Raw genomic sequence first — 55,936 nt, 5'->3', positions numbered from 1 at the left:
AGCCGTCGCGGGCGCGCGGCTCGGCCCGCGCATCGGTTCCGCTGGGCCAGAAAGACCTCGGAATGCGACACGGCTGCAATGGGAGAGCATGGCTCAGTAGCGCGTTTCGCCACCCGGCTCAAGACCCCGCCCGCCGATTTCATCTTAGGGTTTGGCGAGCCGGCCTATCGCCGCCGCAGCCTCACGTAGAGGGCGCCGCCTCCGCCGTGATGGCGCGCCGCCTCCTCGAAACCGATCACGAGGCCGCGCAATTCCGGGCCCCGCAGCCAGTGCGGGACGCTGCGGCGGAGCACGCCGCGCTCGGAGAAACCGCCGCGGTCCCGGCCGCCGAAATCCTCGCCGCCCTTGCCGGTCACAACGAGCACGCGGGCATGCCCCGCCGCGCGGGAGCGGAGCAGGAAGCCGACCAGGGCCGCATGCGCCTCCGCCTGATACAGGCCGTGCAGATCGATGCGCGCCTCGATCGTCAGTGTGCCCCGCTCCAGCCCACGCCGCTCCCGCCGCTCCAGGCCCGGCGCCCCTGGGAACGGAGGCGGCGGTGGCGAAGCGGGTGCGGCGCTGGCCCGGGCGATCTCGGGAGCGAGGTCGCCAAGCTTGAGCGGCTTCGACGCGGCCCGCGACAGAGAGAGGGCGGTGGCAGGCTTGAGTGGGACAGGCTTGAGTGGGGTAGGCTTGGCGGGGGGCGCCGGGGGAGGGGAGGCGGATTTCCAGATGGGCTTGGAGGCCGGCTTCGGAGCCGGCTTGGCGACTTTGGCCGCAGACCCGGTGATCGGCGGTGCGGGCTGTTCGGCGCCGGCCGCGGGCCCCTTCTGAGCGGGTTTTTTCGGCTTGGCGCGGCTCCGCAGGGGCGTGATCAGCTTGGCGATCTCGCCCCAGAGATGCGCCTCCTCACGCGAGAGCAGGCGCGAGCGCCGCGGCGGCCGCACGCTCACGGCCGCGCCGCTCCGGCGGCGGCCTCCGGTGCGGCCGCGTCCTTCCCAGCGCTATCCGGGGCGGGTTTCGGGATCAGCACCACGAAGCCCATCCGGTCGTGCAGGTCGCCCGCCGCCCGTCCGGCGGCGGCGCCGGTGCCGACATAGAGGTCGCCGCGCGCCGGGCCGACGATGGCCGAGCCGGTATCGGCGGCGACGACCAGATGCCCGCGGCCGGGCTGGCCCGGCAGCTTGCCTTCCAGCCAGAACGGCAGGCCGTAGCGCCACAGGTTCCCGTCGACGGCCATGCTGCGCCCCGGACTCAGCGGCACGCCCGCGGCGCCGGGCGGCCCGAGGGCGGGGTCGGTCACCGGCTCGGTCCGGAAGAAGATGTAGGACGCGTTCATCCGCATCAGCCGGCGGGCATGGTCGGGGTTGGCCCGCAGCCACGCCGTCCAGCGCTCCAGGCTCAGCCCGTTGATCGGCAGATGGCCCTCGTTGACGAGCAGCTTGCCGATCGAGGTGTAGGGCTGGCCGTTCTTGCCGTCGTAGAGCACCCGCATCCCGCGTCCGTCGGGCAGGCGCACTCGCCCGGACCCCTGCACCTGCAGCACGAAGAGGTCCACGGCGTCGCGCAGCCACAGCAGCGGCCGGGTGCGCTCGCCGAGTGCCCCGTCCTCGATCGCCGCGCGGTCGGGATAGGGGACGAGCCCGGTCTCGGTGCGCCGGCCCGCGCGGTAGATCGGATCGAGCCCCGGCGCCGTCTCGCCGGGGGCGAGGCTGACGAGGTCGTCCGGCCGGGCCAGCACGGGGGCGGTGTAGCCGGGGCCGGGCTCGAGCGACCCGGTGAGTTCCGGCTCGAAATAACCGGTGAGGAAGCCGACCCGGCGCTCAGGCTCCGTTCCAGAGGCCGGGCGGACGATGCGGTAGGCGGAGAACCGCGCCTCGAAGAATGTTTTGGCTTCGTTCGGCTTCACCTCGGCTGCGGCGGCGCAGGCCGCCGCGAGGTCGGCGGGCGAGCCCGTCACGCCCCCGATCTGGGGCGGGTTGGGGCCGGGCCCGGCGCAGGTGCGGCGGAAGGCGTCGAGAGAGGCCGCCCCGTCATCCTCGCGCCAGCCGGGCAGGGCTGCGAGGGGGACCGGCTCCAGCACGGCGCCCGGCACGCGCGGAGGCCCATCCGCGCGTGAGGGTACGGCGGGAATGGAAACGGCCGCAGCGGCGAGGACCGCTGCGGCCGGAAGGGAAACGCGCAAACACGGCATGAGGCGAAACGATCAGCCGCCCGCGTCGGTGGCGACGAGTTGCCAGTTCGGGTCGCGCGAGCCGAGTGTGCGGGCGAAGGTCCACACGTCTGGCACTTCGACGCCGGTCTCGGCATTGCCATCGATCACCTTGCCGTCCGCATCGCGGGTGGCGGTGATGAGGTTTGAGAGGAAGCGCACGGTGATCTGGGCCGCACGGTTCTTCACCTCGACGGCGGCGATCTCCGCCTTGTCGATGGAGATGAAGGTGGTTTCCGCGGTCTCGTTGCGCTTCTCGCGCTCGGAGATCGCCCGCTCGAAGCCCTCGCAGACCTCCCGCGAGAGGAGCGTGCGCAAGGTCTTGCGGTCTCCCTTGGCGAAGGCGGTCACGATGGTTTCGTAGGCGCCCTTGGCCCCTTCGAGGAAGGCGCGGGGCTCGAAGGTCGGCTCGAGCTGCACCACCTGCTCGAGGCCGCGGGCGACCGCCGAGCCCGGCTCGGCGATGCCCCGCCAATCGCGGGTCGCGGTCTGCACGGCCGCCGCTCCTGCCGGGCTGCGGTCGGCGCCGGGCAGGCGGACCACGTTGTCGCCCTCGCTGCGGCCGGCCGGCGGCTCGGTGCGATTGCGCTCCACCGGCCGGAAGGGCGAGCGCTCGGTGCCGGTCTTCTGGCCCAGGACCGAGCGCAGCCGCCAGATCACGAAGACGGCCAGCGCCAGGAAAATCAGAGTGGTTGCGTCGAAGGAATCCTGCATCACCGATCCGAATCGTGACCGTCGCACACGTGAGTCCGGCGCCCGTAAGGCCGCCCGGACGGGAAAGGTCCGCCCCCTGATCCCGCCCGCCGCGCTCCGGGAGATGGTTCCGCGAGGTTCCCGACCGGAGCCGGAGAAGGGTTCGCGAGACCGGCTCTTAGCCGAGGGCGGCGCGGGGATCGACCCGGGAACGGAGACCTTGGTAGGCGCTTGGGTCTGAATGTCTCCGACTGTTCGAAGTCCGTGACCTTACCGTGATATGGGCGGACCTGCGAGGTATTCCAGGGAAACGAATCAGACGAGCCGCCGCGTCCCATTCACGCGCGCCGCTGAACCGGGGTTCGAAGCCCGGTCCGGGCCGAGGCGGTCGCATCGGTTCGGCTTGTTCGCCGCATACGGGCATGGTAGCCGCAGCCCGCGCCGAAGGGGCGCTCTTTGGCCGGGACACGTGCGCGCCGAAGACGACGCAAGAAGGAGAGACGCCATGGCCGATACCGCGGCACCGAACGGCAACGGCGCGCAGGGCCAGGATCTCGCGCCCGCGATCAACGCGCTGGCGCAATACGCCAAGGATCTCTCCTTCGAGAACCCGAACGCGCCGCGCTCCCTGCAGCCGCAGGAGGGCGGACCCCAGATCAACATCCAGGTCAACGTCAACGCCCAGCAGATCGCCGACGCCGACTTCGAAGTCGAGCTGACGCTCGAGGGCGATGCCAAGATCCAGAACGAGGTGCTGTTCGCCTTCGAGCTGAAGTACGCCGGCATCTTCCGCATGCGCAACATCCCGCAGGAGCAGATCCACCCGGCGGTGATGATCGAGTGCCCGCGCCTGCTGTTCCCGTTCGCGCGCCAGATCGTCGCCGAGGCCGTGCGCAACGGCGGCTTCCCGCCGCTCTACATCGACCCGATCGATTTCGTCGGCCTCTATCAGCAGAAGATGATGGAAGCGCAGGCCCAGGGCGGCCAGCCGGGCGCGCCGCTCGCCTCCTGAGGCGAGGCTTCGCGTAGACCTTCCTCTCGAATTCTCTGAGCAAAACCCCAGGGCTGACGGCCCTGGGGTTTTGTTTTGCATCATTTGTTTGATTTGCGGTGTCTTGTGGCTCTCTGGCCGCAGAGCTCGCGCAACAGCTGTGTTAGCGCGCCGGTCGCAGCCGATTTTGGCTGCCGACCCGAGCCTTCCCGATGTTCCGCCGTCCGACCTTTGCCGCGCTTCTCCTGGCGCTCGGCCTGTCCGCTTGCACCACCGTTGCGCCCAATACGCTCTCGCCGCAGGAGACGGCCAACCTGCGCTTTACCAGTCTTGAGGTTCGCGTCCCGCCCGAGGCCGCGATCCGTTGGAGCGCTGCCGAAGACGATTACCTGCGCGCCCGCGGCCTCTCGCAGACCGATCCGGCTCTCACCGCGACGCCGGCCGCCCGTGCCCATCTGCGCGATCTCGCCGCGAGCCGCCTCAAGCGCGCCCTGGAGCGCGTGACCGCGGCCCGGCCTGAGGGCTCCCGGCCGGTGCGGCTCGTCGCCACGATCAACCGGGTCGATATCCCCTCCGCCGCGCAGCGGGTGCTCATCGGCGGCCATCCGAGCGTGCAGGCCGACATCGCCGTGGTCGACGCGCGCTCGGGCGCGCTGCTGACGACGTACCGGGGCGCGATCGGCACCCGACCCGCCGGCCAGGGCGCGGTCGCTTTGGTGGATGCCGTCATGGTCTCGGCCGGGGCCGATGACCAGTTCGACCGGGCCGCCAACGATTACGCCGACGGCTTCCAGCGCTGGCTCGCGCCACGGTAGCCGGGCCTCATAGTCCGGGCCTGCGCATCCGGGTCGCGCCGCCGGGGCCGAGCCCGGCGGCGATGGCGAGCGTTGCCCTGAGGGCGGCGGTACGCTACGGCCGCCGCCCCCGGCCCGCCCCCAAGGACAGCATGGCGCCCACCACCCACCTTGCCCTGATCAACGTCTTCATCGGCGACATCCAGGGCGGGCTCGGGCCGTTCCTCGGCACGTGGCTTGCGCAGATGCGGCAGTGGAGCCCGTCGCAGGTCGGGCTCGTCACCACGCTGGTGGGGGTGGGCACGCTGTTGCTCAGCGGCCCCTTCGGCGCGCTGGTCGACCGGCTTGGGCGCCCGCGCCTGCTCATCGTGGTCTCCTGCGTCGCGATCCTCGCCGGCACGCTGCTGCTGATGCCGGCCCATTCCTTCGTGCCGGTGCTGGCAGCACAGTTTCTGGCTGCGGCCGGCGGCACGTTGCTGCTGCTCGCGGTCACGGCGCTGACGCTGGGCGTCGTCGGCAAGGAGGCGTTCCCGCGCCAGCAGGGGCGCAACCAGGCCTTCAACCATGTCGGCATCCTGATCGCGGCCGGGCTCATCACCCTCGGCACCGCCCATTTCGGGCCCGAGATCGCCTTCTGGGTCTTGGGGGCCATGGCCGCCGCCGCCATCGCCGCCGCGTGGGCGATGCCGGCCGGCACCTTCAGCCGGCGCCGGGCGGCCGGCTGGACGGAGGAGGACGAGACGGAGCCCGCCCGCTCCTCCTACCTCGACGTCTTCACCAACAAGCGGCTGCTCGTGCTCGCGGTGGCGCTCGCCCTGTTCCAACTCGGCAATGGCGGCATGCTGACCCTGCTGGGGCAGAAGCTCGTCCACACGGCGGACAACCCCACCGCCTGGACCGCCCGATACGTCATGGTGGCCCAGCTCGTGATGGTGCCGGTGGCGCTCGCCGCCGGCTCGCTTGCCGACCGGCGCGGCCGGCGCCAGCTCCTCATCGCCGCCTGCTTCGTCCTGCCAATCCGGGCGGCGCTCTCGGCCTTCATCGACGACCCTTACTGGCTCATCACCGCCGAGATCCTCGACGGCGTGGCCTCGGGCATCATCGGCGTGGCGGTGCCGGTGGTGGTGGCCGACCTCACCTGGGGTTCGGGCCGAACCCAGACGGCGCTCGGCACGGTCAACGCCGTGCAGGGCGCGGGCGGCGCGCTCTCGGCATGGTACGGCGGTCTCGCCCAGGGCTGGTTCGGCTGGAGCGGATCCTTCCTGGCGCTCGGCGCAGCGGGCCTCGGGGCGCTTGCCCTGGTCTGGTGGCTTGCCGCCACCACCGAGGACAGCCGCTCCCAGCGCCGCCGCACCCGGCGCGAGGAGCGCCGGTACGCCGCGCGCTCCGCGGAGAAGCCGGCCTGATCGGCCGGAACAGGCCGACTCCCCAGCGGTTCATGGTGCGTTTCGGCCTCTCCACGGAGCGCCCACCGCACGGCCGCGTCCGGAGAGCGAGCGGACGGCAACCGGGCGCTCGGCGAAGCCTTTTCCTTCGGCCGCGAGGCGTGCATGGCTCAAATTCCGACGGCCCGATCCCAGGGCGACGAGACCGGCCGGATGATCCATGCGCACGAGCCCCGCGCGGTGCCCTGGCTCAGCGTCGTATTCGGCTACGGGCCGATGCTGCCCTTCGTCGCCGGGGCGGTGCTGGTCTGAATCCTGCGCGGGCCGGTGGCCGAGGCGGTTTTCACCCTGACACTCCTGTGGGGGTGCGCGATCCTGCTGTTCCTCTCCGGCGTGCGTCACGGCGTCAGTTTCCGCACCGAGGGCGGGGCGACGCTGGCGCAGATCGCCACGATGCTGAGCCTGTTCCTGCTGGGCTACGGCGCCCTCATCGCCTTTGCGCTCGGCAAGCCCGCCATCGCGCTCGGGCTGCTGATCGCCGGCTTCACCGAGATCACGATCCTCGATCCCATCGCCGCGCGCCGGGGCGAGGCGCCCCTGTTCTTCGAGCGCCTGCGGCCGGCACAGATCCCGCTGGCCGTCCTCAGCCTCGCCGCGCTGCTAGCCTATCGCCTGACGCTCTAACGTTCGTTTTGGTGGAGGATCCGATCCACTCCCCCTCATCCTGAGGTGCCCGCGCGAGAGCATCGTCCTCGATGTCGGATCCAGAACGATGCTCTGGATCCTCCCGATCCCGCGCGATCTCTGGAAGATCCTTCGAGGTTTCCGCTTCGCTCCGGCACCTCAGGGGGAGAATGCGGATTGGAGGACGCGGTCGGCTTTCGTAGAAGGCTCTGCTCTCATCCCGCCAAGTCAAGCCTCGGCCATGCACGTTAGCCACGATCCCACCGCCCCGGAATCCGAAAAGATCGGGTTCGACGCCTTCCTCGCCGTCGATATCCGCGTGGGCACGATCATCTCGGCCGAGCCTTTCCCCGAAGCGCGCAAACCCGCGATCAAGCTCGTCATCGATTTTGGGCCGGTGATCGGGGCCAAACGCTCCAGCGCGCAGATCACCGAGCATTACACGCCCGACGCCCTGGTCGGCCGGCAGGTCGCGGCGGTGGTGAATTTCCCGCCGCGCCAGATCGGAAAATTCCTATCGGAGGTTCTGACGCTCGGCTTTGCCGACGCGGCCGGCGCCGTCGTGCTGTTCGCCCCCGACAAGCCGGTGCCGGATGGCAGCCGCCTGTTCTGAGATGCCCTCGGGTTGCCGCCTCACGGCCGCCTGCGATAGAGCCGGGCTTCCCTTCAAAGAACCGCTCTGATCGGCGACGACATGGCCAAGGCCGACACCCTGAAACCCCGCCTGCCGCGTGGCTTCCCCGACCGCACCGAGGCCGACATCCTGGCCCAGGGGCGGATGCTCGACACGATCCGGCAGACCTTCGAGCTGTACGGCTTCGAGGCGCTGGAGACCCCCTTCGTCGAGTACACCGAGTCGCTCGGCAAGTTCCTGCCGGATCTCGACCGGCCGAACGAGGGCGTGTTCTCGTTCCAGGACGACGACGAGCAGTGGCTCTCGCTGCGCTACGATCTCACGGCGCCGCTCGCTCGCCACGTCGCCGAGAACTTCGACGCGATCCCCAAGCCCTATCGCAGCTACCGGGCGGGCTACGTCTTCCGCAACGAGAAGCCGGGGCCGGGCCGCTTCCGCCAGTTCATGCAATTCGATGCCGACATCGTCGGGGCGGGCTCCGTCGCGGCGGATGCCGAGACCTGCATGCTGATGGCCGACACGCTGGAGCGGCTCGGGCTCGCGGGCCAGTACGTGGTCAAGGTCAACAACCGCAAGGTGCTCGACGGCGTGATGGAGGCCATCGGCCTCGCCGGCCCGGACAAGGCCGGCCAGCGCCTCACCGTGCTGCGCGCCATCGACAAGCTCGACCGCCTCGGCGCCGACGGCGTGCGCCTGCTGCTCGGCCCCGGCCGCAAGGACGAGAGCGGCGACTTCACCAAGGGCGCCGGGCTGGGCGACGACGCGATCGAGCGCATCCTGGCCTATGTCGGCTTCGAGGCGAGCCCGCACGAGGGCGCCGACCGGATGGCGTTCTGGGAAAAGTTCTTCGGTTCCTGGCAGGAGGTCGTCGGCACCTCCGAGACCGGCCGCGAGGGCATCGCCGAACTCCACGCGATCATGCGGCTGTGCGAGGCGGCGGGCTACGGCCACGACCGGGTGCGGGCCGACCCCTCCGTGGTGCGCGGCCTCGAATACTATACCGGCCCCGTCTACGAGGCGGAGCTGACCTTCCCCGTCACCAACGAGGACGGCCAGACCGTCCGCTTCGGTTCGGTGGCGGGCGGCGGGCGCTATGACGGTCTCGTCGGCCGCTTCCGCAGCGAGCCGGTGCCGGCGACAGGCTTCTCCATCGGCGTCTCGCGGCTGTTCTCGGCCCTACGGCTGACCAAGAGCCCGCTGGTCGAGGGCGCGATGAAACCTGGGCCGGTCGTGGTGTTGGTGCTCGATCGCGAGAACATCGCCGAGTATCAAGCCTTGGTCGCGCGGCTGCGTGCGGAAAACATCCGGGCCGAACTCTACCTGGGTGCGGCCGGGATGAAGGCGCAGATGAAATACGCCGATCGCCGCCGCGCCCCGGCGGTGGTGATCCAGGGCTCGAACGAGCGCGAGGCCGGCGAGGTCCAGATCAAGGATCTGATCGCAGGCGCCCGCGCGGCGGAAGCCATCGCCAGCAACGCCGAGTGGAAGGCCGCCCGCCCGGCCCAGGTCTCGGTGCCGGTGGAGCAGATGGTCGAGGCGGTCCGCGAGACCTTGGCCCGGCATTTCGGGTGAGCCAGTTCCACCTCAACCGTCGGTCCGTATGAGCGCATGCCCTCTCCCCGCATGCGGGGAGAGGGGAAGACCCGCGCTTGTCCCTTACAGACTGTGCGCCGGCCGTGCGGTCTCGTTGAAGCCGGGCCGAGAGCCGGTCGCTTGGCCCGTTGCCGGCCCGCCCTGCTGACCGCCTTCCGCGCTCGCGCGCTTGACCGCCGCGTCGATGTTCTCGGGGTCGAGCGCCGTCTCGACGAAGGCGCGGCCGCGATGGGTGAGGTCGCGGGCGTAGCGGATGCCCTGGTCGCGCAGGTCGTCGGCATAGGGGCCGAGCGCCCGGTCTTCCTGGCGGGTGCGCGGCAGGAGCGCGCCGAGCAGCAGGCCGGCGGCGAGGCCGACCACGCCGACGAGGAGCGGGTTCTCGGAAACGAAATGCTCGGTCGCGGTGCGCCCCTCGTTCAAGCGGCGATAGCCGCGATCCGCAAGGTCGGCCGCGCGCTGGCGCTGCGTCTCGTAGCGGTCTTCGGCCCAGGAACGGGCACCCTCGTAGGTCTCGCTCGCCCGCTCGCGGGCGGCGCGAACCGTTTCGCCGGCCTGGGCACGGGTGGAGTCGGCGGCCTCGCTGACGCGGTTCTTCAGATCAGAAGCCCGGTCCGTGGCTTGGTCGCGCAGGTTGCGCGCGCCTTCCCGTGCCTGTTCGGTCGTATCCTCAAGGCCGGCCTGGAGGCGGGCATTGGCGTCGCGGCCCTGCGTGGTCGCCCGGTCGGCGATGTCGTGGAGGCTATGATCGACGCCGGACTCACGCGGCATGCCGGAGCGGGCGGCGATGTTTTCGGGCAGGGTCTCCACCGGCGCGCCGGAGGGCGGCGTGGTGACCGGGCCTTGGTGAGTGGGGCCTTGGCTCATGATGGACTCCGTTTCCTGGTCGGCCATCGGCGCGGAATGTCCGGCGCGGCCTGAGATGAGTGGTCAGACCTGACGCTCGGGCGGCAGATCATGGAGGGGGCGCCCGCCGGGGGCGTCGGGGTCGTAGGTGCGGTCGGCCCCCGTCACGGTGACGTGCTTGGCGTCCACCGGCACCACGGCGCGCGAGGGAGAGGGGCGGCGGACGGTCCGCATGCCGTTGAGCAGGAGACCGACGCCGGCCGCGATCAGCAGAACCGGCAGGGGGTTGCGCCGCACCGCCAGCAAGGCATCGTCGTAGAAGCCGCTGTAGGGCGTCTGCCGGGCCGAGCCGAGCATCTCGTCGACGAGGCTCGACGCGTTCAGGCGCCCCTGGATCCGGTCGATGGTCTCGTCGAGCCGCGCGCGGCTCTGCTCGATGTCCTTCTCGAGGTCCGAGATCGATTCGCTCATCCCGAAACCCTTTCCGTCAGCGCGCGGGCATCCTGCCGGACCTGCCGCGAGGTCCGGGTCGGCGCCAAGTTGGACAGCGACATCGCCCGGGCGCCGATGACGCCGAGCACCACCGCCACGAGCAGCATGCCGCCGCCCACCAGCAGGGCCGCGAGCCACTCGGACCCTACGAGGGTGGCGACGAACTTCACCAGCGCGCCGATGAGCACCAGCATCGCCGTGACCGCGAACACCGCGGCCAGCACCATCATCGCGAGGCCGATGAACAGGGAGCGGACGTTGTTCGTCATCTCCGTGCGGAAGAGTGCGATCTCCTTGCTGGCAAGCTCGCTTGCCTCGCGCAGGGCGTCGGCGACGAGGGCTTGGATCGAGGAGGGAGGAGGGGATGGATTGGGGCCTGCCATGGCGCGTCCCTTCAGGCCCGGTAGTCGTCGTAGACGGGATCCGTCTCGGCGCTGCCCGACGCCTTGACGAAGCGCGACAGCAGGAAGCCCGCCGCGAACGCGCCTACCGCCACCGTCACCGGGGAGCGACGGGCGTAGGTTTCCGCCTGACGGTAGAAGTCGTCGAGGCTGCGCCGCTCGATCGAGCCGGCGAAGTCGTCGAGCCCCTCCGCCGCACTGTCGAAGAAGGCGCGGATGTTGGGACGGTCGTCGAAGGTCTTGCCTGAATCGCGCAGGGACTTGGCGAGGTCCGAGACCGAGCGGGCCGCCTCGCCCTTGCGGTCGTCGACGTAGGAGAGCGCCTGCTGGCGTGCGGCCGCGGCGAGCCCTTTGCCGCGCTCGGCCGCGAGATTCGCGGTGTCTTCCACGTCGTGGCGCAGATCCTCCAGGTCGGCCTTGGTATCGGCTGGCTTGGGACCGCCGATGGGATCTGGTGACGCGGACGATGTCATGGGGTTGTCTCCGGGCAAGATGGCGGGTCAAGATCGCTGGATCGGCGCGGATGCGCTTCGATCTGCGACGAACGTGGCCGGAGAACCGTTGGCTGCCTCGCGGAGTTCCGTTTCACGAGACCCTTCCGCGCCGTGGTCGCCGAACGAAGGGCCGCTGTGAACGGACGTCAGAACAAGCGAGGAAGCGCCGCCGCTCCGATGCCGATGCCCGCGACGATCATGCTCCCCGGCCCGATGCTGGTCCGGACCCGGATGTCATCACCCGTTCAGCTTGGCCCTTGCATGGTGGCGGCGGCTCTGCTGCACTGCGGGGAACGCGGGAAGGCGTGGGGGCCGGTCGGGCGGATGCGGGGTCGAACAGCGGTGACATCGTCGGTCCGCCCGCTTGACCTGCCGGCGGGGATGCGTTTGGCTGCATCTCGACGGATCGCGCCAGGCTTCCGCGCGTTTTCTCCCAGACGCAAGACCCTTAGGCTGGCGCGCCCCGCGTGCCGGCCCCAGCGAGGACCGGAGCCGGGTTCGTGGCACGTCTGATCATCGTCTCCAACCGTGTCGCCGTGCCCGCCGAGGGCAAGGATGCGGTCTCCGCAGGGGGACTCGCCGTCGCGGTCAAGGAAGCTTTCTCCTCCTACGAGGGGCTGTGGTTCGGCTGGAGCGGCAACATCCGCGACAACCCGAGCGCCGAGCCCGAACTGATCGACCGCGGGCCGATCCAGTACGCCGTCCTCGACCTCTCGCCGCAAGACCATCGCGAGTACTACGCCGGCTTTGCCAACCGGGCGCTCTGGCCGATCATGCACTACCGGATCGGGCTCGGGACGTTCTCCCGCTCGGATTATGCAGGCTACCAGCGGGTCAACCAGACCTTCGCCCAGGCGCTCGCCAAGCTCGTCGAGCCCGACGATCTGATCTGGGTCCACGATTATCACCTGCTGCCGCTGGCGAGCGAGTTGCGCGGCCAGGGCATCGCCAACCCGATCGGCTACTTCCACCACATCCCGTGGCCCGCCGCCGACGTGTTCAACACCCTGCCCGCCAGCAACGAGCTGCTGCGCGCCATGGCCGATTACGATCTGATCGGCCTGCAGACCGATGCGGACGTGCAGAATCTCTCGCGCAACTTCATCGACACGATGCGGGCGATCCCGCTCGGCGGCGGCTCGATGATGGTGGACGGGCGGCGCACGCGGATCCGCTCCTTCCCCATCGGCATCGATGTCGCCAGCTTCAAGGAGGCCGCCGACAAGGCCGGCTCCAACAAGGTGGTGCGCGAGACCATGGCGGGCCTGCGCACCCGCAAGCTGCTCATCGGCGTCGACCGGCTCGATTACTCGAAGGGCGTGCCCGAGCGCATGGAGGCGGTGGACCGCTTCTTCGCCTCCAATCCGGACCAGCGCGGCAACGTCGTCTACATCCAGATCACGCCGAAATCCCGCAGTGAGGTGCCGGAATACGAGCAGCTCTCGCGCGAGGTGAACGAGAAGGTCGGCGACATCAACGGTATGCTCGGCGAGCCGGCCTGGACGCCGATCCAGTACGTCACCAAGGCCTATCCGCGGCCCGTGCTCGCCGGTCTCTATCGCGCAGCCCGTGTCGGCCTCGTCACGCCGATGCGCGACGGCATGAACTTGGTGGCCAAGGAATACGTCGTCGCCCAGAGCGAGGAGGATCCCGGCGTCCTCGTCCTCTCGAAGTTTGCGGGTGCGGCGCGTCAGTTGCCCGAGGCGCTGCTCGTGAACCCCTACGACCGCTTCGAGGTCGCCGAGGCGATCCGGCAGGCGCTCTACATGCCGCGGGCTGAGCGCTTGGAGCGCTGGAAGCCGATGGCGGACCGCATGCTGCGCGAGGACGTGGATTGGTGGGCCCGCTGCTTCATGGTGGAGCTGGAGACCTTCCGCACCGTCGAGCGCGAGCCGCCGAGCACGACGGCGGCGGCGGCGGAGTAGCGGGGCTTCCGTCTCGGCGACGAATCGGCCTAAGTCGAAGCGGGGCCTTTTCTTTTTGGGCCCGCTCTACGAAAGACCGGAATGATCGTCATCGAGGAGGGCCTGCCGACGCCACTTGGCGCGCATTTCGACGGCCGCGGCAGCAACTTCGCCCTCTTCTCGCAGAACGCGACCCGGGTCGATCTCTGCCTGTTCGATCCCGGCGCCCGTCACGAATCGCGCACGATCCGCTTACCCAGCCGGACCGACGACGTCTTCCACGGTTATCTCCACGGCCTTCTGCCGGGGCAGCAATACGCCTACCGCGTGTTCGGTCCCTGGGACCCGGCGGCCGGACACCGCTTCAACCCTGCCAAACTCGTCCTCGACCCCTATGCCCGCGAGATCGCCGGCCGCATCCGCTGGCACGACGCGCTCTACAGCCATCGCCATGGCGGCGCCCGCGAGGATCAGATGGACCGGCGCGACAGCGCCCCGTTCGTGCCGCGCGGCGTGGTCACCCGCCCCGATACGCCCGACGCGATCGCCCTGCCCGCGCCGCGCCCGCTCCACGAGACGGTGATCTACGAGGCGCACGTCAAGGCGCTGACCCGGACGCATCCGGCTCTCTCGGAGGCCGAGCGCGGCACCTATCTCGGCCTCGCCCACCCGGCGATCATCGAGCACCTGCTGAAGCTCGGCGTCACGGCCCTCGAACTCCTGCCGATCCAGGCCTTCGCCGACGACCGCTTCCTGATCGACAAGGGGCTCGTCAATTTCTGGGGCTACCAGCCCTACAACTACTTCGCCCCCGAGCCGCGATATCTCGGCGAGGGCGGGGCGAGCGGGCTGCGCTTCGCCATCCGCGAACTGGCCTCGGCCGGTATCGAGACCCTGATCGACGTGGTCTACAACCACACGGCGGAGGGCGACCATCTCGGGCCGACGCTCGCCTTCCGCGGCATCGACAACGCCAGCTACTACAAGCTCGATCCCGAGAATCCACGCCGCAACATCGACTGCACCGGCTGCGGCAACACCCTCAACGTCGCCCATCCGCGGGTGATGCGGATGGTGCTCGACTCCCTTCGCCATTGGGTGACCGCCTATGGCGTGGCGGGTTTCCGCTTCGATCTCGCAACGAGCCTCGGCCGCGCGCCGAGCGACTTCTCCCCCCAGGCCGCGTTCTTCCAGGCGGTGCAGCAGGATCCCATCCTCTCGCGGGTCAAGCTCATCGCCGAGCCGTGGGACATCGGCGGGGGTGGCTACCAGCTCGGCGGCTATCCCTATGGCTGGAGCGAGTGGAACGACCAGTTCCGCGACAACCTCCGCGGCTTCTGGCGGGGGGATTCCGGCACGCTGGCCAAGCTGACCCAGGGGCTCTCCGGCTCGCGCGAGATCTTCTTGCCCTCCGGCCGCTCGCCGCTCGCCAGCATCAACTTCGTCGCCTCGCATGACGGCTACACGCTTGCCGACGTGGTGGCCTACGAGGAGAAACACAACGAGGCCAATGGCGAGGAGAACCGCGACGGCCACGGCCATAACCTCTCGGCCAACTACGGGATCGAGGGCCCGACGGACGACCCCGCCATCCTGGCCGTTCGCGCCCGGCAGAAGCGCAACATGCTGGCCTGCGTGTTCTTCGCGCAGGGCGTGCCGATGCTGCTGATGGGCGACGAGCGGTCCCGCACGCAAGGCGGCAATAACAACGCCTATTGCCAGGACGGCGCGTTGAGCTGGATGGATTGGGAGACCGATCCCGACCCGACGCTCACCGAGTTCGTGGCAAACCTCGCCGGGCTCCGCCGGGTCTGCCGATCCTTAAGGCGGCGGCACTTCCTCGTCGGCAGCCGCGTCGGCGAGACGGCCCTGAAGGACGTGCACTGGCTCTCCCCCGATGGGACCGAGATGGACGCGGGTGCCTGGGGCGACGGCGAGCGCCGCGCCTTCGGCATGCAGATGAGCAACGACATCGAGGGCTCCGAGCGCGTCCTCATCCTCATGAACGCGGCGCCCGAGCCCTGCCCCTTCGCCCTGCCGCCCGATCTCGGCGGCCCCTGGCGTCCCGTCTTCGACACCACCCTCGACACCGGCACGGTCCCCGACGGAGCGCGTCCGCCGGTCCCGGCCGGCGGCACCGTCGATCTGCCCGAGCGGGCGGTGCTGGTGCTGAAGTCGCCCCCCATCCTCGACTGATCCGCTCAAGCGGGAAAACGTCCCGCGCGTCTCGGCTTCCTCCGCCCCCCGTGGCATCGTGCGGCCCGGATCACGACAGGCAAAGGGACGGTATCGATGCAGGCGGAGAGCGGCGGCGCGGCGCGGGTGACGGTGGTCGATCACCCCCTCGTTCAGCACAAGCTGACGATGATGCGCGACGGTGACCGCTCGACGAAGGGGTTCCGCGAACTCCTCAACGAGATCGGCATGCTGCTCGCCTACGAGGTGACCCGCGACTTACCGCTCGAACCGGTCACCATCCAGACGCCGATTCAGCCCATGGAAGGGCGCCGGATCGCCGGCAAGAAGCTCGTGCTCGCCCCGATCCTGCGGGCCGGCGTCGGCTTCCTCGACGGCATGCTCTCGCTGATGCCCTCGGCCCGCGTCGCTCATGTCGGACTCTACCGCGATCCCGACACGCTCCAGGCGGTGGAGTATTACTTCAAGAGCCCGTCGGATCTGGCCGACCGCACCGTGCTGGTGCTCGACCCCATGCTCGCCACCGCCAACTCCGCGGTCGCGGCGGTGGAGCGGCTGAAGAGCCGGGGCGCGAAGGATCTCCGCTTCGTCTGCCTGCTTGCCGCCCCCGAAGGGATCGCCCGCTTCCAGGCGGCGCATCCGGACGTGCCGGTCTGGACCGCGGCGATCGACAGCCACCTCAACGACCACGGTTACATCGTGCCGGGCCTCGGCGATGCCGGCGACCGGATGTACGGCACGCGCTGATGCTTCGGCTTTCGATCCAGCGCTCGCTCGCGATGACGGAGGCGGTTCACGCCTCGACGCGCCCCGTCCCCTGCGCCATCTGACTCGAGCGTACGCGCGACCAGCCCGCCGCGTGAGCCCGAGGAAGCCCCAAGGAAGTTTGATGACAAAAAACCTGCCCGAGACCATGCGCCAGATCCGCTTCACCGGTGCGGGTGGCCCGGAGGTCATCGCGGTCGAGACCGTGCCGCTGCCGGAGCCCGCGGCCGGGCAGGTTCTGATCGAGGTGGTCGCGGCGGGGGTCAACCGGCCGGACATCATGCAGCGCCAGGGCAGCTACCCGCCGCCGAAGGGGGCGACCGAGATTCCCGGCCTCGAGGTCGCCGGCCGCATCGCGGCGCTGGGCGAGGGTGTGACGGGTCTGTCCGTGGGCGACGAGGTCTGCGCGCTCGTCATCAGCGGCGGCTACGCCGAGTTCGCCGTCGCCGAGGCCGGGCAGGTGCTGAAGAAGCCCGGGCCGCTCTCGTTGGTTGAGGCCGCCGGCCTGCCGGAGACAGTCTTCACCGTCTACTCGACGGTGATCCAGCGCGGGCGGCTGCAGAAAGGCGAGACCTTCCTCGTCCATGGCGGGGCGAGCGGCATCGGCACCACGGCGATCCAGATCGCCAAGCAGCACGGCGCCCGCGTCCTCACCACCGCCGGATCGGCCGAGAAGTGCCGGTTCTGTGAGGAACTGGGCGCGGATGCCGCCATCAACTACCGCGAGACCGATTTCGCCGAGGAGGTGAAGCGCCTCACCGACGGCAAGGGGGTCGATGTCATCCTCGACATGGTCGGCGCGGCCTACCTGCAGAAGAACATCGCCTCGCTCGCGGTGGAGGGGCGTCTCGTCCAGATCGCCTTCATGAAGGGCTTCAAGGCCGAGAACCTGACGCTGACCCCGATCATGCTCAAGCGTCTGACCATCACCGGCGCGACCCTTCGGGCCCAGGCCAAGGAGGCGAAGGCCGCCATCGCCGAGGGCTTGAAGCGGGATGTCTGGCCGCTGGTCGAAGCGGGCAAGATCCGCCCCGTCGTTCACGCCACCTTCCCGCTGGAGGAGGCGCGCGAGGCGCACGAACTGATGGAAACCAGCAACCACACGGGCAAGATTCTGCTGACGACGGGCCGCTGAAGCCGCCGGGAGCATCGTCCTGGGTGTCGGATCCAGGACGATGCTCCCGGCTTTTGTTTTTGCGTCATCTTTTTTCCGAAAGCCGGCAGCCACCTTTCGGGATGATGTTCTAGCGAACGATGGCCTGCGACGGTTCGAAAGCGACGCTTTCAAAATGAGAACTCTGAGCCGCAGCCCGAATACGGGGCAAGGCTCAGGGCGCAGCTTGCCATAGGAACTCTCGGAGCCGGCCCGGCGTTGGCCAAGCATAACCGATGCTGACGCCGCCCCTTTCGCCGGGCGGAAGAGAGGGAACTTCATGGCCCAGATCGAGACCCAAACCGATGCCCGCCAGGGTGCGAAGGGCAAGCCTGTCCTCTACGTGCTCGTGGCGAGCCTCGTCCTGCTGGCGGTCGCCACGGTTGGCCTCCTGAGCTGGAACCGGGCGGAGACGACCTCCGAGTACGCCGGCAAGAGCCAGGAATCGGCACGTGAGGTGACCACGGGTTCCGTCAACAAGGCCCCGTCTTCCAACAGCGGTAACGTTCCGGTCGAGAACCCCGCCTATCCGCAGCCGGCGCAGAAGTCGGCGCAGTAAGGCCCAGAGGTAGGGACCACGAAAAAGCCGCCCGAGACTTCGTCTCGGGCGGCTTTTCCTTTGTGCGTGCGGCGCGCGCTTCAGCGTGTCGGAACGGGCGTCTCGCCGCGGTAATCGTAGAACCCGCGCTTGGTCTTGCGGCCGAGCCAGCCGGCCTCGACGTATTTCACCAACAGCGGGCAGGGGCGGTACTTCGAGTCGGCCAGCCCCTCATAGAGCACCTGCATCACCGACAGGCAGGTATCGAGGCCGATGAAGTCGGCGAGTTGCAGCGGGCCCATCGGGTGGTTCGCGCCGAGCCGCATCGCCGTGTCGATCGACTCGACCGAGCCCACGCCCTCGTAGAGGGTGTAGATCGCCTCGTTGATCATCGGCAGCAGGATGCGGTTGACGATGAAGGCCGGGAAGTCCTCCGACATGGTCGAGGTCTTGCCGAGCCGGGCGATGAAGGCCTTGGCCGATTCGTAGGTCGGATCCTCGGTGGCGATGCCGCGGATCAGCTCGACGAGCTGCATCACCGGCACCGGGTTCATGAAGTGGATGCCGATGAAGCGGTCCGGCCGGTCGGTCGAGGCCGCGAGCCGCGTGATCGAGATCGAGGAGGTGTTGGTCGCGACCAGGGCGTCGGGCTTGAGCGAGGGGCAGAGCGCCTGGAAGATCTTGCGCTTGGTCGCCTCGTCCTCGGTCGCTGCCTCGATGACGAGGTCGCAGGGCGCGAGGTCGTCGAAGCTGCGGGCCGCCGCGATGCGGTCCAGCGCGCTGCGGCGCTGCTCGTCGCTCAAGGTGCCCTTCTGGACCTGACGCGTGAGGTTCGCGTCGATCTGCGCGAGGCCGGCATCGATCCGCTGCGGATCGCGGTCGTTCAGCCGAACATGGAGGCCCGACGACGCGCAGACATGCGCGATGCCGTTCCCCATCTGGCCGGCACCGACGATGCCGACCGTCTTGATCTCGATGCCCATAACCGTATCGCGTCCTACCTGCTGCGGCATCGTCCTCTCGACCGCACCCTTAGGATGCGGCACTGCAACAAATGCGTCAAACCGGCCTCAAGCCGCAGGCGCCCAAGCCGGTTCGACGGTGTCGCGAGGTGCGTTACCGATCCGTCTATCGATGCGTCTACCGATACACCTACCGATCCTTGGCCTTGGCGATCTCGGCCTGCAAGTCCGGCACGACCTGAAACAGGTCGCCGACCAGCCCGTAATCCGCCACCTGGAAGATCGGCGCGTCCTCGTCCTTGTTGACGGCGACGATGACCTTCGAGTCCTTCATGCCGGCCAGATGCTGGATCGCGCCGGAGATGCCGACCGCGACATAGAGGTCGGGCGCCACCACCTTGCCGGTCTGGCCCACCTGCCAGTCGTTCGGGGCGTAGCCGGCATCCACCGCCGCGCGTGAGGCGCCGACCGCGGCACCCAGTGCATCGGCCAGCGGCTCGATCAGCTCCTTGAACTTCTCCGCCGAGCCGAGCGAACGGCCGCCGGAGACGATGAACTTGGCCGAGGCCAGTTCCGGCCGGTCGGATTTGGCGATTTCTTCCGACTTGTAGGCCGCACCCAGCGCGTCGGGCGCGGCGGCCGAGACCGCCTCGATTGCGGCGGAAGCGCTGCCCGGTTCAGCGGGCTTGAAGGCGGCGGTGCGCACGGTGATGACGCGCTTGCCGGAGCCGGCCTGCACGGTCTGGATCGCGTTGCCGGCATAGATCGGCCGCTCGAAGGTGTCGGGTGAGACAACCTTGATGATGTCGGAGATCTGGGCGACGTCGAGGAGCGCGGCCACGCGCGGCAGAGTGTTCTTGCCCGTGGTCGTGGCAGCGGCGACGATCGCGTCGTAGGGCTCGGCGATTGCGGCGATCAGCGCGGCGGTCGGCTCGGCGAGGTCGTGGTCGTAGGCGCCATCCTCGGAATTCAGCACCTTCTCGACGCCCTCGAACGTGCCCGCAGCCTCGGCCGCGGCCTTCGAGCCGGTGCCGAGCACCAGGGCGTGAATGGGCGCACCCAGTTCCTTGGCAGCGGTCAGCGCCTTCAGCGTGCCGTCCTTGATCTGCCCGTTGGCGTGCTCGACGTAGAGGAGCGTGGTCATCGGCGAAACTTCTCGAAAAGAGGGGAGGCGCGCCGCTCGACCGGGGGCCGGGAGCGGCGCCGCGAGGATCAGAGCACGCCGGCTTCGACCTTGAGCTTCTGCACCAGCTCGGCCGCGGAGCCGACCTTGACGCCCGCCTGCCGACCCGACGGCTCGACGACCTTGAGCACGGTCAGCTTCGGCGCGACGTCGATTCCGAGCCCCTCCGGCGTCAGCTCTTCCAGCGGCTTCTTCTTCGCCTTCATGATGTTGGGCAGGCTCGCGTAGCGCGGCTCGTTGAGGCGCAGATCGGTCGTGACGATCGCCGGCAGCTTGAGCGAGACGGTCTGGAGGCCGCCATCGACCTCACGGGTCACGTCGATGCTTTCATCGCCGAATTCGAGCTTGAAGGCGAAGGTGCCCTGCGGCCAGCCGAGAAGCGCCGCCAGCATCTGGCCGGTCTGGTTCGAATCGTCGTCGATCGCCTGCTTGCCGAGGATGACGAGGTTCGGGCTTTCCTTTTCGACGATCGCCTTCAGCACCTTGGCGACGGCGAGCGGCTCGCAATTCACGTCGGTCTTGACCAGGATCGCCCGGTCGGCCCCCATGGCGAGGGCGGTACGCAGGGTTTCCTGCGCCTGCTGCGGGCCGATCGAGACGGCGACGATCTCGGTGACCTTGCCCTTTTCCTTCAAGCGGATCGCCTCCTCGACGGCGATCTCGTCGAAGGGGTTCATCGACATCTTGACGTTGGCGAGCTCCACGCCCGACCCGTCGGCCTTGACGCGGATCTTCACGTTGTAATCGACGACCCGCTTGACGGGCACCAGAACCTTCATGGCTGTCGCTTTCCTCCGCTCCTGCGAAGTCCCGGCGTCACTTGGTGGACGGCTCTCGGACCCGCTTGACCGCGATCGATGGGATTGTCAGGGCGGCGGGACCGTAGCGAGGCGATTTCCCGCTTGTCAACGCGCCTTGTCGGCGGCTTGCAGGGCGATCGCTTGAAAGCGATTGCCCTGAATTATTGCCGGCCTCAATCGCCGGCGCGCGCCTCTGCGGGCTCAGGCTTTCGCTTCACTCGACGCTGTTCAGGACTGACGTCCTGAATAGGCCGCTCCGCGCGGCGCTCTTCGCGTGATTGCCCCCTGTCGGGGCACGCTCCGCACACTCACCGGTTCTGGCCGGGTACCCAGAGCACGTCGTCTGCGCCGTCGCGGTTGGCCGCGCGGGAGGCCACGAACAGGAAGTCCGACAGCCGGTTGAGATATTGCAGGGCTTCCGCCGAGATCGCCTCGCTCTCGACGCCCGACAGCGCGACCACCAGCCGCTCGGCGCGGCGGCAGACGGTGCGGGCGAGGTGGAGCGCGGCGGCGGTGGCCGAGCCGCCGGGCAGGACGAAGGATTTCAGCGGCGGGATATTCGCGTTGAGCGCGTCGATCTCCGTCTCCAGCCGCTGCACCTGCGCGGCGACCACGCGAAGGGGCTCATACTCCAGAGGCTTGTCGCTCGGCGGTGTGGCGAGGTCGGCGCCGAGATCGAACAGGTCGTTCTGGATGCGTGCCAGCATCGCGTCGAGGGTGGGCTCGGCGCTGAGGCGGGCGAGCCCGATGCAGGCATTGGTCTCATCGACGGTGCCGTAGGCCTCCACCCGCAGATCCGCCTTCGAGCGGCGCTCGCCGTTGGCGAGCCCGGTCGTGCCCTGGTCGCCGGTACGGGTGTAGATGCGGTTGAGCTTGACCACGGCGTCTCTCCCGCGGGCCCTGGTGTTCTTCTAAGAGAAGACCCGCCGGGCGATGTTTCGCGCTCGGCGGGTCTTTGCAACCCGTAAAACTCTGGCAACCCGAAAAAGCGGCCTTCGTCAGAAAGTGTAGCCGAGCTTGCCGCCGAAATTGGTCAGGCCGCGGTTGTCGCCGCACAGGCCGGCATTCGACATGTGCTCGACAGTGGCCATGACGCTCCAATGCGCATCAATACGGAAGCCGAGCGCGGCCGCCTCGCGGAACAGCGGATTGCAGCCCAGCGCGTTGAAGCCGTAGGGCGCGTTCGCCTTTAGGCCGGTATAGCCGTTATGCGCCGCGCCACCGAAGAAGCCTTCGAGGAAGACGCGCCGGTTCAGGGTCTCGGGGAAGAGGTCCACGGTCCAGGTCGCGCCGATATAGGCGTAGCTGGTGCGGCCGCCGGTGTTGTAGCTGCCGCCCACGGTGGGCCGCGGCACGAAGGCCTGCCAGAACGGATCGGTGGTCACGAGCGGCTTGGCGAACAGGATCTCGCCGTTGACGTTCGCGGTGCTGAAGCCCGGCAGCTTGCCCTCGGCGCTGCCCGGATCCTGCACCGAGCCGCCGATGCGGACCTCGGACACGATGGAGTAGGGCTGGACGGGGGCGAAGTAGGGCGGCGGTGCGGGAGCCCGGGCGGCGCCGAGATCGGCGGCCTGCGTGGTCGTGATGGCCGAGGCGGCGAGGACGCCGACGCAAATCCGGGCAAAGGGTGACTTCATCGGCGGTCGGTCCGTCCGTTTCAATCCGCCTCAAATATCACGGCGTCCTGAGCACAGCCTGCGGATTCATCCAGTCCGGATCCTTTTGCCGGTCGGGTGGGGCGTGCGCGCCACACTTGGTCCGGTGCGCAGACGTACGTGCCGGCGCGGGCACGGTCGGCGGAAAATCCGGTGACAACATTCCGGTCGTGCAACGAATGATGCATCGCACAATGGGTGGGCGGCGTTGGATGAAAGGCCTCCGAGCGGGGCTTTCCACGCAATGGGACGGACGATGCGGACAACGACGACGATGATGGCGGCTGCGACCCTGGCGGTGGCCTTGATGCCGATGACGGCCCGGGCAGAGAGCGACACCCCGCTCAAGGGTCTCTGGAAGCTGGTCTCGTACGAGGTGGAGGTCCGCAAGGACGGCGAGAAGCTGCCGGTGATGGGCGACCACCCGACCGGCTACGCCTATTTCACCCCGGAGAAGCGCGTGTTCTTCGTGCTGACCGGTGAAGGCCGCAAGCCCGCCAAGGACGACGCACAGCGGGCGCATCTCCTTGAAACCCTCGTCTCCTACACCGGCAAGTTCCGCCTCGACGGCGACAAGTGGATTGCCGACCTCGACGTTGCCTGGGATCCGAAATGGGTCGGCTCGGAGCAGACCCGGACGTTCGCGTTCGACGGCGAGCGCCTGCGGGTTCTGACCCCCTGGCGGGTGATGCCGAACTGGGCCGACAAAGGGGAAACCCGCAGCATCGTCACCTTCGAGCGCGCGAAGGAGTGAGGGCGCAGCGGCGGGCGCTCAGGCCGCCCGCCACCACACCACGCCCATGATGACGATGATCGCCACGAATTGCAGGAGCACGCGCAGGCGCATCAGCTTCTGCGAGAGGTTGGCGCTGCCGCCCCGCATCATGTTGATGAGGCCGAAGAGCAGCACGCCGGCGACGGCGAGGCAGGCGAGGAGAACGAGCTGGTTGGCGGACATCGGTCGGTGATCTCGTGAGAGGCCGTGCTCGCGCGAGCACGGCCCGAAATGGGGTTCGATCGGCGGGGTTCAGCGTGCCTCGCAAAACTCCCGATCCCCGATCGTTCCCCCTCTGGGCACGACGGCGCAACGGGAGTTTTGTGAGAGACACTCAGTTCCGGCGAAGCAGGCGCTCGAAGTAATCGAGTTCTTCCTGCGGGCGCGAGGGGTCGCCGAGCTTGCGCCGCAACTCCTCCATGATCCGGCGGGCGCGCTGTACCGCGGATTCGTCGGCATTGGGCACCCGCACGTTGCCGTTCGAGAGGTCGCGCCCGCGGGTCGGACGTCCGAGTGGGTCGTCGTCGGCAGAGCCCGACCGGCCCTGCTGTCCCTGCGACTGCCCGTCCTGCTGGCCTTCACCCTGACCCTGGCCCTCGCCCTCGGCCATCTGCTGCATCTGCTTCTGCATGCCCTCGGCGCCGCGCTTCAGCCCGTCGAGGGCGCGGCCCTGCGCGTCCACCGCCTCGCCATTGCGGCCCTGGCCTAACGATTCCTCGGCCTCGCGCATGGCCTCCTCGGCATCCGACAGTCCCTCTTCCCCCTGAAGCCCCTGTTGCTTCATCCGGTTCTTGAGATCCTGGAGCTGTTCGCGCAGGCCCTGCTGGCGCTGGCCCATGTTCTGGCCCTGCTGCCCGCTGCCCTGACCTTGCTGGCCCTGTCCCTGGCCGCGCTGTCCCTGCTGGCCGCGGCCCTGCTGCCCCTGTTGGCCTTCCTGCCCTTCGCCCTGCTGGCCGGGCTGCTGCCCGCGCTGGCCTTGCTGGCCCGGCTGCGGCCTTTGGCGCTGGCCGGGACGCTGCTGGCCCTGCTGGCCTTCCTTGTAGGTCTCGTCGCGCAGCTCCTGCTGCTCGCGGGACATCTTGTCGAGTTCGTCGAGCTGCCGGTTCATCTCGGCCATGCCGCCGTCGGACTTCTGGCCGCCCTCGGCGTTCTGGAGGTTTTCGAGCACGTTGCGGAGCTGTTCGAGCAGGCGCTGGGCTTCCGCCGTGTCGCCACGCTGCATCGCCTCCTGCATGTCCTTGATCATCTTCTCCAGATCGTCGGGCGTGACGGTCTGGCCGTTCTGCCGCTGTTGCTGGCGCTCCGATTGCTGCCGGTTCTGCGGCTTCGCCCGCTGGGCGAACTCCTTCATGAACTTGTCGAGGGCCTGTTTCAGATCCTCGGTAAGCTTCTTGACCTCCTCGTCCGGCGCGTTGCGCTCGATCGCCTCCTTGAGGCGGTCCTGGGCAGCGCGCAGGGCCTTCTCGGCATCGGAGAGGTCGCCGTCCTCGATCTTGAGGGCCATCTCCCACAGGAGGTCGGCGACGCCTGTGAGATCCTCGTCCGATTTCGCCGCGCGCAGCCGGCTGGCGGCGGTGGTGAGGCCGAGGAAGATCGCCGGCTGCGGCGTGAACCGCTCCGGGGCGATCCGCAGGGCGTCCAGAGCGGTCTGGACCCGGCCGCGGTCGGCGTCGGGCGCTGTCACGAGGCGGCGGCGCTCCTCGGCCAGCGCGCGGGCGAGCGGCTGGCTGAAGGGGCGGGCCGGCAGCACGATCTCGGCGGTCTCGGTGCGGCCTTCCTGCCCGGCCTCGTCGCGCACCACGAGAGTGAGCCTCACCCGCGCGCCCGACCAGGGATTGTCGGTGAGATCGACCAGCGTCTTGGTGTCGGTCTCACCCGTCGCGTCGGCGGGGAGCGCCAGCGCGATCTTGGGCACCGGCACGAGCGAGCGGCCGGCCTTCAGCGGCTCGACCAGCCCTTCGGCAGAGGCGATGCCGTAATCGTCCTTGGCGCGGTAGCTGAGATTGAAGGTGCCGCGGCCGTTCACTTCGAGGTCCCCGACCCGGCGCACCTCCGGCGGCTGGTCGGGGATCGTCTCGATCACGAGGCGCTGCGGCTCCGAGCCGGAGGCGGCGATGCCGAGTTCGGCGGTGCCGCCCGCGAGCCGGAAGCGCTCCTCGCGCAAGGTCGCGCGGGTCTCGTTGGCCTTCGCGCCCCTCGCCTCGTTCTGGAGCGTGGGACGGGCGGAGGCGGCCTTCTCGTCCTTGGCCACGGGCACCAGTGCGGCGTTCGGGGTCAGCTCCGCCTCACCCTGGCCGGCGATGCGCACGATCAGGGTGGAATTGACCGGCGCGCGCAGGCGCTGCACCGGATCCTTCGGAGTCCCCGACATCGTCACGATCAGCGGCGGCACGCGGGTGTAGATCGGCGGGTCGATCCAGCCGTCGACGCGGAAGCTCGGCGCGGCGGCCTGGGGCTCGCGCCAGTCGAAGGCGGCGGCGACGCGCCCGCGCCATTCGGGGCCCGCCACGAACAGGGCGGCCAGCGCCGCGACGAGAACGCCCGCGCGGAGCGCCAGCGGATCGTGCCCCGGCATATGCGGGCGCGGGCGCCCGGCCTTCAGCCTCGCCACGGCGGCAGCCGCCCGCGACTGGTGCAGGGCCCAAAGCGCGCGGGTGACCGGATCGCTCTGGCCGACGGCGAGCGTGTCTTCGATCGACGAGGCTGGATCATGCGCGGTCCCGCCGTCGCGGGCCGCCTCGCGGTCGATCCGGGCGAGCGCCTCGCGCCGGCTCAGGGCGCGGAGCCGGACGACCGGCCAGAGCGCTGCGACAAGCAGAAGGGCAAAGAGCCCGAGCCCGATCATGCGCCCGAGCGGGGACACGTCGAGCCATAGGCCGAGCCAGGAGGCGGCGAGGAAGGCGAGGACGACGCCGAGCCCGCGCCACAGCACCGGCCAGGCCCGTTCCCACAGGCCCGCGGCCCGCGCCTGCGCCACCAGCCGGTCGAGGCGGTGGCGCGTCGCGCCCTGCGGATCGCCGCTGCTCGAATTCGTCCGTTCGGCCTCGCTCATCGTGTCCGGTCGCGGCTCCCGCGGGCGCCGGGCAGACGAGCCCCGCGCACGAATGAGGAAGCTAGCATGGTGACGGGCGCGCTCCGCCGGGTCAAATCCGCCCAGCCGCGCTTGGGGCGTTCAGGCGGCGGCCCGCGAGAATTCGCGGCCGATCCGGGCGGCGAGCGGCACGCTCGCTTGGTTCTTGCCCCTGGCCTCGATCTCGAAATCGCTCCAGGCGAGGTGCCGGGCAACGAGCGCGTTGACCGCCTCGTTCCACATGAGGTCGGAATGGGCGGCGAGATCGCGCCAGGAATGGCCCTGTTCCGAGAGCGCCGCGTAGTCCGGCAGGGTGCCGGTATCGTGCTCGGGCAGGACCGTTTCCCGTGAAACACTGATATGGCTCACCGGCCGCACCCCGCGCCAGGAGGCGATCACCGCCGGGATGCGCGCATCGTCGGGCTCGATATAGGCGCCGCGGCTCTCGACCCAGTGATGGTGGAGGTCGAGCACCACCGGCACGCGGTCGCCGAGCCGCAGCACCGCGTCGAGGCCGAACAGCGATTCGTCGTTCTCGACGGTCAGCAGGTTGCGCGCCGTCTCCGAGATCAGCGACAGGCTCTCGCGGAATCCCTCGATGCCGGGCTCGCGCCCGCCGATATGGATGTTCACGTGGGCGCCATGCGGGTGCCAGCCGGAGCCGTACCCCAGCATCGCCATCACCTCGGCATGGTATTCGAGTTCGGCGATGCCGTTTCGCTGCGCGTTCGGGTTGCGCGAGGCGATGATGCAGAACGGGCCGGGATGCATGCTCAGTCGCACGTCGCCTGCCCGCGCCTGCTCACCGATCCGGGCGAGGCCGGTCTCGATCAAGGCGCGCATTGGAGCTTGCGCATAGAGTGGCTCGGCCACCGGATGGGTGTAGCCGGGCAGCACCGAACTCGCCATGCGCAGCAGCCGCTCCAGGGGCGGCCGGGCCGACACCCAGGCGATCTGGCGTTCCAGCGCCGCGAGGTTGTGGCGCACCACGCCTTCCAGCTTCTCGAAGCGCGCGGTCGGCCCGAGGCGCTCCAGATGCGCCATCGTCACCGTGCCGAGATTCATCAGCTTGGCCGCATCCTTGGCGGCCTTGAGGGTTTTGTGGCTTGGATCAGGATCGGGGATGAAGGTGCAGCAGAAGCCGAGGCGAGGCGGCTGGGAAAGGTTCGGCTGGGAGGGGTTGGGCTTGCGCGACATGGGCCGATAACGCGTCACGGCCAGCTTCGGCCCCCGGTGAAATGCATCAATCCCCATCTTGGAAAGCATCCACCGCCGCGCCCGCGAGGTTGGCCGCCATCAGCCGCTCGGCCTCGCCCTCGACCGGCCGGAGATGTGTGCCTAGGGCCGCGATCCGCGCCGCCGCCTCGCGGGCAAGGCGGGTGGCGGTGGCGAGATCGACTGCCGCGAACCGCAAAGTCTCGCTCGGCCGGCGCTGGGCGATCCGTCGCAGGTCGGCGGAGATCACGGTGGCGATCTTCGGGTAGCCGCCGGTGGTCTGGCGGTCGGCGAGCAGGACGATAGGGCGCCCTGAGCCCGGCACCTGCACCGAGCCGGCCACGGTGGCGTCGGAGACGATGTTGAAGCCGCCCGGACCGTGGGCGATCTCCGGTCCGTCGAGCTGATAGCCCATCCGGTCGGCCAGGTTCGACACGGTGAAGGGTGCGCCGAGGAAGGTCGCGAGGCCGGCTTGCGAGAACAGGTCGTCCTGCGGCCCGAGGATTACGCGGATCGGGGCGTCGCGCTCCAGTGAGATCGGGTCGAGGCTCTGGTCCGCCTCGCCCGAGGCTGGGGCGGCGAGCGGCAGGCGGTCGCCCTCGCGGCATGCGCGTCCGTCGAAGCCGCCGAGGGCCGCGCGCTGGTGGAGCGCCCGGCTGCCCATGACGCTGCGCACCGGAAAGCCGCCGGCCGCCGCGAGATAGGCGAACACGCCCTCGCGCGGTCGTTCGACCGTCAATTCCGAGCCCTCGCGCAGGACGAAGGAGCGATGCGCGGCCAGCGGCTCGCCGTCGAGACGCAGCCCGCTCGGCGCGCCCGCCAGCGCAAGGCGCGCAGCCCCTCCCTCGACCCGCAGGCTCGCCCCAGCGAGGCCCAGTTCGAGCGCCGCCGCATCGGCCGGGTTACCGACGAGTCGGTTGGCAGCGGCGAAGGCGAGCGGGTCCATCGGCCCGGAGGCTGACAGGCCGAAGCGGAGATAGCCGCGCCGTCCGCCATCCTGAAGCGAGGCCGCACCGGTGAGGCGGGCGAGATGGAGGTGGGCGCTCACCCCTCGCACAGCTCAGCCACCGGCTCGCCGGCCTCCGCCGCAGCGGCGAGCGCGTCCCAGCGCTCGGCCGGGGTCGGGACGAAGCGGACCCGGTCGCCGGGGCGGAGCAGGAAGACGGGGTCGCGCTCGGGCACGAAGGTCTTTTCAGGGGTTCGCCCGAGAAGATGCCAGCCGCTCGGGGCCGCGATGCTCGCCACCAGCGCCTGGGCGCCGCCGATGGAGATGGTGCCGGCGGGTGTCACCGGGCGCGGGCTGGGGCGGCGCGACAGGGCGAGGCCGGGATCGAGCCCTTCGAGATAGGCGTAGCCCGGCAGGAAGCCGATCATCGCGACCCGGTATTCCGGGGCGCTGTGGCGCGCGATCACCGCTTCGGGCGTGAGCCCGTGATGCGCGGCGACCGCATCGAGGTCGATCCCGAACGCGCCGCCATAGACCACGGGGATGCGCCATAGGCGCGGGGTCGGGACCGCCGCGAGCGGTTCGCTTGCGAGCGCCAGCACGGCGCGGCCGAGTTCGGCCGGGTCGGCGCGGATTGGGTCGAGATGGACGGTCAGCGAGCGGTAGGTCGGCACGGTTTCCACCACGCCGGGGAGGGCCCGCTGCGCGAGCGCCGCGTCGAGGGCCAGCACGCGGGCGCTGAGGCCCGCGTCGATGCTTGAGCCGAACTCGATGGTGAAGGCCGTGTCTCCGCAGGGCAGCAGCCGCGGCGCGTCGTGCGTCATGAGCGGCAGGTTACCCAATCGGGCGGCCCGCTGCGAGACGTCGATTTTTAGAACCCCGCCGCGAGGCGGTGGGGCACCGCCGCCCGCCCGGCGGCTGCGGCCTGGCGGTAGAGGCCGCGATGCTGGGAATCGGGCACCAGCGCCTCGGTGAGGCCGATCACGGTCTCGGCCGCGCCCAGCAGCAGCGCCCCGTCGGGGGTGAGCGTCTTGGCGATTCGCTCCAGCACGTCGGTCTTGGTCGGCGCGTCGAAGTAGATCAGCACGTTGCGGCAATAGACGATGTCGAACTGGCCGAGATGCTCGAACGGGTTCAGCAGGTTGAGCGGCCGGAAGCTCACCATCCCGGCAAGCGCCGGGCTGATGCGCCACTGCTCGCCGACCTGGGTGAAGTGCTTCACGAGGAGCTGGACGGGCAGGCCCCGCTGCACCTCGAAATGGCTGTAGAGGCCGAGCCGCGCCTTCTCCAAGACCTCCGTCGAGAGGTCGGTGCCGACGATCTCGACCTGCCAGCCGGCGAGCTGCGCCGCGGCTTCCTGGATCATCATCGCGAGCGAGTACGGCTCCTGTCCCGTGGAGGCCGCCGCCGACCAGATCCGCAGGCGGCGCTGGGATGCGCGTGCCGCGATGGCTTTCGGCAGCAGCACGTCGCGGAACAGGTCGAACGGCGCGCGGTCGCGGAAGAAGAACGTCTCGTTGGTGGTCATCGCCTCGACCACGGCCTTCTCCAGCGGCCCCTCGCGGGACAGGCGCAGGGTGCCGACGAGGTCGCTCAGCGTCGCGATCCCGAAGCGGCGGCAGACGGGGGTGAGTCGGCTCTCCACGAGGTAGCGCTTCTCCGCGCCGAGGCTGAGCCCGGAGCGCTTCCTGAGATAGTCGCGCAGGAACGCGAAATCCGCCTCGGTCATCAGACCCGGTCTCCGATCGCGCTGCGCAGGGCCGGTCCGATGTCGGGGAGCGGGAGGACGGCGTGGCACAGGCCCGCCTTGGCGACGCTGCCGGGCATGCCCCAGACCGTGCTGGTGGCCTCGTCCTGAGCCAGGAGGATGCCGCCGGCCTCGACCAGCGCGCGGGCGCCCGCCGTGCCGTCCGAGCCCATGCCGGTGAGGATGACGCTCAGCGTCGACCCGCCGTAGAGGGCGGCGGCATCGAGGAACATCACGTCCACCGCCGGGCGGCAGAAGTTCACCGGCGGCCCGTCGTCGAGGCGGATGACGGTCTCGGCCGCGGAGCCTGCGAGCCGCATGTGGCGCCCGCCCGGGGCGACGTAGATGCGGCCGGGCTGCAACCGCTCGTCGGCCTTGCCCTCGGCCGCCGGCAGCCCGATCCGGGCGCCGAGATGCTCGGCGAAGACGGCGGTGAAGACCGGCGGCATGTGCTGCACGATCAGGACCGGCAGGCGCCGGAGTGTCGCCGCGCCGATCTTCTCCAGCACCTCGCCGACCGCCCGCGGGCCGCCGGTGGAGGAGCCGACCAGCAGGACGCGCGGCGGCGTCACGGTGCGGGGCTTCGGGCGAAGCGTCACCGTACCCGACAGGCGCGAGACCGCCGGTGCGGCGGGCGCGGCGGAAGCGGCGGCCTCGACCGCGGTCGGCGCGGGCCGGCGCCGGGCGCGGGCGGCGCCGAACACACGGATGCGCTCGATCAGGTCGTTGCGGAAGCCGTCCGAGGTGGTGACGCCGCGGTTGCTCTCGGGCTTGGGGATGTAATCGACCGCGCCGAGCGCGAGGCAGCGCAGGGAGACGTCGGCGTTGCGCTGGGTCAGCGTTGACATCATCACGACCTGGATGCCCGGCTGCTTGGCCAGCATCAGCGGCAGGGCCTGGATGCCGTCGAGTTCCGGCATCTCGATGTCGAGCAGCACCACGTCGGGGTTGCAGCGGGCGAGCGCGTCCACGGCGGCGCGGCCGTTGGGCGCGGTGGCGACCACCTCGTGACCCGCCTCCCCGAGCCAGCGGGAGACGAGCCCCCGCACCACCGCCGAGTCGTCGGCGACCAGCACCTTGATCGGGCTGCGCGCCGCCGGAGCCTGTGCGACGGCCGGGAATGCCGACATGGGGGGAACTCGTTTCCGGGGGAGCGAGGGAGGGGCGGAGGCCTGGGCAAGCCCCCGGAGACGGATCAGGCGGCTTCGGACGGACGCACCGCGAAGCCGACCTGATCGAGCTTGGCCATCATGATCTCCCGGTCGAAGGGCTTCATGATGTACTCGTCGGCACCCGCATGCAGGGCCCGGGCGATGGCGCCGACATCGTTCTCGGTGGTGCAGAACAGAACCTTCGGCCGGTCGCCGAGCGGGGACTGGCGCAGGCGCCGCAGCACCTCGTAGCCGTCCATGTTCGGCATGTTCCAGTCGAGCAGGATCACCGTCGGCATCGCTTCCGCGCACATCGCCAGCGCCGTGGCGCCGTCCTCCGCATCGCGGACGCTGAAGTCGAGGGTCTCCAGGATACGGCGGGCGACCTTGCGGATCACCGCCGAGTCATCGACGATCAGGGCCGTTTTCGCCGCGTTCTTGGTCGAGCCGGTCATCATGAGCGCACCCCTTGGCTTCAGGCGACCTTCGCCTCGCGGGCGTCGCCGAAGGCGAGCAGCGCATCGACGTCGAGGATGACAAGGAGGCGCCCGTCGAGGCGGTGGACGCCGAGCGAGAGGTCGCGCCAGCGGGGATCGAGGTTGATCGGCACCGGCTCCTGCGTCTCGGCGCCGAGCTTCAAGACCTCGCCGACACCGTCGACGATGAGCGCGAAGGTCTCGCCCGCCTGTTCCAGGCCGATCGCCATCTCGGCGGCACCCGCCTCGCGGCCGGGGATGCCGAGGCGGCGGCGCAGGCACAGGGCCGTGACGACCCGCCCGCGCAGGTTCAGGAGGCCGACGATTTCCCGGGGTGCGAGCGGCACCGGGGTGATGCCGGCGGGCACGAACACGTCGTGCACCCGGTCGATGGTGAGCCCGAACATCGTCTCGCCGACGAAGACGGTGACGTAGTCGGTGGTGTCGGTGGGAACGGTGTTTCCGTTGGCGGCCTGCATGGCGGCGTGTCCTCTTCCGGTCCGTTCGTGGTTCAGGCCGCGACGCGGGCGTCGGCGGATTGGGCGGCTTCGCCGATCTCGGCGAGCGCTGCCAGGAGGCCGCTGCGGTCGAACTTGGCGACGAGATCGCTGATCGCGAGGCGCCGTGCCTGTTCGATGGCGTCGGGGGCGACCGTGCCGGTGAGCGCGATCACCGGCATCTCGGCCAGCCGCCCGCCGCTCTTGCGCATGGCGGCGACGAGGTCGAAGCCGCTGCGGCCGGGCATGTCGAGATCGCTGACCACGAGGTCGATGCCGGCATTGCCCTTGAGCATACCGAGCGCTTCCTCTGCCGATGCCGCGGTCGTCACGCCGTAGCCCGCCGCCTTGAGCACGGGGGTGAGCATGTCGCGGAAGAAGGCCGAGTCGTCCACGAGCAGGAGCGAGGGCGCCTTGACCACCGTCTTGCGCGGGCCCCGCGCCCAGTCGTCGTAGGCGAGCGGTAGGAAGTGGGCGATGTTGATGATGTCGGTCGCCCGGCCCCGCAGCACCGCCGAGCCGATGAGGTCGGAGCGGTCGGCCGCGATCTCGATGTCGAGGCGCTCCTCGACGATGTCGACGATCTCGTCCACGACGAGGCCCATCGCCCGGTCGCCATCGGAGAACACGACGAGCGCCTGGTTGCCCTCCGAGCGGATCGGAACCGCAGGATCGGCCGGCACCAGCGGCATCAGGCGGCCGCGGTACTGGATCAGCGGACGCCCGCCGAGATGCTCGATCTTCGAGGCGTCGATCTCTTCGAGGCGCGTGACGAGGGAGAGCGGCACGGCCTTGAAGCCGCCGGCACCCCCCTTGAACACGAGGAGCGTCGCCTTGGCGTCACCAGCCTCGACCTCCTCGGACTCGGTCTCCGTCGCTGCACCCGACTGCGCGCTCTGGCCCACCAGCTTGGCGACGCCGTTGGGATCGACGATCAGCACCACGGCGCCGTCGCCGAGGATCGTGTTGCCGGCAAACAGCGGGATGTGCCGCAGCTTCGACGACATCGGCTTCACGACGATCTCTTCCGTGTGGAAGACTTCGTCCACGAGCACGCCGAAGCGCTGCCGGCCGACCTGGGCCACCACCACGAAGCCGGACTCGACGACTTCGCCCTCCTCGACGGTCGCCTGCCCGCGCATCAGCCCGTCGAGGGTGACGATCGGCAGGAGCCGCTCGCGCAGGCGCAGCACCGGCGCGCCGTGGATGCGCTCGATCGAGTTCGCGCTGGTGTTGTCGCCCTTGGGATCGACCCGCACCAGTTCGAGCACCGCGATCTGCGGCACGGCGTAGCGCTGTGCGCCGGCCTTGACGATCAGCGCCGAGACGATGGCGAGCGTCAGCGGGATCTTGATGGTGAAGGTGGTGCCCTTGCCCAGCTCGGTGGCGATGTCGACCACGCCGCCGATGGTCTCGATGTTGGTCTTGACCACGTCCATGCCGACGCCGCGGCCGGAGACCGAGGTGATCGCCTTGGCGGTCGAGAAGCCGGCGTGGAAGATGAACTTCGCGACCTGCGCGTCGGTCATCCGCTCGATGTCGGCGGCGGGCGCGAAGTTTCGCTCGATCGCCTTCTTGCGGATCGCGGCGAGGTCGAGGCCCTTGCCGTCGTCGGCGATCTCGATCGTGATCGTGCCGCCCTCGTGGTAGGCGGAGAGGCGGATCGAGCCGCGGGCGGGCTTGCCGGCCTTGAGGCGCTCGTTGGTGGACTCGATGCCGTGGTCGGCCGAGTTGCGCACCATGTGGGTGAGCGGGTCCTTGATGACGTCGAGCACCTGGCGGTCGAGTTCGGTCTCGGCGCCCGACATCACGAGGTCGATGCCTTTGCCAAGTTCGGCCGAGAGGTCGCGCACGACGCGGGGCAGCTTCTGCCACGCATTGCCGATCGGCTGCATGCGCGTCTTCATCACGCCTTCCTGCAGCTCGGCCGTGACGTGGCTGAGGCGCTGGAGCGGAACCTTGTAGCCGGAATCCTCGTGGCGGCGGGCGATCTCGAGGAGCTGGTTGCGGGTCAGCACCAGTTCCGAGACCATCGTCATCAGGTGCTCGATGGTGTCGACGTTCACACGGATCGTCTGCACCTTGGCGGCCACCGCGCTCTCACCGCCCTCGGCGGAGGGGGCGGCAGCGGCGGCGGGACGTTCGGCAGCCTGGATCGGGGCCGCCGGCTCGGGCGCGCTCTCGAAGGCCGGCTCGTCGGCTGCGAGGACGGGTGCCGGGGCGTCCATGGCCGCAAAGTCGTCGGGGCCGGGGGCTTCCATGAAAGCCCGCTCGAGGTCGTCCAGCGAGACTTCGCCGGGCTTGAGCTCGCGCTCGACGATCGGCGGCAGCTCGGGCAGGGGCGGCGGCGCGGCGGCGGCGGGCGATTCCTCGGAGGCCATCGCCTCCAGGGCCCCGATCAGGTCTTCGTCGGCGCCGGCCGGCTCGGAGCCGGTGGCTTCCAAGTCGCCGAGGATCGCCTTGAGACGGTCGAGGGTGGCCAGGATCAGCGTGACCGAGGCGCCGCTGACGGGATAGCCGTCGCGGAAACGCCCCATCAGGGTCTCGGCGGCGTGCGCCAGCGCTTCGAGGCGCGGCAGGCCGAGAAACCCGCACGTCCCCTTGATGGTGTGGACGAGCCGAAAGATGTTGCGCAGGATCTGCTGGTTATTGGGGTCCTGTTCGAAACGGACCAGCTCCGCATCGACGGTGTCCAGATGCTCGGCGCTCTCGACCAGAAACTCGCGAAGCAGATCGTCCATGGGGGGGTACTCGTCTACGCGCACAAAGGGACGTGCGACGAGCACTCTCGCCTCGGAAAGTTATGGAAGCGTTGAGGGCGGGGGCCGACTTCACAATTGTTTTGAGAAGACGGCCGCAAGAATTCGCCGCGACCCGCCTCCGCTCACTTCCCCGCGCGATGGTTGCGGCGCGGCCGCCTCAGGCGAGCTGCGTGTCTGGCGGGGCGCTATCGGAGGGGCGCTCGTCCTCGATGCTGGGGGCGGGAGCGCCGGGCAATCCGACCGCAGCCTCGGTCGGCGTGGCGGCGACCGTCACCTCGTCGCCCTCGATGGTGAAGCGCACGTCCATCGCCGCCGCGCGGGCGACGAGGCCGGCATAGAACGGCAGGATGCCGTGGGCGTCGACGGTGCCGCCCTCGGGCGTGCCGGCGATCAGCCCCTCGACATGGGGCGGGATGCGCGCATGGCTGCCCTTGGCGCGCAGGACGAAGCGCGGGGCGTCGCCGCCGCCGGTCACGGCCACGTCGATCAGACCGCCGCGCGGGATCGCGCTCGACGCGATCACCACGAGGTTGAGCAGCAGCTTGACCTTGTTCTTGGGAAACAGCGCCTGCGGTGCGCTCCAGGCGATCTGCGTCTTCTCGTCGGCGAACATGGCCTTCGAGACCTTCTCGGCGTCGGCCAGATCGATCGAGGCGCCGGCCGATCCCGCCGCGCCGAAGGCGATCCGGGCGAACTGGATCCGGGCCGAGGCGGTGCGCGCGCTCTTGCGGATCAGCTCGAGGGCGAATTCGCGCATCGAGGGGTCGTCGTCGTCCTCCAGCACTTCGAGCCCGTTCACGATCGCGCCGATCGGGCTGATCACGTCGTGGCACACGCGCGAGCACAGCAGCGCCGAGAGGTCGAGGGCGTCGAGGGTGAGGCTGCTGGTACCGCTCATGGCGCGCTCCGTTCCCGGCTGTCGAAACCGGCTGTCGAAAGTAGTGCCGTCGATCGCTGAGGTGGCCTGCCCCCTCGGATGCCGCGGACACCGGATGGGCCCAAGCGAATAGTCACCGGCGACCGCTTTGGAAAGCCGCCGACATCAATCCGACTGGTTCGCCGGTCGCGCGCGACGGCACCCCGGCAGATCCCGGCCCCCGTTGCGGCGCTCATTTCGCGGTGAAGGCCGCCGCGACGGCACAAGTGTCCCCAATTCGCCGCAACCGGCGCTCATGGGGATCGGGTCACGCAGGCTTGCGCACCGAATTTGCTCAAGACTCGGATCGACAAGCCCCTTTCCTTCATTGATGACATTGCGATGACCGCCCTTGCTCCCGTCCCGTCGGCGTCCCTGACGGCCCCCGTTCCGGCCGCGATGCGAGACGCCATCGCGGAGCAGCTCGCCGGCATCGCCTGCGAGGCCGGGCGTATTCTGAAGGGCTATCACGGCAGCGACTGCCCCCACGTCATCAAGCCCGACGGCTCGCCCGCCAGCCTCGCCGACACCCGCTCCGAGGAGCTGATCGTCACGGCCCTGAGGCAAGCTTTCCCCGGCATCCCGGTGATCGCCGAGGAGACCTCCGGCACCGCGCAGCCCGCCGCGCTGTTCTTCCTCGTCGATCCGCTCGACGGCACCCGCGACTTCCTGGCCGGCAACGAACAGTACTGCGTCAATATCGGCCTGATTCAGGGCGACCGCCCGATCGCCGCCGGCTTGGCGGCGCCGGGTCTCGGCCGGGTCTGGGCGGCGGGCACCACCGCCCGCGAGGCGCCGATCCGCGAGGGGCGGCCGGGCGCGTTCCAGGCCGTGGGCGTGCGCGCTGCCCCCGCCGACGGTCTCGTCGCCCTCGTCAGCCGCCTGCACGGCGACAGCGACACCGATGCCTGCCTGGAGCGCCTGCCGGTCGGCGAGCGGCGGGTCGCCTCCTCGGCGCTCAAGTTCTGCCTGATCGCGGCGGGCGAGGCGGATATCTACGTGCGCTGCGTCCCCACCATGGAGTGGGACACGGCGGCCGGCGACCACGTGCTGACCATGGCTGGCGGGCGCGTCGTCGGGCCCGACGGCGCGACGATCACCTATGGCCACCATGCCCGCTTCTACCGCAACGGCCCCTTCGCGGCGCTGGCTTCGGCGGCCTACCGCGACGCGCTCGACCTGCCGCAGCACAGCGCCGTGTCGTATTTCGACCGGCGCCGCGCCGGAGGGGCGGGTTCGCCGGATGCGGTCCAGGAGGCCTGAGGCCGCGGCAAGTCGCTTAACCGACCGTTAACCCAAACTTGACTTGATCGGACCCGAGACTGCGCGCTCCCTGCGTGCCTCGATCCGATGCCGCTTCCGTTGAGGGCAGCGCCCGCGAGGCCGGCATGGAAGGGCGGGTCAAGAGAGCCAGTCAAGGGAGCCGGTAGGGAGACCGACATGCCGCACGATCCCATCCGCACCGGGGGCACGACCCGCCGCGCCGCCTTGCTCGGCCTCTCGGCCGGGGTGTCCGGCGGGCTCCTGGCCGGGGCCGTCCCGGCTCTGGCCTATCAGGACGACGGCGTGCGCCCGGACTCGTTCCGCGCCGCCGAGGTGGTCGAGAACGGGCACCGCTTCTTCGGCAGCGTGTCCCGCGGCCTCGCTCTGACCGTCGAGGAGGCGACCCGGCGCTGGGGCGAGCCCAACGGCTACATCCTCGGACAGGAGGCGTCCGGCGCCATCGTCGGCGGCCTGCGCTTCGGCGAGGGCACGCTCTACACCCGCAATGCCGGGCAGCGCCGGATCTACTGGCAGGGGCCGACGCTCGGCTTCGATGTCGGCGGCGACGGCGCGCGCACGATGATGCTCGTCTACAACCTGCCCGCCGTGCGCGACCTCTACCGCCGCTTCGGCGGCGTCGACGGCTCGGCCTACTTCATCGGCGGCTTCGGCATGACGGCGGTGACCGACGGCGGCATCATCGTGGTGCCGATCCGTTCCGGCGTCGGCGCCCGGCTCGGAATCAATATCGGCTACCTGAAATTCACCGGCCGCCCGACCTGGAACCCGTTCTGATCGTCTTCCGAGCGACCCCCACCAGCGCCTGATGCGATGCGGCGTGATGGCTCGGAGAAAGGGGGCAGGTGTCGGTGGGAGGCGTGCCTGCGACAAGCGCCCGCCGACGCTTGAAGCTGGAGCGAAGACACGGCGCTTGCCTCCGCGCGGGCAAGACGGGCAAAAGACGCAGCGGCCGGATCTGCCCGGCCGAGGCGGCGTGAGGGCCCCTTCGTGATCGAGACCGTAATGATCTTCGGGCTCGGCTTCCTCCTGGCGAGCCTGTGCGCCCTGACGATCCTGCCGACCGTGAGCGCCCGCGCCGGCCGTCTCGCCCGGCGGCGGATCGAGGCGACCCTGCCGGTGAGCGTGTCCGAGGTCGTGGCCGAGCGCGACCATTTGCGCGCGGAGTTCGCCGTCGCGCAGCGCCGGCTGGAGCGGAAGGCCGAGGCGGTGGCCGCCCGGCGCCACGCCGACATGGCCGCCATCGGCACCCGCACCATGGAGGCCGAGGCCGCGGTTACCGCCCGGATCCTCAGCGAGGCCGAGGTGGCCCGCGCTCTCGAGCGCATCGCCGGGCTCGACCGGGATCTCGCCCGTGCGCGGGCCGAGGGCGAGACGGGGCTCGCCACCCTGCATGCCCTGGAAGAGGCTCACCGCGCGATCCTCGACGATCTCAAGGCGACGCGCCGGATGCAGACCGCGACCGCGCCGTCGGGCGCCGAGGGTGAGACCGTCGGATACACCTCCACGGCGGCCGAGATCGAGGCGCTGCGCGCCGAACTGACGGCGGCCCAGGCTACGCTGGCCGCACGCGGGAGCGACGACACCGCCGAGCTGCGCCGCCGCATCGGCGAGGTCGCCGACGCCTTGGCGCGCCGCGACCGCTTGCCCCAAGACCGCTTGCCCCAAGACCGTCTGCCCCAAGCCGGAGGCTTTCCGGCCGCGTCGCCCGCGCTCGCCGAGAGCTGAAACGCACCGAGCGGAGCCGATCGGGGGCCTACTCTGCTCCCGTCCCGTCGAGCGTCCGTTTCAGCGTCTCCTTCAGCCTCCCTTGCCCCGTCCGGCACGAGCCCGTAAGCACCGAACCATCTTGCGGTTGCCCCGGACCCGCCTTGTTTCGAACAAGCGAGGGCATCATCGCGCCCGGACCTCCTCTCACGAATCTCTTCCCACGAACCGCGATCGAGCGAACATCATGGCTTTGAAGCTGACGCCCCTGGTTCTCGCCCTCACGGGCGCGGTCGCCGTGTTGGCTGCTCCGGCACAGGCGCAGCAGTCGAAGCGCGGCAACGAGACGCTCAAGAAGTACTGCACCGGCGATTACCTCAGCTATTGCGGCAATCTCGACCCGGACGATCCGGCCACCGATCAGTGCTTCAAGACCAACTGGGCCAAGCTCTCCGAGAACTGCCGCCGGGCGATCGATGCCTACGCGCCGCCGAAGGATTCGCAGCGCGGCAACAAGAAGAGCTGAGGGCCACGCGGGGGGCAACGGAAGCGGGCGCGCGCCGAGCATTCTGCGCCGAGCGCGCATCGTCCCGCCCGAGACGCCGCGGCCCACCTTTCGGGGCGAAGCCCCAACGGCTAAGCTGGCGCCGCCCAGCCGGGAAAGACCGCCGGAAACCTCGATGCCCGCCTCTTCCGCCCGCCTCTCGATCCTGATCGCGCTCGGCCTCACCCTGGCCTGCACGGCCTGTGGCCGGCGCGGCAGCCTGGAGCCGCCGGGTGCGGCCCTGTCCGAAACCGCTCCGAGGACGCGGCCCGGCGTTCCCGCCTCGTCGCGGAGCCTGCCGGGCAGCACGGTCTCCGTGGGCGATCGCGGCGCGGCCCCCGATCCGGAAGCCGTGCAGGCGGGCGACGAACTGAGCGCCGCGGCGATCCCCGCGGGCGGCGACGGTGTTCCGGTCACGACCTCCCGCGGATCCAAGCGCGGCTACCGGATCCCCAAGGAGCCGTTCATCCTCGATCCGCTTCTGTAGCGGGCCGCCGGAGCGTAACCGGATCGCGGCGGGCTCGCGGAACGTCCGATCGTCGAGCCTCCCCCTCCGGCCATGCCGGGACACCGGGCGTTTTGTGACAGACACGTAGACAGCGCACCGCGCATGGGGGCATTCGGATGCGCCGCTCCCCATCCGGCGGGCGCGGCGGCGGATTCTCCTGACATGCACCACTTCCACTATCGGGACGGGCGCCTCCATGCCGAGGACGTCGATCTGACGGCCCTGGCCGAGGAGGTCGGCACGCCGTTCTACTGCTACAGCACCGCGACGCTGGAGCGTCACTACCGCGTCTTCGCCGAGGCCTTCGCGGGCGACGACGCCCTAGTGTGCTTTGCCATGAAGGCAAACTCGAACCAGGCGGTGCTCGCCACCCTCGCGCGTCAGGGCGCGGGCATGGACATCGTCTCCGAGGGCGAATTGCGCCGGGCGCTCGCTGCGGGCGTGCCGGGGGAGCGCATCGTCTTCTCCGGCGTCGGCAAGACCCGCGAGGAGATGGCCGCCGCGCTCGACGCGAACATCCTCTGCTTCAACGTCGAGAGCGAGCCGGAACTCGCCGCCCTGTCCGAGGTCGCCGCCGCGCGCGGGCGCAAGGCGCCGGTCTCGATCCGGGTGAACCCGGATGTCGATGCGCTGACCCATGCCAAGATCTCGACCGGCAAATCCGACAACAAGTTCGGCATCCCGATCTCCCGCGCCCGCGCGGTCTATGCCGGGGCCGCTCGGCTGCCGGGCCTCGAGATCGTCGGCGTCGATGCGCATATCGGCAGCCAGATCACCGACCTGACCCCGTTCGACAACGCCGCGCGCCTGCTCTGCGAACTGGCCCGCGACCTGCTCGCCGACGGGCACCGGCTGCACCACGTCGATTTCGGCGGCGGGCTCGGCATTCCCTATCGCGACGACAACGCGCCCCCGCCCGATCCGGCAGCGCTCGCCGCGATCCTGCGCCCGCATTTCCGGCCGCTCGGCCTGCGTCCGGTCTTCGAGATCGGGCGGATGATCGCGGGCAATGCCGGCATCCTCGTCACCCGCGTGATCTACGTGAAGCCGACGGAGGAGAAGACCTTCGTCATCGTCGACGGGGCGATGAACGACCTGATCCGCCCGACGCTCTACGAGGCCTTCCACGCCCTTCGCCCGGTGCGCGAGCCCGCCCCGGACACCCCCCGACTGACGGCGGACGTGGTCGGTCCGGTCTGCGAGAGCGGCGACTATCTGGCACTGGGGCGCGAGATGCCGACCGTGGCGCCGGGCGACCTCATCGCCGTCATGAGCGCGGGCGCCTACGGCGCGGTCCAGGCCGGCACCTACAACAGCCGCCGCCTCGTGCCGGAGGTGCTGGTGAGCGGCGACCGCTCGGCTGTGGTGCGCCCGCGCCCGAGCTACGACGACCTGATCCGCCTCGACCGCCTGCCCGATTGGCTCGCGTGACGCTCTCGGCGGAGCCCGCGCGGCCCGCTGCCCGTTGCGTGAGGACGCCGCCCGTCCGAGAAGACCGCCCATGAAGACTGCCGATTGCGATATCCTGATCCTGCCGGGCTATGCCGGCTCCGAGGAGGAGCACTGGCAGGCGCGCTGGGCGGCGCGGCTCAAGACCGCGCGGATCGTCGCGCAGGACGACTGGCACCGGCCCGATCCGGAGGCCTGGCGGGCCCGCGTCGCGGAGGCGGTGGCGGCGGCGACCCGGCCGGTGATCCTCATCGCCCACAGCCTCGGCGTCGTCGCGGCGGTGGAGGCCGCGCCGCGCTTCCCCGAAGGCGTCGTGCGCGGGGCCCTGCTGGTGGCCTTCCCCGATATCGAGGCGGGCGCCGACCTGCCCGAGAGCGTGCGCGCCTTCGGGCCGGTGCCGCGCGATCCGCTGCCCTTCCCGTCGCTGCTGGTGGCCAGCCGCACGGACCCGCACTGCACCTACGAGCGGGCGGAGGACTACGCCTATGCCTGGGGCTCGGCCCTGGTCGATGCGGGCGAGGCCGGCCACATCAACGTCGCGAGCGGGCACGGGCCCTGGCCGGAGGGGTTGATGCGGCTGGCGGGTTTCCTCGCCCCGCTCTGAGCCGGGCTGAGCCGCCTGAGCGGCTGAGGTGCCAGTCGAATAGAAGATGATCCATCAGGGGTTTGTTGGAATTTCCATCAAATGCATGGGAATGCAGTTCTAAAAAGTTCCTACGGTGTTGGGGCGAATCGGGAACTTAAATTTCCTTAATTGCTTTCTCCGGGCAGACCGGCCGGCAATGCCGGTTGGATAATTCCGGAGGGACGCAATCGTGACGCTCACGAAGACCATCGCTACCGCCACCGCTTTCGCCTTCATCGCCGGTTCCGCGCTCGCCGCGCCGTGCAACACCGGCAGCACCAACGCCAAGGCCCCCGGCGATTCCGCCGCAGCGAACAGCAGCACCGGCAGCGGCGCCGATTCGGGTTCGAAGAACCTCGCGGGCGGCCAGCAGCCGGCCTCGCCCGGAACGGTCGGCGCGATGAACAACGTCGGCGCGGGCCAGGGCGTCGGCAACAAGCCGGGCTCGGAGCAGACCGCCTCGGCCAAGAACACCGCCGGCGGCGAGCAGCCGGCTGCCCCCGGTACGGTCGGCGCGATGAACGCCGCCGGTCATGACCAGAAGCTCGGCGAGAAGAAGGGCGGCGACGACTGCTGATCGTCGCACTCACTCAGCCGTAGAGAAAAGAAGCTCCCGAGCCGGACGGCTCGGGAGCTTCTCATTTTCAGGGCGCTGCCCCGATCCCCGCCAAAGGCATGATCCCTTTGGGATCTCGTTATTCCTTGGGCTCGCTGTTGCGGAAGAGTTGGCCCGCGACGTCATTTACGGTGGGCGGGCTGACGCGGACGAAGGGGAGCGGCCGGCAGACGGCCAGCGCCGCGAGGCCGAAGCGGGCCGTCATCAAGCCGTTGAGCACGCCCTCGCCGAGCTTGGCCGAGACGCGGGCGGCGAGGCCGAGACCGAGCACCTGATGCAGCATGCCCTCGCCCACCGCCATGCCGCCGGTGACGGTAAGGTGAGCGAAAGCGGCGCGGGCGAGCCGGAGGAAGCCGAGCAGGCCGGGCCGCCCGCCGTAGATCGCCGCGATCCGGCGCAGAAGCCGGGCGGCGGAGAACACCACGAAGGCGACATCGACGATGGCCCGCGGGCTCAGCGCCGTCACCGCCGAGACCTGGCTCGCGGCCTGGGCGATCGCCGCCTTGGCCTGCCGGTCGAGGGGGATAAGCAACTCGCCCTCGGCCAGGGCCAGACGGTCGTCCACGTCGAGGATCGCATCGCCCACCGCGTCGAGCCGGCGGATGGCGCCTGCCAGCGCCGGCCGGTCGGCGTAGAAGCCGCGCAGCTCCTGCACCACGCCCTGCGCCGCGGTGTGGTCGCGGGTCGAGAGGGCGGCCAGCGCACGCTCGCGCAACGCCTCGATCTTGCGCTCGCGCCAGACGCCCAGCGCCTCGCGGGCGACGATGGCCGTCAGCGCGATCATGGCGACGGCGAGGAGCGCCAGCGCAACCCAGCCGAGCCAGGGCGCGGTGGCGAACAGATCGGCGATCAGCCGTTCCAGCGAGAGGCCGACGGCGATGGTGACGAGGCCGCCGAGCGCGCTGAACAGGATCGACAGCCAGGGCGCGCGGCGCTTGGGCGCCACCGGCACGGCGACGCCGTCGGCGGCGTCCACGATCTCGTAGGGCTCGTCGACGAGGCGCACCTCCGGCCGCGGCGGCGCCTCGGCGGTGGCGGCCTCCGGCGGAGGCTGGTCGGCGGCGGGGATGCGGAAGGCGCGCGGGCGCTGCGGGTTGGTCACGTCAGCTTGTCCCCGATCAGGAACTGCATGGCCCGGTCGAGCCGGATTTGCGGCAGGTGCCCGGCACGGCCGAGCGCGTCGGGCTTCACCGGCGGTGGGCGAAAGCGCGGGAAGCGGAACGAGCCTGCCGGAACCGCGCCGTCGAGCACCGCCTGCGGGTCGGCGGGCAGTTCGCCGGGAAACACCGCGGCCTCCGAGAGCCCGTCGAAGATCTCGTCGCCGACATGCTCGCCCGCCTCCGGCGTGCCGGAGACCGCGCGCAAGACCTCGCCGCCATCGTGCACCGTGGTTTCGCGGGTGGCGCGGACGGAGGCGAGCGCCACGGTACCGACCCGCGCGCCTGCGGCCTCGGTGCGGCGCATCGCCCGCGAAACGAGGAGGCGCAGGAGCGCGTCGAGCCGGTCGTGGCTCGATTGGTGGAGGTGGTCGGCCTTAGTCGCGGCGAACATGATCCGCTCGGCCCGCGGCGCGAAGAAGCGCGAGAGCAGGCTGTTGCGCCCGATCCGGAAGGCGAGCAGCACCGCGTCCAGCGCCTCCTCCAGTTCGGCCAGCGCCGCGGGCCCGGAATCGACCGCCGAGAGCACATCGACCAGCACGATCTGCCGATCGACGCGCTGGAAATGTTCGCGGAAGAACGGCTCCACCACCTTGCTCTTGTAGGCCTCGAAGCGCCGCTCCATCAGCGCGCCGAGGCTGCCGGGCACCTGGGCTTCCTCCAGGCGGTCGAGGGGGGCGAAGGTCAGCATCGGCGAGCCGGCGAGATCGCCCGGCATCAGGAAGCGCCCCGGCGGCGTGGTGGCGACCGATTCCGCGCCCGCGCGCAGCGCCCCGAGATAGGCCTTGAAGGCGTTGGCCGCGCGCTCGGCCAGCACCTCGTCGAGGGGCGCCGCGGGGTCGAGTTCCTGCATGAGAGCGAGCCAGGGCGCGGCGATCGCGGCCCGCCCCGCCCGGCGGGTGCCGGCAATGGTCGCGCGCGACCACGCCACGTAGCTCTGATCGACGAGCGCGAGGTCGAGCAGCCATTCGCCGGGATAGTCCACCACGTCGAGCATCAGCGTGCCCGGACCCGAGCGCCAGCCGCCCGCGCGCTCGTACTCGATCTCCAGGCGGAGCTGGCTGATCCGGTCGGTGGAGCCCGGCCAGCGCCGGGCCTCGGTGAGCGCGGAAAAGTTCTCCTCGAAGGGGAAGCGCGGCACGTCGTCGTCGGGCTGCGGCACGAGCCGCGCCCGGCGCAGGCGTCCTCCTTGCGCCGGCTCGAAGGCCGGCAGCGCGTGGCCCTCCACGAGATGGTGGATCAGCGCGGTGGTGAACACCGTCTTGCCGGAGCGGGCGAGACCGGTGACGCCGAGCCTCAGCGTCGGCTGGATCAGGAGATCGCTGGAGGCTTCGGCGAAGGCCTTGATCGCGGAGCCCGCTTGCGCGGCATAGTCGAAGAGGGGCGGCAAGGCAGGCTCTGGCGGCAGGCTTCGTCGGGGAAGCGGGACGGGCTGTCAGGTGGCGCGGGGCGGCCGCGATCTCAAGACGCGGAAAGGCCTCGGAGGCATCTTACGCCGCCCTGAGGGCCCTGATCGTTCCGAGCGTTCCCGTCCGCAGCGTCGCGAGGCGGTGGATCAGGGGGCCGAGCGCGCCGCCGTCCCGGCAGGCGTCCTCGATCTCCCGGCACAGACCGGACAGGGCGATGAAGCCGAGGGCGCCCGCCGCGGCGACCATGGCGTGGGCGTCGTAGGCGAGCTGCTCCCGGTCGAACTCGGTCCGGCCCGGTTCGGCCCCCTCCGGGAGGAAGCGCAGCTCGAGGTCGAGCTCGAGCAGGGACAGGAGCGACAGCACGCGCTCGCGGCCCATCGTGGCCTGCACGGCGGCAAAGGCGGCGCGGTCGAGCAACGGCTCGCCGTGCCCGCGATCCGCGAAATCCGGCGGCACGCTTTCGGGGCGACGCCGGAGAAGGTCTCTGGGCGGACGAGCCGGGGATGTCGTCTCCCGCGCCCGCTCGGCGCCGACGGCCCGCCAGTGCTCGATCACCGCGCAGAGCTGGGCGCGCTTGAACGGCTTGCCGACATGGTCGTCCATGCCCGCCGCGATGAATTCCTGCACCTGCCCGTCGAGGACGTTGGCCGTCATCGCCACGATCGGCAGGCGGGCGGCGGGGCCCGTCATGGCGCGGATGCGGCGGGTCGCGGTGAGGCCGTCCATGCCCGGCATCTGCACGTCCATCAGCACGACGGAGTAAGGGTCGGTGCCGGCCTCCTCCGGGCCATAGGTGGCCTCGACGGCCGCGATCGCTGCGTTCCCGTCACCTGCCACATCGACGCGGTAGCCCTGCACCTCCAGCACGGCGCGGGCCAGCGTCTGGTTGATCGGCACATCCTCCACGAGCAGGAGCCGGGCCGGTCGCGCCGCTTCCGGGCGAAGCGGTCCGGCCGCCGGCTGCGCGGCGGGCGGCGTGGTGGCGCGCGGCAGGGCCAGGGTGAACCAGAAGGTCGAGCCGGCGCCCTCCCGGCTCTCGACGCCGATCTCGCCCCCCATCATGCTGACGAGGCGATGGCAGATCGCGAGCCCCAGGCCCGACCCGCCGAAGCGCCGGCTGATCGAGCCGTCGACCTGGCTGAAGGGCTTGAACAACCGGTGCCGCTGCGAGGGCGCGATGCCGATGCCGGTGTCGCTGATCTCGAAGCGCAGCGCTTCCGCGGGATCGCCGTCTGCGCCCGGGACGGAGCCCTCGTAGCGGGCCGTGAGGACGACGGAGCCCGCCGGCGTGAACTTGACCGCATTGTTGAGCAGGTTGAACAGCACCTGCCGCAGGCGGTTCGCGTCGCCGACCACGCTCGCGGGCAGGTCTGGATCGATCCGCGCCTCGACGGTCAGCGCGCTCTTGAGGGCGGTGCCGCGCACGATCGCGACCGTGTCCTCGATCAGCTTGCCCAGCGCGAAGGGAAGCGGGTCGAGTTCGAGTTGGCCGGCCTCGATCTTGGAGACGTCGAGAACGTCGTTGACGACGGTGAGCAGGGACTCGCCCGAGACGCGGATCAGTTCCAGGCGGCGCTGATCCTCCGGATCGTGGTCGGTCCGGTCGAGGAGCAGGTCGGCATAGCCGAGGATCCCGTTCAGCGGCGTGCGGATCTCGTGGCTCATGGCCGCGAGGAACTCGCTCTTGGCCGCACTCGCCCGCTCGGCCTCCACCGTGGCGGCGCGGGCCTCGGCGGTGGCGGCGCGCAGGGCCGCCTCGGCCGCCTTGCGCTCGGTGATGTCGAGATGCAGCCCGAGCATCCGGTAGGGGCGGCCGTCGCCCTCGTAGAGGGTGCGGCCGGAGGTGTAGAGCCAGCGCTCGCCCACCCGGTACTCCGCGGTGAAGCGGGACCGAGAGTCGACGGCGTGGTGGATCCGGTTCCACGCCTCGACGACGTCGTCGGGGTGGATGGTCGCGGTCCATTCCGTCGGCGACAGGGCGCGCGGTTCACCGGTCTCGGGCAGGCCGTAGAGCCTCACGCTCTCCGGCGACAGCACCGTGATGCCGGTGCGCAGGTTCCAGTCGAAGGTGCCGGCCTCCGCACCCTCCAGGGCGATGCCGAGCAGGCGGCTCGTATCCTCCACGGACAGCCGCGCGGAGACGATCTCGTCGATGTCGAGCGCGGTGCCGATCCACTCGGTGATCCCGGCCGGGTCGCCCGCGCTGCGGATCGGGGTGATCGACAGCTTGTGCCAGCGGTAGGAACCGTCCCGCGCCCTCAGGCGCCACTGGCCGTCATAGCCCCGGCCGCTGGCCTGAGCCGCCTGCCATGCCGCCTCCATGGCGGGCGCGTCGTCGGGATGGTTGCGAGCGAGCCGCTGCACCCGCGAGGCGCCGATCGGGCCGTAGTAATCCTCGAAACGCGCATTGACGTAGGTCGCCTCGCCGCTGTCCGGATCGATGGTCCAGACGAGCAGCGGCAGGGCATCGGCCAGGCTGCGGTAGCGCATCTCGCTGCGGCGCATCTCGGCCTGGATCCGCAGCCGGTCGGTCACGTCCATGAGGATGCCGAACAGCCCGATCGTGCGGCCCGCCTCGTCGGTCTTGCCGGTGCCGCGCACCAACACGTCGCGGACCGTTCCGTCGGGCCGCGCGAACCGCGTCTCGAACTCGAAGTCGCGCCCTCCGGCGATCGCCGCGGCGAGGGCGGCCTCGACGCGCTCCCGGTCCGCATGATGGCACAGCCGGGCGAGGCCGGGATGCTTGGCCGCCGGATCGAGCCCGGCGATGCGCAGCAGGCTCTCCGAATAGATCGGCTGGCCGCTGGCGAAATTGATGCGCCAATGGCCGACCTGGGCGATCTGCTCGGCCATGGTGAGGAGCGAGTTGGCGCTCGCCCGCCGCTCGATCTCCACGCCCTGGGCGCGGATGGTGCTCTCGTGGATCTGCCGCAAGGCCTTCTCGCTGGCGAAGGCGAGGTTGTCGCGCCGCAGCCGCATCTGCGCCATCACGATCTCGGCGAGGTCGCGCAGGGCCGCCGCGTCGTCCGGGGTGAAGTCCCGCGGCTGCGGATCGACGAGGCAGAGGGAGCCGAGCCGCACGCCCGGCCGCAGGATCAGCGGGGCGCCGGCATAGAACACGATGTGGGGCGGGCCGGTGACGATCCCGAGCCCGGAAAAGCGTGGGTCGCAGCGGGCATCGGGAACGACGAGCATCGCATCCTGCTCGATCGTCTGGTCGCAGAAGGAGTCCTTTCGCGGCGACTGCGTCGGCATGGTGCCGGCGCAGGCTTTGAGCCATTGCCGCTCGGCATCGACCAGGGAGATATAGGCCGCCGCGACGCCGAACAGGCGCTGCGCCGTCCGGCACACGGCATCGAACTGCGCCTCCGGATCGCTATCCAGAATGCGCAACGCGTGCAGGGCCGCGAGGCGCTCGGCCTCGCTTGCCGCTCCCGTGGTCACGGCCTCACCGTCGTTCCGGACACCTCGCCCCTGCCTCCGATCCAATTTCGGTGCGCTCCGCCTGTCCCGGGCGGTGCTGCAACGCTCGGATGGTCTCCGATGCGCCGCGGGAGGGGGAGGGTCAAGGGCGCACGGACGGCGCGCAGGCGGGCCGCCTCCAGCGCCCAGACCATCCCCAGCATCATGTAGACGTGGCGCCATTTCTCCACGTCGATCTGCATCGCCTGGAGAAAGAACATCAGCAGCGCGGGGAACACGATCTGCGCGTAGGCCCGGTAGGGCGAGGGGCGCAGCATCAGCCGGACGCCGACGAAGGAGGTCGCCGCCACGAGGGCGATGAAGGCGGCCCCCGCGATCCAGCCGCCGTTGGCGAAGCTGCCGATGTAGGAATTGTGCGGCTCCAAGTTGAAGATCTGGCGCCAGCGCAGGGGGCCGAGGCCGAGCGGCTCCTCCAGCAGCATCCCCATGCCGCGGATCTGGTTGCCGAAGCGGCCGGTCTCGCCCTCGTCGTAGTCCTGCGTGACCGCGGCGCGGGTCTGGAAGGTCTGGGCGACGCTGTCGATCGAGAGCAACCCCGCCAGCGCGACCGCGCCGAAGCCGACGGTGACGAGGCCGAGGGTCACGATCCGCCGTCGCAGGGCCCGCGAGCGGCTCGTCGCGTAGAGCGCCACGACCATGACGGCGACCGCCACCACCGTCCCGCCCCAGGAGCCGCGCGAGAAGGACAGGAAAATGCCCGCCATCACGACGACGAGGCTGAGCAGCGACAGGATCGGCCAGCGGGTCGCGCCGGAGAGGAGGCGGTGGATCAGGTAGAGCGCGCCGAGCGTGAGGAAGGAGCCGAACACGTTCGGGTCCTGGAAGGTGCCCGAGGCGCGGCCGTATTTGTAGAACAGATCCTCGATGCCGAGCAGTTGCAGGTAGCCGACGATGCCGAGCCCCGCCGAGAGCACGCAGCTCGCGGTATAGGCCTTGAGCGCCACCTCGATGCGCGCCCGCGTGTCGTCGGCGTAGAGCATCGCGAAGAAGATGCAGGTGGCCGCGAGGTAGAACAGCTGCACGGTCCACGTCACCGACAGCGGCTCGTTGAGATAGGGCAGCAGCGCGATCCCCATCGCCGTGAGGTAGGCGAGGAGCAGGAGCACGAGGGGCAGCGCCCCCCTGTGCAGGCGGATGCCGAGCGCCAGCCACAGCACGATCGTCGGAATCGCCACGAGGTCGTAGGGCGAGGCGTCCGAGAAGGCGAAGCAGGCAAAGAAGATGAACGCCGCGTGGAGGCCGCTCGCCAAGCCCTGGACCGCGCGAAGGGCGGGGACGCGGCCCCAGGCGCCCGCGGCCCATGGTGACGCGCCCGCGGCCCAAGCCGACGCGGCGGCCGTCGCACCGGTCGGCGCGGCTGTCATGGAGGACATCGGCGAACTCGAACTCTCGCGGGGCCCCGCGCACGCCACCCGCCAGAGCCCCGCGACGCGGCACCCGGCGGGATTGCGGACCCCTCAACCGGACGGATCGAACCACCGAAAGGTTGCGTTTTAACCAACAGCACCGGGCTGCGGGGCACTTTCCGCTCTGTCAGGGTGCGCAACATGGCTACTAGCAAACCTGAGGTCGTCGTTCCGCCTGGGTACGGATTCATTCGCCGCGCCCCGCGCGAGATGCACGGCCGGGGTGCCTGCACCCCGGCCGGAACGACAAGTCCGAGGCGACGCGCCAGATGATCGCGCGATCGTCGCGGGCGCATCGTGACGGACGATGTGCCGACGTTATCCGTCGGAACGATTCTGCGACCCGAATAGGATCGACCCGGCGGCGGACTTTCGGCCGGATGGGACCGGCCTCGACTTTGCCGGGACGGCGCCGAAAAACCGGCCCAGCGCCTTGCCGGCTCACCACGTGCGCCACGGCACGTCAGGGCGGACAAACGCTCCCCATATCCAGTTTAGCGAAGAAAACGGAAGTTCGGATCGTCGGACTATCCTGAGACAGATCATCGGAGAGATTGATGAAGACCCGTATTGCCGCTGCCGTCGCCGCTATCGCCCTGGGTGTCGCACCGGTCACGTCCGCCCTGGCCTTCAGCGAAAGCTATGCCCGCCCGATCCCGATGACGTCCGGCTGGACCGACTCCCTCGGCGTCCATGACGGCCCGCGCTACGCCGCCTGCCCGATGAACTCGGCCGCGGAAGGCAACGCCAACCAGCAGAACTTCCCGGTCAAGCAGTACGGCCAGACCGCGGGCGGCAACCGCTGCTGAGTCTTCGGCCCGATCCAGCCGGGACGAGCCTGATCTCTCAACCCTTGTTTGAACGCGCTTCGTTTCCGCCGAACCGGCAGCGGGATCGGCGACAGGCGCTTCGATTGGATACGAATGGAGGATTTTCGACAGATGCGGATGATGCAGGCGTTTTCTTACGGGATGATCGGTGCTCTCGCGGTTGGCCTCGTGACCACCGCGATCGGCTCTGCGAGCGTGTTGCTCAACCTCTGACGCCGAACGCCACCCTCTGATCGAAAGTCCCCGGTCGGCCGACCGGCGGTGCGATCGACGAAAACGAAAGGGCCGCCCGCGAGGGCGGCCTTTTTTCATGCGCGTTTCCCGATCGGCAGCGCGCTGCTTCATACCAAATCCGTTTGATCCCTTCGGAATAGCGGATTTGGGCTTCGCTCAGGCGCCGCGCGGGCTGGCTGATCCGGTCCCCGCTTGGATCAAGCGGCGACTGTATTGCGGGTCAAGCCATGAGGTTGCTTTCAGCGAAGGTTTTGTCGTCCTTGAGGAGGGCGTTGGCGAGGACGACGAGGCGTCGGCCGGTGGCGACGATGGCGACCTTGGCGGGTTTGCCCGCGTCTCGCATGGCCCGGTAAGGGAGCTTGAAGGTCGGGCAGGTTCGGGCCGCGACCATGCCGGCCATGTAGAACGCGGTTCGCAGACACGGTCGACCGCCCGCGATGGCGTGGCGTCCGGGATGTCCGCCGCTCTGGGTCGGGTGGGGCGCCATGCCGGCCAGACTCACCGCGGCCTTGCGGTCGAGGGCTCCGAGTTCGGGCATGTCGGTGATCAACACGGTGGCGATGCGCCGGGCGATGCCCGGGATCGAGGTGAGGATCACGCGCCTGCGGGCGAGGGCCGGATCGGCGCCGATGCGCTGGTCGAGTTCCGCCTCAATGGCCGCGCAGGCGCCCTCCAGGGTCTTGATCACCGTCCGGTGACTGTCGGCCACCAGGGGATCGAGGGCCTGGGCGAGACGCGTCTTCTCCATGGCGATCAGCTCGGTGATCTGGCGCCGACGGGTCGAGAGCGCCTTGAGCCGGACCTGATCGAGCGCGGGCGCGGGGTGCAGGTGCTCGGGCATGCGCTGAGCAAAGCGCGCGATGAGGGCTGCGTCCAGCCGGTCGGTCTTGGCGATCTGTCCTTCAGCCGTGCGGAAGGCCCGGACCCGGCGCGGATCGACCAGGGCGACCGCAAAGCCAGCCTCGGCCAGGGCGACCGTGCCGGGATGAGCATAGGGACCGATCGCCTCCAGGGCGACGCGCAGGATGCCGCGCGGGCGCAGGGCGGCGATCAGGCGTTCGATGCCGGCCGGGGTGTTGTCACACCGGAGCGGCTTGGCGGCGGGATGGAACCCGAGGTCGAGGAAGTGCTGGCCGACATCGATGCCGGCCACCGGTACGAGGCTGAGCATGGCGGATCCTGTCCTGTACGCGGGTGCCCGCCGCAGCGGGACCCAACCGATTGTTCGGAATACGCAAGACAGGGCGTCCGGGATCGTGCCGTTTGACGGTCGCGCCACGACGGCAAAGCCGGTGTCATCGTGACGGACCCGGAAACCGTCAGATCGCCAGACGCCCACGCCGTATCAAAGCACGGCCAGCCCTCAGGTACAGGAAACCGTATCAGACCTTACAGGCGAAGAAGCCTTCGCGGATCGCCTCCGGATCGAGGTTGCGGCCGATGAACACGACGCGGGAGACGCGCGGCTCGTCGGCGCCCCAATCGCCCTGGACGTCGCCGTCGAGGATCATGTGCACGCCCTGGAAGACGAAGCGCTTCGGCTCGTCGGGAAAGGCGACGATGCCCTTGCAGCGCAGGATGTCTGGCCCCTGAACCTGGGTCAGGTTCGAGATCCAGGGCATGAACTTCTCCGGATCGACCGGGCCGTCGATCTTGGCCGAGACCGACTGCATCTGCTCGTCGTGGTGATGGTGGTGGCCCTCCTCCAGGAAGTCGGGCTCCACGTCGAGGATGCGCGCGAGGTCGAAGGCGTTGCGGTCGAGTACCTGATCGAGCGGGATCGCGCAGCGCTCGGTGCGGTGGATCTTGGCCCAGGGGTTGATCGCGCGGATCTGGCCCTCGACACGGTCGAGATCCTGGCCCGAGACGAGATCGGACTTGTTGAGCAGGATCACGTCGGCAAACGCGATCTGGTTCTTCGCCTCGGGCGCGTCGGTGAGCCGGTCGGTGAGCCACTTGGCGTCGGCCACCGTCACCACCGCGTCGAGCCGGGCGGCCTCGCCGACATCCTGATCGACGAAGAAGGTTTGGGCCACGGGGGCCGGGTCGGCGAGCCCGGTGGTCTCGACGATGATCGCGTCGAACTTGCCGCGGCGCTTCACCAGCCCGTCCATGATGCGGATCAGATCGCCGCGCACGGTGCAGCAGACACAGCCATTGTTCATCTCGAACACTTCCTCGTCGGCGCCGACTACGAGGTCGTTGTCGATGCCGATCTCGCCAAACTCGTTGACGATCACGGCGTAGCGCTTGCCGTGCTGTTCGGTGAGGATGCGGTTGAGCAGCGTCGTCTTGCCGGCGCCGAGATAGCCGGTGAGCACCGTCACCGGGATCTTTTGGGATGCGGCGAGGGGGGAGGCGTCGGACATGGCAAACCTGGGCAGAGGGAGCTGTGAAGGGTATGGCCTGTCATATTGTATCAACGGGCGTCCATGAAAGGCCGCGCCGTTGCAACGCAGCCTCTTGTCACGCTCCGCCGTTCGAACGGGCCGGCCGCAGCCCCTCGCTGAGGGCCGCCAGCGTCCGCCCGAACCCCTCCGGGCCGGCGAGGAACCGCTCCAGCAGCAATGAACCCTCCAGCGTCGCCACGATCATCCGGGCATGGGCCTGCGGGTCGAGGCCGGCGCGGACGCTGCCGGAGATCTGGCCCTCCTCGATCACGCCGGCGAGCCAAGCGATGTGCTTCTCGAAGAAGGCGGTGATGGCGCGGCGCAGGGCCTCGGGCAGCGTCTCCAACTCGACGGCGAGCGCCGCGCACAGGCAGCCGAGCCCCTGCTCGACCCCACCGAGATAGAGCCGGCCATAGGCCTCGATCCGGGCGACCCCGTCGCTGGTCGCGCCCGAAATCTCGTCGAGCGCCGCGTCGTAGCGCGCGTCGTAGGCCTCGATCAGCGCCTGGGCGAGCGCTTCCTTGGTGCGGAAATGGTGGTGGATGCTTGCCTTGCGGATGCCGACCGCCTCGGCGAGGTCGGCGTAGCTGAAGCCGGAATAGCCCCGGCCGCGCACCAGGATCTCGGCCTCGCTGAGGAGCGATGCGCGCGTGTCTCTCATCGTCCGTCCGTTCGTATCGGGCCGATCACGTGCCCGCGATGGACCCCTTCGTTTCGCGATGGTGGCACTTGACGGCGCAAAAATCTACCTACTAGATGGTTTGCACTATATCGACAAAATCAGCGGGAGGAAGCGGCAGATGGCGGCACGGACGTGCCAGGGTCACGAGTCCGGCGGAGACGGGCGATGAGCGCCCCCGTCACACGCCGCGCGGCCTTGTTCGGCGGGTTCTGCCTGTGCTGCCTGCCGCGGGCGGGCTTTGCCGTCGATGCCATGACTATGGAGGAGGTCGCACCCGGCACCTTCATCCGGCGCGGGCCCGACGCAGAAGCGACACCGGCGAACGCTGATGGGATCGCCAATATTGGCTTCATCATCGGGCGCGACGGGGTGCTCGTGACGGAATCCGGCGGCAGCCTGGCCGACGGGCAGTGGCTGCGCCGGGAGATCGCCCGGCGCACCGACAAGCCGATCCGCTACGTGATGCTCACCCACGTGCATCCCGACCATGTCTTCGGTGCCACCGCCTTCCGCGGCGACAACCCCACCTTCGTCGGCCATGCGAGCTTGCGCGGTGCGCTCGATGCCCGGGGCGCGTTCTACCGCCAGCGGCTCGTCGAGATCCTCGGAGAGGCGGCGGCGGGCGAGGTGGTCTACCCGACGATGGAGGTGAAGGATCACGCCGAGATCGATCTCGGAGACCGCACGTTCCAGCTCACCGCCCACGGTGCTGCGCATACGAGTTGCGACCTGTCGATGCTCGACACCGGCAGCGGGCTACTGTTCCCCGCCGACCTGCTGTTCGTCGGCCGTATCCCCTCGCTCGACGGCAGCCTGCTCGGCTGGTTCAAGGAGATCGAACGGCTGAAGGCGGTGGGCGCCGCCGACGCGGTGCCGGGCCACGGCCCGACGCGGGTCGCGTTCGCGCCGGCGATGGCCGATCTCGCGCGTTATCTCTCGGCACTGCGCGACGAGACCCGCAAGGCGGTGGCCTCCGGCGTGCCGATCGAGGCCGCGGTGCAGACCGTCGCGCTGGGGGAAAAGGACAACTGGGCGCTGTTCGACACCTATAACGGCCGCAACGTCACCCAGGCCTACCAAGAACTCGAATGGGAATGACCGCCGCCCGCTTCGGGGGACTTCAAGGAAGGAAACGCGCCATGAAACGCCTGATGTTCGCCCTCGGCCTGACCCTCTCCGCGGCGGCGCTCGCGCCCGCCCCGGTGCTGGCCGGCGCCACCGATACCGACGAGGAACGCGCCGCCCGCTGGACCGAGATCAAGGCGTCGATCTTCGGTGACCGGAAGGTCGAGGCCAGCGACAGCGCCGTGAAGATCGACGCGCCCGCTCGCGCCCTCGACGCCGCCCTGGTGCCGATCGGCCTGACGCTCGCCGACAAGGACAGCGTGAAGGGCCTCTACTTCATCATCGACGACAACCCGTCGCCCTACGCGGCGCACTTCACCTTCGGCCCGGCCGCCGACCCGGGCGAGATCAAGATGCGGGTGCGGGTGAACAACTACACCAACGTCCACGCCGTGGTGGAGACCAAGGACGGGCGGCTCCTCGAATCGGCCAAGTTCGTCAAAGCTTCGGGCGGCTGCTCGGCGCCGATGGGCATGAGCGACGAGGAGGCGATGAAGGGCATGGGCGAGATGCGCATGAAGTTCGTCGGCGACGTCCAGCCCGGCAAGCCGGCCGAGGCGACGCTGATGGTGCGCCATCCGAAC

52 protein-coding genes and 1 pseudogene (1 of these 53 only partly in view) are annotated in these 55,936 nt (G+C 69.9%); 23 read left to right on the top strand and 30 right to left on the bottom strand.

Annotation, left to right across the window (positions count from 1 at the left end; all coding sequences use genetic code 11):
* Positions 1-164 precede the first annotated feature (164 nt).
* Genes J2W78_RS20030 through J2W78_RS20020 form a run of 3 tightly spaced genes read right to left on the bottom strand, consistent with a single transcriptional unit; the run spans position 165 to position 2,905 of the window.
* Positions 165-932, bottom strand: a complete 768-nt coding sequence (locus J2W78_RS20030; RefSeq protein WP_253373358.1) for a Smr/MutS family protein — start codon at positions 930-932, stop codon at positions 165-167.
* A complete protein-coding gene (mltA, locus tag J2W78_RS20025; RefSeq protein ID WP_253373357.1) occupies positions 929-2,173 on the bottom strand; it encodes a murein transglycosylase A in 1,245 nt (414 codons plus the stop codon). Before mltA ends, J2W78_RS20030 begins: the two co-directional genes overlap by 4 nt.
* A gap of 12 nt (positions 2,174-2,185) precedes the next feature.
* The gene (locus J2W78_RS20020) at positions 2,186-2,905 is read right to left on the bottom strand and encodes a Tim44/TimA family putative adaptor protein (protein WP_253373356.1); all 720 of its coding nucleotides are present in this window, start codon (positions 2,903-2,905) and stop codon (positions 2,186-2,188) included.
* A 484-nt stretch (positions 2,906-3,389) separates the two neighbouring features.
* On the opposite strand from J2W78_RS20020, the gene secB reads away from it, so the two are divergent.
* The 6 genes and pseudogenes from secB (at position 3,390) to hisS (ending at position 8,944) form a co-directional block, all read left to right on the top strand.
* Positions 3,390-3,896 carry a protein-export chaperone SecB gene (secB, locus tag J2W78_RS20015; RefSeq protein WP_253373355.1) on the top strand — a complete coding sequence of 169 codons (507 nt, stop codon included), beginning with the start codon at positions 3,390-3,392 and terminating at the stop codon, positions 3,894-3,896.
* Between the two features lie 191 nt (positions 3,897-4,087).
* Positions 4,088-4,690 (top strand): hypothetical protein, encoded by a 603-nt coding sequence (locus J2W78_RS20010; protein WP_253373354.1) that lies wholly within the window; start codon positions 4,088-4,090, stop codon positions 4,688-4,690.
* Positions 4,691-4,821: 131 nt separating this feature from the next.
* Complete coding sequence (locus tag J2W78_RS20005) at positions 4,822-6,075, top strand: MFS transporter (RefSeq protein ID WP_253374098.1); 1,254 nt, start codon at positions 4,822-4,824, stop codon at positions 6,073-6,075.
* 144 nt (positions 6,076-6,219) lie between these two features.
* A pseudogene (locus J2W78_RS20000) lies at positions 6,220-6,738 on the top strand (DUF3429 domain-containing protein).
* Positions 6,739-6,979: 241 nt separating this feature from the next.
* Positions 6,980-7,351 carry a tRNA-binding protein gene (locus J2W78_RS19995; protein ID WP_253373353.1) on the top strand — a complete coding sequence of 124 codons (372 nt, stop codon included), beginning with the start codon at positions 6,980-6,982 and terminating at the stop codon, positions 7,349-7,351.
* 81 nt (positions 7,352-7,432) lie between these two features.
* A complete protein-coding gene (hisS, locus tag J2W78_RS19990; protein WP_253373352.1) occupies positions 7,433-8,944 on the top strand; it encodes a histidine--tRNA ligase in 1,512 nt (503 codons plus the stop codon).
* Positions 8,945-9,028: 84 nt separating this feature from the next.
* Here hisS and J2W78_RS19985 read toward each other — a convergent pair whose 3' ends face one another.
* From J2W78_RS19985 to J2W78_RS19970, 4 genes are all read right to left on the bottom strand, one after another.
* On the bottom strand, positions 9,029-9,829 hold the full coding sequence (locus tag J2W78_RS19985) for an apolipoprotein A1/A4/E family protein (RefSeq protein ID WP_253373351.1): 801 nt from the start codon (positions 9,827-9,829) through the stop codon (positions 9,029-9,031).
* Positions 9,830-9,892: 63 nt separating this feature from the next.
* Complete coding sequence (locus J2W78_RS19980) at positions 9,893-10,279, bottom strand: DUF3618 domain-containing protein (protein WP_253373350.1); 387 nt, start codon at positions 10,277-10,279, stop codon at positions 9,893-9,895.
* Positions 10,276-10,683 (bottom strand): phage holin family protein, encoded by a 408-nt coding sequence (locus tag J2W78_RS19975; protein ID WP_253373349.1) that lies wholly within the window; start codon positions 10,681-10,683, stop codon positions 10,276-10,278. Before J2W78_RS19975 ends, J2W78_RS19980 begins: the two co-directional genes overlap by 4 nt.
* Positions 10,684-10,694: 11 nt before the next feature.
* Positions 10,695-11,174, bottom strand: coding sequence for a hypothetical protein (locus J2W78_RS19970; RefSeq protein WP_253373348.1), 480 nt, complete (start codon positions 11,172-11,174; stop codon positions 10,695-10,697).
* Between the two features lie 521 nt (positions 11,175-11,695).
* Between J2W78_RS19970 and J2W78_RS19965 the strand changes: the two genes are divergently transcribed.
* The 5 genes from J2W78_RS19965 to J2W78_RS19945 all read left to right on the top strand — a co-directional run bounded on the left by J2W78_RS19965 (position 11,696) and on the right by J2W78_RS19945 (position 17,772).
* Complete coding sequence (locus tag J2W78_RS19965; protein ID WP_253373347.1) at positions 11,696-13,120, top strand: alpha,alpha-trehalose-phosphate synthase (UDP-forming); 1,425 nt, start codon at positions 11,696-11,698, stop codon at positions 13,118-13,120.
* Between the two features lie 81 nt (positions 13,121-13,201).
* The gene (gene glgX / locus J2W78_RS19960; RefSeq protein ID WP_253373346.1) at positions 13,202-15,295 is read left to right on the top strand and encodes a glycogen debranching protein GlgX; all 2,094 of its coding nucleotides are present in this window, start codon (positions 13,202-13,204) and stop codon (positions 15,293-15,295) included.
* Positions 15,296-15,391: 96 nt separating this feature from the next.
* Entirely contained in the window at positions 15,392-16,042 is a 651-nt protein-coding gene (gene upp / locus J2W78_RS19955; protein WP_253373345.1) for a uracil phosphoribosyltransferase, read from the top strand.
* Positions 16,043-16,184: 142 nt separating this feature from the next.
* Positions 16,185-17,195: an NAD(P)H-quinone oxidoreductase gene (locus J2W78_RS19950; RefSeq protein WP_253373344.1), complete on the top strand. Its 1,011-nt coding sequence runs from the start codon at positions 16,185-16,187 to the stop codon at positions 17,193-17,195.
* Positions 17,196-17,493: 298 nt separating this feature from the next.
* The gene (locus J2W78_RS19945) at positions 17,494-17,772 is read left to right on the top strand and encodes a hypothetical protein (protein WP_253373343.1); all 279 of its coding nucleotides are present in this window, start codon (positions 17,494-17,496) and stop codon (positions 17,770-17,772) included.
* An 80-nt stretch (positions 17,773-17,852) separates the two neighbouring features.
* Here the strand turns inward: J2W78_RS19945 and J2W78_RS19940 are convergent, their stop codons facing one another.
* The 5 genes from J2W78_RS19940 to J2W78_RS19920 form a co-directional block, all read right to left on the bottom strand.
* Positions 17,853-18,734, bottom strand: coding sequence for a 3-hydroxybutyryl-CoA dehydrogenase (locus tag J2W78_RS19940; protein WP_253374097.1), 882 nt, complete (start codon positions 18,732-18,734; stop codon positions 17,853-17,855).
* A gap of 169 nt (positions 18,735-18,903) precedes the next feature.
* Positions 18,904-19,857 carry an electron transfer flavoprotein subunit alpha/FixB family protein gene (locus tag J2W78_RS19935; RefSeq protein WP_253373342.1) on the bottom strand — a complete coding sequence of 318 codons (954 nt, stop codon included), beginning with the start codon at positions 19,855-19,857 and terminating at the stop codon, positions 18,904-18,906.
* 68 nt (positions 19,858-19,925) lie between these two features.
* Entirely contained in the window at positions 19,926-20,675 is a 750-nt protein-coding gene (locus J2W78_RS19930; protein ID WP_253373341.1) for an electron transfer flavoprotein subunit beta/FixA family protein, read from the bottom strand.
* A 329-nt stretch (positions 20,676-21,004) separates the two neighbouring features.
* The gene (locus J2W78_RS19925) at positions 21,005-21,577 is read right to left on the bottom strand and encodes a cob(I)yrinic acid a,c-diamide adenosyltransferase (RefSeq protein ID WP_253373340.1); all 573 of its coding nucleotides are present in this window, start codon (positions 21,575-21,577) and stop codon (positions 21,005-21,007) included.
* A 117-nt stretch (positions 21,578-21,694) separates the two neighbouring features.
* Complete coding sequence (locus tag J2W78_RS19920; RefSeq protein WP_253373339.1) at positions 21,695-22,333, bottom strand: acyloxyacyl hydrolase; 639 nt, start codon at positions 22,331-22,333, stop codon at positions 21,695-21,697.
* Between the two features lie 274 nt (positions 22,334-22,607).
* On the opposite strand from J2W78_RS19920, the gene J2W78_RS19915 reads away from it, so the two are divergent.
* A complete protein-coding gene (locus J2W78_RS19915; protein ID WP_253373338.1) occupies positions 22,608-23,105 on the top strand; it encodes a lipocalin-like domain-containing protein in 498 nt (165 codons plus the stop codon).
* An 18-nt stretch (positions 23,106-23,123) separates the two neighbouring features.
* Here J2W78_RS19915 and J2W78_RS19910 read toward each other — a convergent pair whose 3' ends face one another.
* The 11 genes from J2W78_RS19910 to chpT form a co-directional block, all read right to left on the bottom strand.
* Entirely contained in the window at positions 23,124-23,309 is a 186-nt protein-coding gene (locus tag J2W78_RS19910) for a twin transmembrane helix small protein (RefSeq protein WP_253373337.1), read from the bottom strand.
* A gap of 151 nt (positions 23,310-23,460) precedes the next feature.
* Complete coding sequence (locus tag J2W78_RS19905) at positions 23,461-26,178, bottom strand: TIGR02302 family protein (RefSeq protein ID WP_253373336.1); 2,718 nt, start codon at positions 26,176-26,178, stop codon at positions 23,461-23,463.
* 120 nt (positions 26,179-26,298) lie between these two features.
* On the bottom strand, positions 26,299-27,393 hold the full coding sequence (locus J2W78_RS19900; RefSeq protein ID WP_253374096.1) for a UV damage endonuclease UvsE: 1,095 nt from the start codon (positions 27,391-27,393) through the stop codon (positions 26,299-26,301).
* 46 nt (positions 27,394-27,439) lie between these two features.
* Entirely contained in the window at positions 27,440-28,459 is a 1,020-nt protein-coding gene (locus J2W78_RS19895; RefSeq protein ID WP_253373335.1) for a biotin-dependent carboxyltransferase family protein, read from the bottom strand.
* Positions 28,456-29,181 carry a 5-oxoprolinase subunit PxpB gene (pxpB, locus tag J2W78_RS19890; protein WP_253373334.1) on the bottom strand — a complete coding sequence of 242 codons (726 nt, stop codon included), beginning with the start codon at positions 29,179-29,181 and terminating at the stop codon, positions 28,456-28,458. Before pxpB ends, J2W78_RS19895 begins: the two co-directional genes overlap by 4 nt.
* A gap of 47 nt (positions 29,182-29,228) precedes the next feature.
* Complete coding sequence (locus J2W78_RS19885) at positions 29,229-30,086, bottom strand: CheR family methyltransferase (RefSeq protein ID WP_253373333.1); 858 nt, start codon at positions 30,084-30,086, stop codon at positions 29,229-29,231.
* Positions 30,086-31,234, bottom strand: a complete 1,149-nt coding sequence (locus J2W78_RS19880) for a protein-glutamate methylesterase/protein-glutamine glutaminase (protein WP_253373332.1) — start codon at positions 31,232-31,234, stop codon at positions 30,086-30,088. The genes J2W78_RS19885 and J2W78_RS19880 overlap by 1 nt, the downstream gene beginning before the upstream one ends.
* 65 nt (positions 31,235-31,299) lie before the next feature.
* Positions 31,300-31,710 carry a response regulator gene (locus tag J2W78_RS19875; protein ID WP_253374095.1) on the bottom strand — a complete coding sequence of 137 codons (411 nt, stop codon included), beginning with the start codon at positions 31,708-31,710 and terminating at the stop codon, positions 31,300-31,302.
* Between the two features lie 20 nt (positions 31,711-31,730).
* A complete protein-coding gene (locus J2W78_RS19870) occupies positions 31,731-32,210 on the bottom strand; it encodes a chemotaxis protein CheW (protein WP_253373331.1) in 480 nt (159 codons plus the stop codon).
* Positions 32,211-32,242: 32 nt separating this feature from the next.
* Positions 32,243-34,969: a hybrid sensor histidine kinase/response regulator gene (locus tag J2W78_RS19865; protein ID WP_253373330.1), complete on the bottom strand. Its 2,727-nt coding sequence runs from the start codon at positions 34,967-34,969 to the stop codon at positions 32,243-32,245.
* A 178-nt stretch (positions 34,970-35,147) separates the two neighbouring features.
* Positions 35,148-35,888, bottom strand: a complete 741-nt coding sequence (gene chpT, locus J2W78_RS19860) for a histidine phosphotransferase ChpT (protein WP_253373329.1) — start codon at positions 35,886-35,888, stop codon at positions 35,148-35,150.
* A 360-nt stretch (positions 35,889-36,248) separates the two neighbouring features.
* Between chpT and J2W78_RS19855 the strand changes: the two genes are divergently transcribed.
* The 8 genes from J2W78_RS19855 (at position 36,249) to J2W78_RS19820 (ending at position 42,597) form a co-directional block, all read left to right on the top strand.
* Entirely contained in the window at positions 36,249-37,169 is a 921-nt protein-coding gene (locus J2W78_RS19855; RefSeq protein ID WP_253373328.1) for a 3'(2'),5'-bisphosphate nucleotidase CysQ family protein, read from the top strand.
* 177 nt (positions 37,170-37,346) lie between these two features.
* Complete coding sequence (locus J2W78_RS19850; RefSeq protein WP_253373327.1) at positions 37,347-37,964, top strand: DUF1134 domain-containing protein; 618 nt, start codon at positions 37,347-37,349, stop codon at positions 37,962-37,964.
* A 228-nt stretch (positions 37,965-38,192) separates the two neighbouring features.
* Positions 38,193-38,915, top strand: coding sequence for a hypothetical protein (locus tag J2W78_RS19845; RefSeq protein WP_253374094.1), 723 nt, complete (start codon positions 38,193-38,195; stop codon positions 38,913-38,915).
* 226 nt (positions 38,916-39,141) lie between these two features.
* On the top strand, positions 39,142-39,420 hold the full coding sequence (locus J2W78_RS19840; RefSeq protein ID WP_003597646.1) for a hypothetical protein: 279 nt from the start codon (positions 39,142-39,144) through the stop codon (positions 39,418-39,420).
* 154 nt (positions 39,421-39,574) lie between these two features.
* Entirely contained in the window at positions 39,575-39,925 is a 351-nt protein-coding gene (locus tag J2W78_RS19835; protein WP_253373326.1) for a hypothetical protein, read from the top strand.
* A 183-nt stretch (positions 39,926-40,108) separates the two neighbouring features.
* Entirely contained in the window at positions 40,109-41,377 is a 1,269-nt protein-coding gene (gene lysA / locus J2W78_RS19830) for a diaminopimelate decarboxylase (protein WP_253373325.1), read from the top strand.
* A 70-nt stretch (positions 41,378-41,447) separates the two neighbouring features.
* Complete coding sequence (locus tag J2W78_RS19825) at positions 41,448-41,999, top strand: RBBP9/YdeN family alpha/beta hydrolase (protein WP_253373324.1); 552 nt, start codon at positions 41,448-41,450, stop codon at positions 41,997-41,999.
* A 211-nt stretch (positions 42,000-42,210) separates the two neighbouring features.
* Complete coding sequence (locus J2W78_RS19820; RefSeq protein WP_253373323.1) at positions 42,211-42,597, top strand: exopolysaccharide production protein YjbE; 387 nt, start codon at positions 42,211-42,213, stop codon at positions 42,595-42,597.
* Between the two features lie 118 nt (positions 42,598-42,715).
* On the opposite strand, the gene J2W78_RS19815 is transcribed toward J2W78_RS19820, so the two are convergent.
* From J2W78_RS19815 to J2W78_RS19800, 4 genes are all read right to left on the bottom strand, one after another.
* The gene (locus J2W78_RS19815) at positions 42,716-43,738 is read right to left on the bottom strand and encodes a YcjF family protein (RefSeq protein WP_253373322.1); all 1,023 of its coding nucleotides are present in this window, start codon (positions 43,736-43,738) and stop codon (positions 42,716-42,718) included.
* The gene (locus J2W78_RS19810) at positions 43,735-45,183 is read right to left on the bottom strand and encodes a YcjX family protein (RefSeq protein ID WP_253373321.1); all 1,449 of its coding nucleotides are present in this window, start codon (positions 45,181-45,183) and stop codon (positions 43,735-43,737) included. Before J2W78_RS19810 ends, J2W78_RS19815 begins: the two co-directional genes overlap by 4 nt.
* Before the next feature lie 100 nt (positions 45,184-45,283).
* The gene (locus J2W78_RS19805) at positions 45,284-48,646 is read right to left on the bottom strand and encodes a PAS domain-containing protein (protein ID WP_253373320.1); all 3,363 of its coding nucleotides are present in this window, start codon (positions 48,644-48,646) and stop codon (positions 45,284-45,286) included.
* Entirely contained in the window at positions 48,643-50,058 is a 1,416-nt protein-coding gene (locus J2W78_RS19800; RefSeq protein ID WP_253373319.1) for an O-antigen ligase family protein, read from the bottom strand. The genes J2W78_RS19805 and J2W78_RS19800 overlap by 4 nt, the downstream gene beginning before the upstream one ends.
* 590 nt (positions 50,059-50,648) lie before the next feature.
* Between J2W78_RS19800 and J2W78_RS19795 the strand changes: the two genes are divergently transcribed.
* On the top strand, positions 50,649-50,900 hold the full coding sequence (locus tag J2W78_RS19795; protein WP_253373318.1) for a hypothetical protein: 252 nt from the start codon (positions 50,649-50,651) through the stop codon (positions 50,898-50,900).
* A gap of 475 nt (positions 50,901-51,375) precedes the next feature.
* On the opposite strand, the gene J2W78_RS19790 is transcribed toward J2W78_RS19795, so the two are convergent.
* From J2W78_RS19790 to J2W78_RS19780, 3 genes are all read right to left on the bottom strand, one after another.
* Entirely contained in the window at positions 51,376-52,326 is a 951-nt protein-coding gene (locus tag J2W78_RS19790) for an IS110 family transposase (protein ID WP_253373317.1), read from the bottom strand.
* 211 nt (positions 52,327-52,537) lie between these two features.
* Positions 52,538-53,524, bottom strand: coding sequence for a CobW family GTP-binding protein (locus J2W78_RS19785; RefSeq protein WP_253373316.1), 987 nt, complete (start codon positions 53,522-53,524; stop codon positions 52,538-52,540).
* A 97-nt stretch (positions 53,525-53,621) separates the two neighbouring features.
* The gene (locus J2W78_RS19780) at positions 53,622-54,206 is read right to left on the bottom strand and encodes a TetR/AcrR family transcriptional regulator (RefSeq protein ID WP_253373315.1); all 585 of its coding nucleotides are present in this window, start codon (positions 54,204-54,206) and stop codon (positions 53,622-53,624) included.
* 186 nt (positions 54,207-54,392) lie between these two features.
* Here J2W78_RS19780 and J2W78_RS19775 point away from each other — a divergent pair, with 186 nt between their 5' ends.
* Both J2W78_RS19775 and J2W78_RS19770 read left to right on the top strand, forming a co-directional pair.
* Positions 54,393-55,325, top strand: a complete 933-nt coding sequence (locus tag J2W78_RS19775; RefSeq protein ID WP_253373314.1) for a quinoprotein relay system zinc metallohydrolase 2 — start codon at positions 54,393-54,395, stop codon at positions 55,323-55,325.
* Positions 55,326-55,366: 41 nt separating this feature from the next.
* On the top strand, positions 55,367-55,936 hold the 5' portion of the coding sequence (locus J2W78_RS19770) for a quinoprotein dehydrogenase-associated SoxYZ-like carrier (RefSeq protein WP_253373313.1). It continues 246 nt past the right edge of the window; only the first 570 of its 816 coding nucleotides appear in the window; its start codon is at positions 55,367-55,369; its stop codon lies beyond the right edge, outside the window.

The organism is Methylorubrum extorquens (assembly GCF_024169925.1).
Classification (GTDB): domain Bacteria; phylum Pseudomonadota; class Alphaproteobacteria; order Rhizobiales; family Beijerinckiaceae; genus Methylobacterium; species Methylobacterium extorquens_A.
This window is presented reverse-complemented; position numbering and strand designations above follow the sequence as displayed.

Bases quoted from the DNA above. Each gene is read 5' to 3' on its own strand.
- mltA (WP_253373357.1), bottom strand. From the start codon at position 2,173: ATGCCGTGTTTGCGCGTTTCCCTTCCGGCCGCAGCGGTCCTCGCCGCT.
- J2W78_RS20020 (WP_253373356.1), bottom strand. From the start codon at position 2,905: ATGCAGGATTCCTTCGACGCAACCACTCTGATTTTCCTGGCGCTGGCC.
- secB (WP_253373355.1), top strand. From the start codon at position 3,390: ATGGCCGATACCGCGGCACCGAACGGCAACGGCGCGCAGGGCCAGGAT.
- J2W78_RS20010 (WP_253373354.1), top strand. From the start codon at position 4,088: ATGTTCCGCCGTCCGACCTTTGCCGCGCTTCTCCTGGCGCTCGGCCTG.
- J2W78_RS20005 (WP_253374098.1), top strand. From the start codon at position 4,822: ATGGCGCCCACCACCCACCTTGCCCTGATCAACGTCTTCATCGGCGAC.
- J2W78_RS19995 (WP_253373353.1), top strand. From the start codon at position 6,980: ATGCACGTTAGCCACGATCCCACCGCCCCGGAATCCGAAAAGATCGGG.
- hisS (WP_253373352.1), top strand. From the start codon at position 7,433: ATGGCCAAGGCCGACACCCTGAAACCCCGCCTGCCGCGTGGCTTCCCC.
- J2W78_RS19985 (WP_253373351.1), bottom strand. From the start codon at position 9,829: ATGAGCCAAGGCCCCACTCACCAAGGCCCGGTCACCACGCCGCCCTCC.
- J2W78_RS19980 (WP_253373350.1), bottom strand. From the start codon at position 10,279: ATGAGCGAATCGATCTCGGACCTCGAGAAGGACATCGAGCAGAGCCGC.
- J2W78_RS19975 (WP_253373349.1), bottom strand. From the start codon at position 10,683: ATGGCAGGCCCCAATCCATCCCCTCCTCCCTCCTCGATCCAAGCCCTC.
- J2W78_RS19970 (WP_253373348.1), bottom strand. From the start codon at position 11,174: ATGACATCGTCCGCGTCACCAGATCCCATCGGCGGTCCCAAGCCAGCC.
- glgX (WP_253373346.1), top strand. From the start codon at position 13,202: ATGATCGTCATCGAGGAGGGCCTGCCGACGCCACTTGGCGCGCATTTC.
- upp (WP_253373345.1), top strand. From the start codon at position 15,392: ATGCAGGCGGAGAGCGGCGGCGCGGCGCGGGTGACGGTGGTCGATCAC.
- J2W78_RS19950 (WP_253373344.1), top strand. From the start codon at position 16,185: ATGACAAAAAACCTGCCCGAGACCATGCGCCAGATCCGCTTCACCGGT.
- J2W78_RS19945 (WP_253373343.1), top strand. From the start codon at position 17,494: ATGGCCCAGATCGAGACCCAAACCGATGCCCGCCAGGGTGCGAAGGGC.
- J2W78_RS19940 (WP_253374097.1), bottom strand. From the start codon at position 18,734: ATGGGCATCGAGATCAAGACGGTCGGCATCGTCGGTGCCGGCCAGATG.
- J2W78_RS19935 (WP_253373342.1), bottom strand. From the start codon at position 19,857: ATGACCACGCTCCTCTACGTCGAGCACGCCAACGGGCAGATCAAGGAC.
- J2W78_RS19930 (WP_253373341.1), bottom strand. From the start codon at position 20,675: ATGAAGGTTCTGGTGCCCGTCAAGCGGGTCGTCGATTACAACGTGAAG.
- J2W78_RS19920 (WP_253373339.1), bottom strand. From the start codon at position 22,333: ATGAAGTCACCCTTTGCCCGGATTTGCGTCGGCGTCCTCGCCGCCTCG.
- J2W78_RS19915 (WP_253373338.1), top strand. From the start codon at position 22,608: ATGCGGACAACGACGACGATGATGGCGGCTGCGACCCTGGCGGTGGCC.
- J2W78_RS19910 (WP_253373337.1), bottom strand. From the start codon at position 23,309: ATGTCCGCCAACCAGCTCGTTCTCCTCGCCTGCCTCGCCGTCGCCGGC.
- J2W78_RS19905 (WP_253373336.1), bottom strand. From the start codon at position 26,178: ATGAGCGAGGCCGAACGGACGAATTCGAGCAGCGGCGATCCGCAGGGC.
- J2W78_RS19900 (WP_253374096.1), bottom strand. From the start codon at position 27,393: ATGTCGCGCAAGCCCAACCCCTCCCAGCCGAACCTTTCCCAGCCGCCT.
- pxpB (WP_253373334.1), bottom strand. From the start codon at position 29,181: ATGACGCACGACGCGCCGCGGCTGCTGCCCTGCGGAGACACGGCCTTC.
- J2W78_RS19885 (WP_253373333.1), bottom strand. From the start codon at position 30,086: ATGACCGAGGCGGATTTCGCGTTCCTGCGCGACTATCTCAGGAAGCGC.
- J2W78_RS19880 (WP_253373332.1), bottom strand. From the start codon at position 31,234: ATGTCGGCATTCCCGGCCGTCGCACAGGCTCCGGCGGCGCGCAGCCCG.
- J2W78_RS19875 (WP_253374095.1), bottom strand. From the start codon at position 31,710: ATGACCGGCTCGACCAAGAACGCGGCGAAAACGGCCCTGATCGTCGAT.
- J2W78_RS19870 (WP_253373331.1), bottom strand. From the start codon at position 32,210: ATGCAGGCCGCCAACGGAAACACCGTTCCCACCGACACCACCGACTAC.
- J2W78_RS19865 (WP_253373330.1), bottom strand. From the start codon at position 34,969: ATGGACGATCTGCTTCGCGAGTTTCTGGTCGAGAGCGCCGAGCATCTG.
- chpT (WP_253373329.1), bottom strand. From the start codon at position 35,888: ATGAGCGGTACCAGCAGCCTCACCCTCGACGCCCTCGACCTCTCGGCG.
- J2W78_RS19855 (WP_253373328.1), top strand. From the start codon at position 36,249: ATGACCGCCCTTGCTCCCGTCCCGTCGGCGTCCCTGACGGCCCCCGTT.
- J2W78_RS19850 (WP_253373327.1), top strand. From the start codon at position 37,347: ATGCCGCACGATCCCATCCGCACCGGGGGCACGACCCGCCGCGCCGCC.
- J2W78_RS19845 (WP_253374094.1), top strand. From the start codon at position 38,193: ATGATCTTCGGGCTCGGCTTCCTCCTGGCGAGCCTGTGCGCCCTGACG.
- J2W78_RS19840 (WP_003597646.1), top strand. From the start codon at position 39,142: ATGGCTTTGAAGCTGACGCCCCTGGTTCTCGCCCTCACGGGCGCGGTC.
- J2W78_RS19835 (WP_253373326.1), top strand. From the start codon at position 39,575: ATGCCCGCCTCTTCCGCCCGCCTCTCGATCCTGATCGCGCTCGGCCTC.
- lysA (WP_253373325.1), top strand. From the start codon at position 40,109: ATGCACCACTTCCACTATCGGGACGGGCGCCTCCATGCCGAGGACGTC.
- J2W78_RS19825 (WP_253373324.1), top strand. From the start codon at position 41,448: ATGAAGACTGCCGATTGCGATATCCTGATCCTGCCGGGCTATGCCGGC.
- J2W78_RS19800 (WP_253373319.1), bottom strand. From the start codon at position 50,058: ATGTCCTCCATGACAGCCGCGCCGACCGGTGCGACGGCCGCCGCGTCG.
- J2W78_RS19795 (WP_253373318.1), top strand. From the start codon at position 50,649: ATGAAGACCCGTATTGCCGCTGCCGTCGCCGCTATCGCCCTGGGTGTC.
- J2W78_RS19790 (WP_253373317.1), bottom strand. From the start codon at position 52,326: ATGCTCAGCCTCGTACCGGTGGCCGGCATCGATGTCGGCCAGCACTTC.
- J2W78_RS19785 (WP_253373316.1), bottom strand. From the start codon at position 53,524: ATGTCCGACGCCTCCCCCCTCGCCGCATCCCAAAAGATCCCGGTGACG.
- J2W78_RS19780 (WP_253373315.1), bottom strand. From the start codon at position 54,206: ATGAGAGACACGCGCGCATCGCTCCTCAGCGAGGCCGAGATCCTGGTG.
- J2W78_RS19775 (WP_253373314.1), top strand. From the start codon at position 54,393: ATGAGCGCCCCCGTCACACGCCGCGCGGCCTTGTTCGGCGGGTTCTGC.